The following is a 57,097-nucleotide window of genomic DNA, read 5'->3' as shown; positions in this document are numbered from 1 at the left end:
TGCGTTCCGCTTCGGCGATGATCGCTTCGCGGACCTTGTTTTCAAAGCCGGAATAGGCGTGGATGATATACCAACGAGCCATGGACTGTTCCTGGATGTATTTAAGGTCTGTCGCCGCGATCAGGAGGCGAGCGAGAGCAGAATCTTGACGACGTAGCCGAACAGGCTGTCGATCCCGAGGAAGAACACCGAGAGAAGCACCATCATCAAGGCGACGAAGATCGCGGTGCTGGTCGTTTCCTGGCGAGTCGGCCAGACCACTTTGCGGGCCTCGGCCTTCACCTGATTGAAGAATTCGTTCGGGCTCGTCTTGGCCATCGCTTTGCTTGCCTTCAACGGATTTGCACGGCTTCCGCCTAGGGGCCATCGCCGCCCCGGACAAGTCCGGGAGGGGCAGATGAAAGCTCCATTGTGCGGGAGATGTCCGCCAGATAAGCGGCCCCTGCGCAAAAGGCAAGTGGGGCCCTGCCTTCAATGCCCCTCAGGTCCGGGCGAGCAATCCGTCGAGCATGGCAAGGATACTGCCGGTGATTTGCTCCCGCCGATCATGCGACAGACCGTCCCAGCCGAGGTAGGCGCGCGTCACCGGCTCCTGCCGGGTAAAGGCCGTCAACGAGGCGAGCAGCATGGTCGCACCAAGCGAATCACCCTCCTGCGCCGCCTTTCGCCCCCGCGCGATCGCCACGAGATCGGCGACAAGCACCAGCCCCGGACGCCAGAGCTGTTCGAACAGGAGGTCATAGCCCGGCCCCTGCTCGCTCATTTCGCGCAAGACGAAATCGGTCGACAGACGCTGGTCGGCGTCCGCCGTGATCGCCAGCACCAATGCAGAGAGGATCCGTTCCAGCCACAGTCGCGCCTCGGCGACCGACAGCGTACCGTCGTCCGCCGTCGCGCGCGCCGTGACGACGAGGGGCAGCAGGCGCCGACGATACTGCTCGACGATGTCGCGGGCACAGGCGCGGTGCAGTCCGTCCTTGTTGCCGAAGTGATAGGCGATGACCGGCAGCGTGACTCCGGCTGCCGACGCGATCTGGCGCGTCGTCGCCCCGGCATAGCCATCCCGCGCGAAAGCGACCATCGCGACACGCAAAACGCGCGCCGCCGTCGTTTCGACGAGAGCGTCTCCGTCCGGGCCAGACGGCTCCCATTCGGAAGCCTGCGTCAGCGATTCCGGACGAGATTTCATGGGGTCAACGGAAAATGGCAGGAGTGGGGGGACTCGAACCCACGGCCCTCGGTTTTGGAGACCGATGCTCTACCAACTGAGCTACACTCCTGCATCCACGGCGACGGATCGCGGTGGCGAGGCTGCGCCATAGTGGGTTGACGAGAGGGATGCAACCGGGGAGATCATGAAAATCAACACGTCATGGCCCGAGAAGAACCCCAGATCATTCCGCCCGAACTTTTGCTCAGGGCCTATCGCGCCGGGATCTTTCCCATGGCCGACAGCCGGGACGATCCCGAAATCTATTGGGTCGAGCCGAAAATCCGCGCAATTCTGCCGCTTAACCGGTTCCACTTGTCCCATTCCCTGGCGCGCACCTTGCGCCGGGGACGCTTTCGCGTGACCTGCAACACGGCCTTCGACGCGGTGATCGACCATTGCGCTGCGCCACGTCCCGATGCCGAACAAAGCTGGATCAGCGCCCGCATCCGCGAAAGTTACCGTGAATTGCACCGCCTGGGCGCGGCCCATTCGATCGAGACGTGGATAACTGATGCCGATGGCGAGGAAAGGCTGGTCGGCGGCCTCTACGGCGTCGGCTTTGCACGGGTCTTTTGCGGCGAATCGATGTTCAGCCGGGTCAGCGATGCCTCGAAAGTGGCTCTGGCATGGCTGGTCGCAGCCTTGCGCATGGGCGGGGGAGAATTGCTCGACTGCCAGTTCTCGACGCCGCACCTCGAATCGCTCGGAACCGTGGAATTGCCGCAAGGCGATTACCTCGCCCTGCTGCGCCATTCGATTCGTCCGCCCGAACCCGATGAAACCTGGGCTGATGCGTTTCCGCCCCGCGATGATTCCGGGCGCACTTATTCGGGGGGCGTTTCTTCGGCCGGAGCCTCATCGTCGGTCGCGCTGGCGGGCGCCGGTTCACTCTTGCCGCTGGGCTTTGCCGCCTTGGTCGATGCCGCTGCCGAAGATGCCGCAACCGGCCCGTCCTCTTCGCCCGGGAATTTCATCGCGCAATCCTTGACCCAGACGTCATAGACCGGGTGCTCGACCACGTTGAGCGACGGGGAATTCTTGAACAACCAGCCCGAGAAGACCTTGTGCCAGGCGAGCTTGTCGCGGATCGAAGCGCGTTCCTCGACGAAGACCTGCACAAAAGCGCCGGTTTCCTGCGGATCTTCCCAGGGCGCCGTCCGCTCGCATGTCGCAAGCTTGACGATGACATTGCCGATCCGACGCGATTCGCCGGTCTTCAGCACGATGTCCTGGGTGATGTTGTTGCGCTTGTTGATGAGGCCGAGCGTGGCGACCCGATCCTTGACCGGCGTGCCGTAGTCGCTTTCAACGACGCCGCTGGCCAGAGCCGAAGGGCCCGCGCTCTCGGTCGCTTCGGGAGGGGGGGGCGCCTCGGCCTGCTTGTTGCAAGCCGCGAGAGCCCCGATCAACGCAAGACCGGCCCCCACACGCCACACCCCGAAACGGGGCGCGTGCGCGAACGAAGGGACCGGCTGATGCGGCACGTAAACCGGACGATGCGCTGAAAATCAGGCCTGGTCGGGCGACCAGGATTCATAGTCACCGGTCGCCGCCGCACGCTTGCCGCCACGCTCGAGCGCGCCCTGCGGACGATAGGCGTTCGAAGTGCCGGTGGCGTTCGGCGTGAATTCGGCTTCCCAGATCTTCGGCGGGGGCAGATTGCTTTCCGGCACGCCGTCGAAATTGCCGTGGAGCCAGCCATGCCATTCGGCCGGAACCCGGCTGGCATCGTTGGCGCCGTTGTAAATCACCCAGCGACGCTCGCGACCGGCAAAGGGATGGCCCTTGGGATAGGGCTTCTTCGCGCGGTAATACTTGTTGCCCTGCGCGTCCTGTCCGACCTGCTCGCCGTTTCGGGCGCTGTCGAGCGAGGTACCGAAGGTGGCGCCGTTCCACCAGGTGAAGATTGTGCCGAGGATGCTCATGGCCCTTGCGCTTAGACCTTTCCGGGGGGTGGAGGCAAGCCGCACTTGTGCCTCCTTTTGGGTAACTTGCGCGAGAGGAACTCCCGCGCGTCGACAAGACTCGAAAAATGCAGCCGCCCCGAAATCGGGGGCCTCCAACCGGAGGCAGGCTTACCAGGTGACGGTATCGCCCGGCGCGAGGCCGATCTGCGCCGCGCGCCCGGCATTGAGCTCAAGCACGCCCGCCGCCTGTCCGGCCGAGGGCAGCGGCGTTTCGTCATAGGGAACCGCCTTGGCTGCAATGTTGAGCACCTTGTGATCGGGTCCGATGAACACGATGTCGAGCCCGATCACGGTGTTCTTCATCCAGAACGCGGTGCGGCGCGGCGGGCTGAAGGGAAAGATCATCCCTTCGTCGGCCCCCATGGCATTGCGCCACATGAGGCCCCGCTCCTGTTCCAGCGGGCTGGCGGCCACTTCGACCTGGAACACATGCGCGCCCCGCTTCGTCACGACTTTCAGGGGAACGACGGCAAGACCCGAGACGGGATGCAGCCTGGGCTCGGCCGCGACCTGCCCCGCCGCGCGGGCGGCTCCGGCACTTTCGTTCCCGGCGGCGGCCACCGGCGAACAGGCGACCAGCCCCAAGGCGACGGCACCGGCGATCACAGTCCCGGTCGCGATTGCAAAACCCTTACGAATCATCTGCTTCATCAACCCATTCTTCCGCCGATGCGACATCGGCTGCTTCGATCAGCGCCCGCGCTGCGCCAAGCGAATGCCCCGCGCGCAGGAATGCCGCGACTTGCCGCGCCCGCATTGCAGGATCAAGACCGGCCTCTTGTTCGTCATCCCCGGCTGAACCTGCCCCGAACGTCCCCGGACGCGCGAAAGGCCCCATGCGGCGACGCCGGGCAAAGGCGAGCGCGGCCAGCCGTCGCTCGCGCTCGCTGCCGCTCGCTTCCTCGACCAGGGGGGGCGCAATGCCGTCGCGCGACAGGCTTTCCGCGACGCGCCGTGCGCCATAGCCCCGGCGCAGCAATCCCTGCCCGCGCGCCTGCGCATAGCCCGCGTCGTCGACATAACCGCGCTCGACCATCCGGGCGACGATCGCGTCGATGTCGGCCGGAGAATCGCCTTCCCAGCCGCGCTCTTTCACCTTGCGCGCGAGATAGGCGCCGAGGCGACCGGTGCTGGTGGCAAAGCGCGCGACATAGACAAGTGCCAGTTCATCGAGCCGAACCGCGTCGAGCGGACGGGCCCGGCGGTCTCGTCTGGGCGTTTCATGACGCATTTCGTCCGCTTCGTGCATGTTCACGCCTTATTCGTGCCACAGTCGCGGATAAAGGAGGATTCTGGAGAATTGGACGCGTACCGCCGGAATCGGCCGGATGCCGCCGTGGAAACGAGCGCGGCACCCGATGTTCGGCTTGCGACCTTTTCCATGACGAACACGAAAAATCCGATAACCCGGGGTAACAAATGACCGTATCCGAAGCCGTCCTCGACAAGACGGCGTCCGCGCCCGTTCAAGGTCTCGTGCCGACGCCCAACGATGACGGGCGTCCGCGCCGCTACTCGGACTTCGAAACGTTCTGCGACGCGCTCGACTATGCGGCCGAGGGCGAAAAGGGCATGAATTTCCACGATCCGCGCGGCACGCTCGTGCGGGTCTATCCGTTCCGCGAACTGCGCGCCGACGCGCTGGTCGCGGCCCAGCGCCTGATCGCCATGGGCATCGAACCCGGCGACCGCGTGGCCCTGATCGCCGAAACCGGCACCGATTTCGCAGCCCTTTTCTGCGGCGCGATCTATGCTGGGGCCTGGCCGGTTCCGCTGCCCCTGCCGACCAGCTTCGGCGGCAAGGAAAACTACATCGACCAGATCGCCGTGCAGCTTGCCAGCAGCGACCCCAAGGTCCTGTTCTTCCCCGGCGAAATCGCTGAAATGTGCGGAGCCGCTGCCGAGCGCCAGGGCTGCAAGGGCATGTCCTGGGCCGAATTCGACGCCATCGTTCCCGGTGACACCACCCTGCCCACGCCCGATCCCGACGCGATCTGCTACCTGCAGTATTCGAGCGGCTCGACGCGCTTCCCCCACGGCGTTGCCGTCACCCACCGCGCTCTGCTCGCCAACCTGGCGGGTCAGGGTCACGGAATCGACATCCGCGAAGGCGACCGCTGCATCAGCTGGCTGCCCTGGTATCACGACATGGGGCTGGTCGGTTGCTTCCTGTCGACGATCGGCAACCAGCTGTCGGTCGACTACCTGCGCACCGAAGACTTCGCCCGCCGTCCGCTGGCATGGCTCGACGTCATCAGCCGCAATCCGGGCACGACGATTTCCTATTCGCCCACGTTCGGTTTCGACATCTGCTCGCGCCGCATTTCGAGCCAGACCAATCTGGCCGAACGGTTCGACCTGTCGCGCTGGCGCGTGGCCGGCAACGGCGCGGACATGATTCGCCCCGACGTCATGCAGGCTTTCGTCGACGTGTTCTCGGCCGCCGGGTTCAAGGCCAATGCCTTCCTCCCCAGCTACGGCCTTGCCGAAGCGACTCTGGCGGTCACGCTGATGCCGCCTGCCGAAGGCATCCGTGTCGAACTGGTCGAGGAAGAACGCCTGTCGGGTGCCCCGCGCGACCTGTCGCGTCCGGCCCGCTATCGCGCCATCGTCAATTGCGGCGTGCCCGTGCGCGGCATGGAAATCGAGATCCGCGGTGAAAACGGCTCGGTCCTCGCCCACCATCACATCGGCAAGGTGTGGTGCCGCGGTTCGTCGGTCATGCACTCGTACTTCCGCGATCCCGAATCGACCGACGCGGCTCTGGTCGACGGCTGGCTCGACACCGGCGACATGGGTTATCTCAATGCCGAAGGGTATCTGTTCATCGTCGGCCGCGCGAAGGACATGATCATCATCAACGGCAAGAACCACTGGCCGCAGGACATCGAGTGGGCGGTGGAACAGCTTCCCGGCTTCCACCAGGGCGACATCGCCGCCTTTTCCATCGAAACTGAAAACGGCGAAGAAGCGCCCGCCGTGCTCGTCCATTGCCGCGTTTCCGATCCGGAAGAGCGCGTGCGCCTGCACGAACAGATCCGCGAAAAGGTCCGCTCGATCACCGGCATGAACTGTGTCGTCGAACTGGTCCCGCCGCGCACCCTGCCGCGCACCAGCTCGGGCAAGCTCAGCCGCGCCAAGGCCAAGAAGCTCTATCTCGCAGGCGAGATCGAGCCCTATCGCCTCGCCGCCTGACCCCGGCGAAACGGCATCAGGAAAAAAGGGGGGCGGTCCGGTCGGGCCGCCCTTTTTTTCATGCGAAAAGGGGGTGGAAGGAAAAAGGCCTCCGGCGGCCCAGGGGCAGCGCCCCCGGGAACCCATGATCTGGTTTATCACGCCATCTCAGCGCAGCCACCCGCGCCATCTCATGGGAGCGCGAGGGGCGCTGCCCCTCGCAATTCACCGAATGGTCTTGCCAAGATCCTTGAGGATCTCTCGCGCGGCATTGTGCCCCGGAATACCCGAAACCCCGCCGCCCGGATGGGCCGACGATCCGCACAGATAGAGCGAGGCGATCGGCGTGCGGTAATCGGCAAAACCGGAGACCGGGCGTTGAAAGAACAGCTGGTCGGGCGACAGTTCCCCGTGGAAGATGTGCCCCTGCGGCAGGTTGACGATGCGCTCGATATCGGGCGGGACCAGCATCTGGCAGGCAATGATGTCGTTGCGGAACCCCGGCGCGAACCGTTCGATCACGTCGAGCACAGCCTTTTCGAAATTGGGCTTTTCGGTTTCCCAGTCTCCGCCTTTCAGCGTGTAGGGCGCGTGCCCCCCGAACAGGTTGACGACATGCTTGCCCGGAGGCGCCAGCGTATCGTCGGCAAGCGAGGGCACCACCGGCGTGACGAAAGGCTCGGGCGAATACCAGCCGTACTTGGCCGCGTCGAACGCACGCTCGAGATAGTCGATGTCGGGCGCGATATGCATGTAGGTGGGATAGGAGAATTGTCCCAGCGCCCCTTCGCGACGGACGCGATCGAGCAGGCGATATTGCGGCGGGCGTTCGCAGGCGATGTTCATCTTGAACGAAGCGCCCATGGTCCGATACCCCTTGATCTCGCGCAGGGTGTCGGCGGGCAGGTTCGCTTCGCCGATGAGGTCGAGATAGAGGTGCCGCGCCTGGGCATTGGAGGCCACGGCCTTTGCCCGGAAAATCCGCCCGTCGGTCGTGACCACATCGCCGACTTTGCCCATGGTCGAACGGATTTCGGCAACTTCCGCATCGGTGACGATATCGACGCCCAGTTCGCGAATGGCGCTGGCAAGCGCGCCCGTCACCGATCCCATGCCGCCGCGAATGAAGCCCCAGCCCCCGGCGCCTTCATGCTCGCCCATGACATGATGCATGATGACATAGGCCGATCCGGGCGATTTGGGCCCGTTGAAATTGCCGATCGAGGCATAATAGGCGAGCACGGCCATGACCCGCTCGTCCTCGAACCATTCCTTGAGGAAGTCGTAGGCCGACATCGAAAGCATATCGACGATGCGGTACATCTTCTTGCCGACGCGGCGGTATTTCCACAACAGCTTCGCCCCGTCGCGGAACGTTTTCCAGTCGCGACGCGCAGGGTCGATCGGCGTTTCCCACAAGAGCTTGCGCACGATCTTCGTCGCTTCGAGCAGATAGGCGTCGAAGGCGGGATAGATCGCCGCGTCATGGGCGGAAAAGCGGGCGAACGAGGCCTGCGTGCGGGCCACGTCATCGGAAAAGGTGATGTAGTTGTCATGGTCGTCGACCGGCGAGACCATGTCCGAACAGGGCAGCACTTCCAGCCCGTGCCGCCGCAGTTGAAAATCGTTGATGATGCGCGGATGCAGCAGGCTCATCATGTAGGAAAAGATCGAGGCGCGAAAACCGGGATGGATTTCCTCCGTCACCGCCGCCCCCCCGACGATCGGCCGTCGTTCGAGCACCGCCACTTTGAGCCCCGCACGCGCCAGATAGCCCGCACAGACAAGGCCGTTGTGCCCGCCCCCGATCACCAGCGCGTCATAAACGCGCGCGCCCGCACCCACTGCACTTGCATCCGCCATCTGCACGACCCCGTCGCAGCCTGAGAAAAGGGAAAAAGATCAGAAGGAAGGCGGCGTCACCGCCCAGATCACGACCGTCTCCTGTCGCGTCGGATTGCGGTAACTGTGCGGCCGCATCGACCGGAACCCGAAGCTGTCCCCGGCGGTCAGCACATGGGTATGCCCCTCGACCGTCAGTTCGAGTGTCCCGGCAACGACATAGCCCGCCTCTTCACCCGCGTGCGCATAGGGGTCCGCACCGCTGCCCGGCGCAATCCGACAAAGCAGCAGTTCGAGTTGCCCGTCGAGCGAGGGCGACAGGAGTTCGTCGACGATACCCCCGGCATAACCAATGGTCCGTCGCGCCCCGCGCCGCACGATCAGGTCGCTCTCGGGCAGGGTATCCTCCCGTTCCCCGTCATCCCGAAAAAACCAGCCGACCGTGACGCCCAAGGCCGAGGCGAGGAGATGCAGCGCCTTGACCGAAGGTTCCGACAGGCCGCGCTCGATCTGGCTGACAAGACCAAGCGACAATCCGGTCGTTTCGGCCAGATGCGCGAGCGTCAGCCCGCGATCGCGTCGCAAGGCGCGAATCTGCTGCCCCAGCCGCGCTCCGACCGCTTCGGCTTCCTCGATCGCGGCCAGCCGTTCGGGATGGGCGTCAAGGTCGCTCATGACTGTGGACATTTCATATTCATGAAACGACTCCGCTCGGCAGACCTCAAGCCTTGCGCAGTCATGGCATTGCGGCAAGCGCCTTTTTCATATTTGTGAAAAAGGCACCGGGATCACCACGAGGTCGGATCGGCCGCGATCCGCGCCACTTCGGCGAGCACGGTTTCGCTGGCCGGAGCGATCGCATCGAGCTGTCCGGCCGGTTCGTAATAGGCGGTGACCGCGATCGGCGCGGAAAAGCGGGCGTGATCGGCCGGAGGCGCAAGGACGAGCGCAATGTCGTTGACATGGGCGGGGAACCGCGGATCGGCAAAAGTCCCGGTCTTGTCGCCGCCTTGCCATTGCGCGGGCAGCCCGGCGCGCAACCGCGCAAGACCGGTTCCGCACGCCTTCATCCAGCCCCAGAGTTGCGCGCGCGAAGCGGAAGTCAGCACGGTCCCGGTCGTCAGTGCGGACACCGTGCGCGCCATCGCCATCGGCGTGGTGGTGTCGCGCACATCACCGGCATAGACGCGATTGAGCGAAATCTCATGACGGTCGAGCCGGCTGTCCGTGTCGCCGACCTGTCGCCAGAACGCGGTGAGCGCCTCTGGCCCCCCGAGCCGGTCGAGCAACAGATTGGCGGCAAGATTGTCGCTCGTTTCCAGAGCCGCCTGCGCGAGCGCGAGGACAGGGAGACAGCCCTTCCCCGCCGCATCCCCCGTCCGGGGCGAGGCAGGCAGGACGTCGATGATCGAATAATAGAGCGTTTCCGCGCCATCGAGCCGTCCGGCCTCGATCTCGCGCAGGACAAGCGCGGCAAGCGAAAGCTTGAACGTCGAACACAGGGCAAAGCGTTCGTCCCCGCGCCACCCGAAACCACGCCCGCTCCGGCTGTCGAGCACGAACGCGCCGAGCCGTCCCCCGGCGCGCGTTTCGAGCGCGGACAGCCGGGCGACACCGGCCGGAACGGCTGACGCAGGCCGGGAGGCCGCATAGGCAGGTTCGGCAAGACCGAAAGGGACGCAAACAGCGCCGAGCGCGCCCAGAACTTGACGACGATGCAGGTGAATGCGGTTCATGACCGCCACGCTATCCGCCGCCGCCCCGTTTCGGCAAGCCGCCCCAGCCCAATCGACGAACCGCCGCCCATCATCGACGGCCCCCCTTGCCCTCGTTCCCGGCAAGAGCCATTTTCCGGAACGACATATCCTCCTGCAGAGTGCGATGATGGCCACCAACGGCACCGACGACGCCCCCGCGATTACCCTGACGCCCCCGGACCTGACCCCGCCCGATCCGGTGCCTGTGGTTACCCCGCAACAGGCGGCGGGACTGGTGCCGATCGACGAAGGCACGCGCTCGAAGCTCGACGAGCGGGTCGAGGCCTTCGTCGCTGAACTTGTCGCCCAGGATGCCTCGAGCCCCGAATTCGGCAAGCGCGTCGACCAGTTGACCGCCATGGGTGGCAAGGAAATCGCGGCGGCGGCATCGATGTCGAACCGCTTTCTCGACCGCCCGATCCGCGCGATCGACAAGGACAGCGGCGTCGGCGCCGATCTGGCCGCGTTGCGCCGCACGGTCGAAGATCTCGATCCCGGCAAGCACGGCGTGACCGGCGGCGGGCGCAAGCTGTTGGGCTTCCTGCCTTTCGGCAATGGGGTGAAACGCTATTTCGACGGCTATGTCTCTGCACAAGGGCATATCAAGGCGATCCTCGACCGTCTCGCCTCGGGCAAGGACGAACTGCTCAAGGACAATGCCGCGATCGACGTCGAACGGCAGAAGCTGTGGGAAGCGATGGGCAAGCTGGAGCAGATGATCCACATCGCCCGCACGCTCGACGCCCGGCTCGAGGATGCCGCCGTCCAATGCGATTCTGTCGACCCCGCCAAGGGCAAGGCGATCCGGGAAAGCGCGCTGTTCTACACCCGCCAGCGGACGCAGGACCTGCTGACACAGATGGCGGTGACGGTTCAGGGCTATCTCGCGCTCGATCTGGTCAAGAAGAACAACGTCGAACTGGTGAAGGGCGTCGACCGCGCGAGCACGACGACGGTCGCGGCCCTGCGCACCGCCGTCACCGTCGCACAGGCGATGACCAACCAGAAACTGGTCCTGCAACAGATCACCGCGCTCAACACCACGACTGCAAACATCATCGATTCGACCGGACAGATGCTGCGCGAGAACACCGCGCGCATTCACGAAATGGCCGCATCGAGCACTTTGCCGGTCGAAACCCTGCAAAAGGCGTTCCAGAACATCTATGACACCATGGATTCGATCGACACGTTCAAGGTGAAGGCGCTCGATTCCATGAAGCAGACGATCACCACGCTCTCCGACGAAGTCGAGAAGTCGAAGGGCTATATCGCCCGCTCGCAGGGAAGCAGCACTTCCGGAACATCGGCCACCGAAACGCCCTCGTTCCTGCTTGCGCCGGAAGCCTGAGATGGCGGGTACAGCCGGGGACTCGGATCGTATTCTGGCGTCCGCGCGCGCCTCGCTCGATCATCAGCGGGCAGGCGGGCGGCGGATCGCAGCCCGTTCGATCGGACGCCGTTCTGCCGAGATCAAGCGGCAGCACGTCCTGCGCAAGCTCGTTCGGGCAAGCCTTGCCGTCGGGGTGATCCTCTTTGGCGCGACCGTCGCGGGGCTTGCCGTGGGCGGCATCGGCCTTGGCGGCTTTGTCCTCACCATCCTCGTGCTGGTACTGGCGGTCGGCTTCCTCGCGGTGTTCCCGCGGATGAAAGTGCCCGATCTGGGCGCGCTCAATCGTGGTGACGTGCGTGCGACCGTGGGACGGACCCAGCTCTGGCTCGAAGCCCAACGTCCGGCCCTGCCCCCGCCCTCCGCGCGGCAGATCGACGCCATCGGCACTCAGCTCGACATGCTCGGAGCCCAGCTTGCAGGCGTCGATCCGAACGAACCGGCGGTGGGCGACGTGCGCCGTCTGATCGGCGAACACCTGCCCGGTATCGTTGCAAGCTACACCCGCATTCCCCCCTCGCTTCGGGGCGAGCGACGCGGAGGCCTCACGGCCGACGAACAGCTCGGCGAAGGGCTGACGCGCATTGGCGGCGAGATCGACGAACTGTCGCGCAGGCTGGCCGAAGGCGACATCGACGCGCTCGCCACGCAGGCACGCTATCTTGACTATCGCTACGGCAACGCGCTTGAGGACATGTCCGTTCTCCCCGACCTGAGCAGCAAGGCCTGATGCGCATCGAAATTCCCCACAGTCTCGCCAAGGACGAAATCCGCCGCCGCATCGACGGCAAGATGGACAAGGCCGAAGCCAAGGCAGGCGCGCTGATCGGTGGTCCGCTGACGCTGGCGATGACATGGGTCGACGAGGACAATCTCGCGGTCGAAGCGGCGGCGATGGGCTATACCGTCCCCTGCACGCTCGAAATCGCCGAAGCCATGCTGATTTTCGAAGTCGAGATCCCCTCGGGACTGGGCTTTGCGCGCGGCATGATCGGCAACATGATCCGCGACCGGGGCGAACGCCTGATCGGCTGAACAGGATCAGTTCCAGAAAAACCGCTGTTGCCAGCCGAACGGCGCCTCCACCGGTTGCCCGTTCTGATCGAGCGCGGGACGAAAGCGGAAACGTTCGACGGCAAGGCGGCAGGTGATCGTGTCGGCATCGGGATCGCCGCTCGGTTGGTGAACGTGACAGGCCGTAACGCGTCCGTCAGTGCCCACGGTCAGGACCACGATCACACTCGTTCCCAGCCGTTTGGACCGCCCTTCCTTGGGGTAATCCCGTTCGGCAAGGTCGCCCGCGATCTTCACCGGCCGCGTCGCGACATAGCGCCCGCCGCTGCCATTGCCCTCCCCCCCGCTGCCCGGACCATTGCCCGCGCCCGCGCCGCCGGTTCCGGCCCCCTGGGCACTCGCCCCCGAACGCGTGGCGTCCCCGGTTCCGGCAACGGTCGGGGCCTGTGGTGCGGGAATGGGAAGCCGGGCAGGCGCGGCAATAATCTGATCGGCCAAAGCCTTGCGCCCGGCTGCGCCCGAGGCCCCTTCGGTTTCGTGCCGGGCCACCGGTTGGGTGCGGTCGGGTGGCGGCTTGTCGGCAACGATCATTGCCGACAGGGCCGGTGCCAGCCCGACGCGCTCGGCCAGTGCCTCGACGCCTCCGAATGCGCGGATCAGGCCGAGCCCGAGCAGCCCATGGAGGGCCGCGATGCCCACAAGCAGCCCTGCCCTCGCTCGCCGCGAGAGCATCGGGCTATCCGAAAAACGACCGGAACCGGGAGAACCGCGAGCCATGGACGCACGTCCGTTCCCGTTCAGCCGATACGATAGTAATCGCGGAACCATTCGACGAAGGCCGCAACCCCCTCGGGCACGCCGACTCTGGGCCGATAGCCGAGATCGCGTTCAAGGTCCGACACGTCCGCAAAGGTGTCGGGCGCGTCGCCCGGCTGCAGGGGCAGCAGGTTGCGTTCCGCCTTGCGCCCGAGCGCCTGTTCCAGCGCGTCGATGTAATCGCCAAGGTTGACCGGATGGTTGTTGCCGATGTTGTAGATCCGATAGGGCGCGTCGCTGGTCGCCGGATCGGGGTGATAGGGGTCCCATTTGGGATCGGGCGCGGCAGGCCGGTCGATCGCGCGGATCACCCCTTCGACAATGTCGGAAACATAAGTGAAATCGCGGGTGTGGTGGCCGTGATTGAAGACGTCGATCGGACGTCCGTCGACAATGGCGCGGGCAAAGCGGAAAAGCGCCATGTCCGGGCGTCCCCACGGGCCATAGACGGTAAAGAACCGCAGGCCCGTCGTCGGCAGGCGGAAAAGATGGCTATAGCTGTGCGCCATCGCCTCGTTCGCCTTTTTCGTCGCGGCATAGAACTGCAACGGGTGGTCGGTGCCCGCGTGCTCGCTGTAGGGCATGGTGCGGTTGGCACCATAGACCGAGCTGGTCGAGGCATAGACCAGATGCTCGATCCCGCCGTGGCGACAGGCTTCGAGAATGTTGGTAAACCCGACCAGATTGCTTTCCACATAGGACAGCGGGTTTTCGAGCGAATGACGCACCCCCGCTTGCGCGGCAAGGTGGACCACCCGGCGGATCGGATGATCGGCAAAGAGCCGCTCCACCGCCGCGCGATCGGCCAGATTGGCGCGCAGGAACGCATAGCCGACATTGTGGCGCCGCGCCGCATCCTCGAGCGCATGCAGCCGCGCTTCCTTGATCGTCGGGTCGTAATAGTCGTTGACGACATCGATCCCGATGACGTCGTCCCCGCGCGCCATCAGGGCGAGCGCGGTGTGAAACCCGATAAAGCCGGCATTGCCGGTAACAAGGATTGCCAAGGTACCATCTCCAAGGCTGCGACAGCGGTTCGTCGCTACCGGAACCATCGGCCCTTGCGAAGCAGGAAAACCCGACCTCATTCCCCCACGCTCGATCGTCCTTGACGACACCGGCATCTATTTCGACGCCACGCACCCCTCGGGGCTCGAATGCCTGCTGGGCGAAACCCGCTTCGATGCAGCCTTGCTGGCCCGGGCCGCAGCCCTGCGCCGGTTCATCGTCGACAAGGCACTGACCAAGTACAATGTCGAAAGCCATGTGCCGCCCGGATGGGTCACCGGCGGGCGCCCCGTCGTTCTGGTCCCCGGCCAGGTCGAAAGCGATGCCTCGATCGCGCTGGGCGGTGCGGCCATCAGGACCAATATGGAGCTTTTGGCGACCGCCCGCAAAGCGCGGCCCGATGCCTTTCTGGTCTACAAGCCCCACCCCGACGTGATGAGCGGCAACCGGCGCGGACGAGTGGCGCGCGAGGCCGCGCTCGACCATGCCGACCATGTCGAAACGCAGGCTTCCATCGTCGCCTGCCTTGCCCATGCCGACGAATTGCACACGATCACCTCGCAGGCCGGGTTCGACGCACTCTTGCGCGGGGTCAAAGTGGTGACGCACGGCGCCCCGTTCTATGCGGGCTGGGGCCTGACCGAGGATTACGCCGGGGACCATCCCGCGCTTGCCCGGCGCGGGCGAAGGCTTTCGCTCGACGAACTCGTCGCCGGGGCGCTGCTGCTCTATCCCCGCTATTGGGACCCGCACCTTGCCGCTTTCGTCGAGGCCGAAGCTGCCGTGACGACCATTGCCGCCGAACGCGAACGCCTTGCGAACGGTGGCGCGCCGGAACGCCTGTTGCGCGGGTTCTGGCGACGACAGGGGCGCAAGGCCACCGTCCTTGCCCGCGCATGGCTGATCCCGCACCGGAACCGCCTATCCCCACCGTGACGTCAAATGACGCACGGCTGCAATGATCCTCGCCTAGAGGAGGCCGGGTATCCGGCACGGATCAAGCCATGGCTTCAAATCGGTGCCTTAAGTGTTTGTCATAGATCAGCAAGATTGGGCACACATTTCCCGGTCCGGCGGTCGGGCGAAATGATGTGCGGCATCGCGGGACTGGGCGGTCCCCGATCCGAACAAGGGGCATCTGGTGATCGAAGGGGGCATCAAGGCATTCGCAGGGCGCAAGGTGCTCCTGCTCCAGGGCCCGGTCGGCCCCTTCTTTGCCCGATTCGCGAAAGACTTGCGCGCGGCGGGTGCCGATGTCCGGAAAATCAATTTTCACGGCGGCGACTGGCTCTTCCAACCCAACGGCACGCTCTATCGCGGCACCATGGAAGACTGGCCGGAATGGCTCGCGGCCCGCATCGCGGAATGGGACATCGACATGCTGTTCCTGTTCGGCGACTGCCGCCCGGTCCACCGCGCCGCCCATGACGTCGCCACCCGGCTCGGCGTCGAGGTCGGCGTGTTCGAGGAAGGGTACCTGCGCCCCGATTTCGTCACGCTCGAACGCCACGGGGTCAACGGCAACAGCCTGCTCCCGCGCGATCCAGCCGATTACCTCGCCTCGCCGCCCCGCCAAATCGATGTGCGCGCCATGCCACGCTCGTTCTGGCCGATGGTCTGGTGGGGGTTCCTCTATTTCACCATCGGCGGTTTTACCCACGGGTTGTTCCCGCATTACCGCCATCATCGCCCGCTCACCATTCGCGAAATGTTTCCCTGGCTGCGCTCGCCGTTGCGCAAGGCACGCTATGCCTTGCGCGAACGCGGCATGACGGCCCGGATGACCGGGGAATGGTCGGGGCGGTTCTTCCTTGTCCCGCTGCAGGTCCATAACGACGCGCAAGTGCAGTTCCATGCCGATGTCGGCGGCGTCACCGGCTTCATCGTCAGCACGATCCTGTCTTTCGCCCGCCATGCTCCCGCCGACGCCGTGCTGGTGTTCAAGCATCATCCGATGGATCGTGGCTATTGCGACTATACCGCCCTTATCGGCGATACCGCGCGCGACACCGGCTGTACGGACCGGATCGCCTATATCCATGACCAGCACATGCCCACGATCCTGCCCCATTGCCGGGGCATGGTGGTGATCAACAGCACGACCGGGCTGGCCGCGATCGGCTGTGGCCGCCCGACCAAGACCGTCGGAACGGCCATCTACGACATGCCGGGCATGACTTTTCAGGGGTCGCTCGATCGCTTTTGGACCGAAGCCACCGACCATCGGCCCGATCCGGTTCTCTATGAACGTTTTCGCGCCGAACTGATCGCCGCGACGCAGATCAACGGCAACTTCTATCGTCGCCTTGACCCGGCGACCTCGGCGTCCGGACTGATCTGGACCATCGGGGGAGCCCGCACGACCGATTCGCGGCCCGCTGCGAACCACGATGCGCGCCCACAAATCATCCCGGCAGTCCCCACCGTCCGACCGGCGATCCCGCTCTTTCCGGTCGAAGGCCTGCCGGTTCCGGCAAGCCTATGGGCTCGGTCCGGGCCCGCCGAAGTCCTGCCTTTTCCGCGACGTGGCCCTCCTGCCATCCCCCCTGCCGAGCGCCCCCGCGAACGCGCCAGGACCTGATCGGCACGGCTCCCTGCGACGATCGGCCGACCCCGGCAGACCCGAAAACGGGTTTTCAGATCGTCACGCAATGCTAATGGCACGCTCAAACAGGCTTGCGCGGCTGCGTCCCCGCAGAGTCTGGCATGTCTATTGTTGAGGGAGCTTCGCATGCTTGCAGACACCGCCGTCGCACCGGCCCCGGGCGCCAACCATGCGGGCACCGATACGCGCAAACCCGTGCGCAACGACTGGACGCGCGAGGAAATCGCGGCCCTGTTCGACCTGCCCTTCACCGAACTCGTGTTCCGTGCCGCCGAAGTCCACCGCGCGCACCACCGCGCCGGGGAAGTCCAGCTGTGCACGCTGCTGTCGATCAAGACCGGCGGCTGCCCGGAAGATTGCGGCTATTGCTCGCAGTCGGTCAAAGCCGACAGCGGCGTCGAAGCGACCAAGCTGATGGACGTTCAGGCCGTGCTCCAGGCCGCTGCGCAAGCCCGCGATTCGGGATCGAAGCGGTTCTGCATGGGCGCCGCCTGGCGCAATCCCAAGGAACGCGACATGCCCGCGATCGTCGCCATGGTGAAGGGCGTGCGCGAAATGGGCATGGAAACCTGCATGACGCTGGGGATGCTCAACGATGCGCAGGCCAGCCAGCTCGCCGACGCCGGGCTCGACTATTACAACCACAACATCGATACCTCGCCTGAACGCTATGGCGAAGTGATCACCACGCGCAGCTTCGAGGACCGCATCGACACGCTCGACCGTGTCCGTGCGGCCGGAATCAACGTCTGCTCGGGCGGGATCGTCGGCATGGGTGAAACCCGCGCCGACCGCGTCGGGTTCGTCCACGCGCTCGCCACCATGGACCACCACCCCGAAAGTGTTCCGGTCAATGCGCTGGTCCCGGTCAAGGGCACCGTTCTGGGCGACATGCTCGCCGACACGCCGCTCGCCAAGATCGACGACATCGAATTCGTCCGCACCGTCGCCGTGGCGCGGATCACCATGCCGATGAGCATGGTGCGTCTGTCGGCAGGCCGCGAATCGATGAGCGAAGCGACGCAGGCGCTGTGCTTCCTTGCCGGGGCCAACTCGATCTTTACCGGCGACAAGCTGCTGACTGCGGCCAATGCCGGGGACGACGCCGACTCGGCGATGTTCGCACGCCTCGGGTTGAAGCCGATGGAAGGCGAAGAGCCCCTGCGCGCGCAGAAGGCCGGCGGCTGCGGCGGAGCGTGCGGCTGACACGCTCGATCCCCGGGCCGGAAGCGACGGCAATGACCAACGGAAACGACACGCGCGCGGACGGGCTGTGGCACGTCCACCGCGACGACCTCCCCGGACTGGCGGCACGCGGGCGCCTGCGCTCGCTCGCCCCGCGTCGGGGCTGCGACTTTGCCTCGAACGACTACCTCGCGCTGTCGATCTCGCCGCGCCTCGCTCAGGCAGTGGCCGATGCGGTCGCGCGCGGGGTTCCCGCCGGATCGGGCGGATCGCGGCTCTTGCGCGGCAACGACCCCGAGCATGAAACACTCGAAGCCGAAGCTGCCGCCTGGGCGGGCAGCGAAAGCGCGCTGTTCCTGTCCTCGGGCTATGCCGCCAATGTCGCCTTGCTGGCGACGCTGCCCCAACGCGGGGATCTCGTCATCCATGACGAGCTGATCCACGCCTCGATGCACGAAGGCTTGCGCCTGACCCGCGCGCAAGCGGTCGGCGTGCGGCACAACGATGCGCAGGCCTTTGCCGATGCCGCCGCGCAATGGCGCAAGGCAGGCCATCGCGGCCGCATCTGGTTGGCCTTCGAAACGCTCTATTCGATGGACGGCGATTGCGCGCCGATCGCAGACCTTGTCGCCGTCGCCGAACGCTACGACGCGATCATGATCATCGACGAAGCCCATGCGACCGGCGTCTATGGCCGGGACGGACGCGGGCTGGTCGCCGATCCGGCGTCGGGTCTTGCCGCCCCACTCGACGGACGGCCCGACACCATTGTCCTGCGCACCTGCGGCAAGGCGATGGGGGTCGAAGGCGCGCTGATCTGCGCCCCGGCGATCGTGCGCGACTTCCTCGTCAACCGGGGGCGCCCGTTCATCTTCTCGACGGCGCCCTCGCCGCTCATGGCCGCCGCCGTGCGCGAGGCGATCCGCATCTGCGCCGACGAACCGGAACGCCGCGTCCGCCTCGCCGCTCTTGTCGCCCATGCCGGCGCCGTGCTCGGCCCGCTCGGCGCGACCGTGACCGGAACACAGATCCTGCCGCTCATCCTGGGCGAGGACACCCGCGCCATGCAGATCGCCTCGCGCTTGCAGATCGCCGGGTTCGACGTGCGCGGCATTCGCCCGCCGACCGTTCCGCAAGGAACCGCCCGTCTTCGCATTTCCCTGACACTCAACGCCCGCATGGACGATCTCGACGCTCTCGCCGATTGCCTTGCCGCGACGCTGGTGGAGCCTGCTGCATGAGCACCTTTGTCATTACCGGAACCGATACCGGGATCGGCAAGACCGTCTTTTCCGCCGCGCTCGCCGGAGCGCTTGGCGCCCATTACTGGAAACCGGTGCAATCGGGCCTCGAAGACGGCGCCGACGCGGACACCGTCGCCACGCTGACCGGCCTTGCGCCCGAGGCGATCCTGCCCGAAGCCTATCGCCTGACCCAGCCGCTTTCGCCCCATCGCGCGGCCGAACTCGACGGCGTGGTGATCGATCCGGCCCGACTCGCCCTGCCTCCACAGCGCCCGCTGGTGGTCGAAGGCGCGGGCGGCGCGCTGGTCCCGGTCACGCGCGGCACGACTTATGCCGACATCTTCGCATGGTGGAACCTGCCGGTCATCGTCGTTGCCCGCACCGGATTGGGCACGATCAATCACAGCCTGCTGACGATCGAGGCCCTGCGCGCACGCGGCGTGCCGCTGCACGGCATCGCGTTCGTCGGTGACGCCAACGAGGACAACGAGGCGACCATTTCCGCCATGGGCCGCATCCGCCGCCTCGGCCGCCTGCCGATCGTCCCCGACCTGTCCCCGGCAACGCTGGCCGCCGCTTTCGCGGACAGCTTCGACCTGAAAGACTTCGACATGAACGCGAGCCGGGCATGAGCGCGATCTGGCACCCCTTTACCCAGCACGGCCTGGGCGAACCGATCCCGCTGGTCGAACGGGCCGAGGGCGCTGCGCTCCACACCCGTGACAGGCGCCGCGTGATCGATGCGATCTCGAGCTGGTGGGTGACGACGCATGGTCACAATCACCCCCGCATCATCGAAGCCGTCCGCGAACAGGCCCTGCGGCTCGATCAGGTGATCTTTGCCGGATGGACCCACCAACCGGCCGAGGAACTCGCTGCGGGCCTGCGCGGTCTGATGCCGCCTGCCCTGACGCGCGTGTTCTTTTCCGACAGCGGCTCGACCGCCGTCGAAGTGGCACTGAAAATGGCGCTCGGCTTCCACGCCCATACCGGCACGGGGCGCAGCCGCCTGCTCGTCATGGAGCACAGCTATCACGGCGATACCATCGGCACGATGTCGGTCGGGGAACGCGGCGTGTTCAACGCGCCTTACGATCCGCTGTTGTTCGATGTCGGCACGATCCCGTTCCCGGTCGGAGACGGCGCCAACACGCTCGAAGCTCTGGAAGCGGCCTGTCGTGACAGCCGTCCGGCCGCGCTCATCGTCGAACCGCTCATCCTGGGCGCGGGCGGCATGTTGTTCTATTCGCCCGCCGTGCTGCGCGCCATGGCCGAGATCTGCCGCGCCCACGAGGTGCTGTTCATCGCCGACGAAGTGATGACCGGATGGGGTCGCACCGGCACGCTGCTGGCCTGCGAACAAGCCCAAGTGGTGCCCGACATCCTCTGCCTTGCCAAAGGCCTGACCGGCGGATCGATGCCGCTTGCCGTGACCATGGCCAGTGAACCGGTCTATGCCGCGCACTGGTCGACCGATCGGTCGAAGACCTTTTTCCATTCCTCGAGCTTTACCGCCAACCCGATCGCCTGTGCGGCGGGGGCCGCCAATATCGCGATCTGGCGCGACGAGCCGGTGCGCGAGCGGATTGCCACGCTCGGCGCCCGGCAACAGGCCATGATCGACCGCCTGTCCGATCTGCCCGGGGTTGCCAATCCGCGCCGTTGCGGCACGATCGCCGCATTCGACGTGGTCGCGCCCGATGGCGGCTATCTCTCGTCGCTGGGGCCGCGCCTGCTCGCCTTTTTCCGCGAGGCGGACATGCTGATCCGCCCCCTGGGCAACACGGTCTATGTCCTGCCGCCCTATTGCCTGAGCGAAGAGGACCACGCGCGCGTCGAGGGCGCCATCGTGCGCGCTCTGGAAACCGTGGTCCGCGCCGCCTGAAGAACCGCTTCCCTTAACCCGGAAGCGGTTCGCGGCGGGCCGTCAGGACGCGGACAGGGTCTGCCAGCATCTGTCCTTTCATGACGCCTTCACCCAGCGTGGGTGAAATCGGCGCGTCCCAGATCTTGCGCACTACGTCCATGCCCGAAACGACGTGGCCGAACGCGGCAAACCCGGCCTGGGCCTCGGGATCGGTCGCCTTGGGATCGGCATCGAGTGCAGGCATGTCGGAAATCAGGATCGAGAAATCCGACGTCGCCGTGCCGGGGGCGAAACGCGCCATCGAAATCGTTCCGGCCTTGTGCAGCACGCCCGTCTGGCTGGTCGGTTCGTGCGCGATCGGCGGGAACAGCTTGCGGGTGTCGCGCACCCCGGCCTGAATAAGACCATTGGGCTGATCGCCCCAGGCAAGATGCATGGCTCGATAGAACGTGATGCCGTCGAACCGCTTTGTATCGACATAGTGCAGGAAATTGGCCGTCGTGACCGGCGCATGCTTGCCGTCGAGATCGAGTTCGATCGTCCCGGCGGTCGTCACCAGTGCGACCCGAACGGTATCGGCGAGCGGGATCGGCGCGGGCGCGACATCCCTGTGGGCAATGCCATGGTGCTGTGCACCATTATGCGCGGCCGGTGCCGCCGTGGCCGGAACGGCCAGCACAGCGCCGAGCAGGGGAAGAGAAGCGAAAACCGCACGCGAGGCGAATCGAAGAACAGTCATCCGCCCAGACTGCCCCAGCCTGCGCGATCCGCCAACCCGCACCAATCGGTCAACCCGCCGGACAAGATGCTGCGATCATGGTTAAATTCGGCCTGCGCGGTTCTACACAAGGCCCGCGTTACTCTTCCGCGACGCAACATCAGGTAGGTCGTGCATACCGGCCCATTCCATGCCCGTTCTTGCGGGACCCACTGCATGGCCGGGTCTCGTTGCGGGGAACAATCATGATCCGGTTTCACATATCCGCCAAGTTGATGTCGGCGTTTTTCCTGCTGCTCGCCGTGATGGCCGCCATGGGCACTTTTGCCGTGGTCAAGATCGGGCAAGTCGATGTCCTTTCCGACGAACTGCGTTCACGCTGGCTGCCCGCCTCGCAATCGCTCGGCGAGATCCATGCCTATCTGTCGCAGTACCGCATCAAGCAGGGCGACCTGATCGACGCGCCGAGCGACCGCACCGAGAAACTCGTGCGCAATGCCCAGGCGGTGATCGACGGACTGCTCGACGACTATGCCAAGCATGCCGACACCAAGGAGCAGAAAGCCGCACTCGACCAGCTGCGCCAGGGCTGGAGCGCCTATACCGCCGAGAACACCAAGCTCGTCCAGCTTGCCCGCAGCAACGATCCCAATGCCCGCCCCACTTTCCAAGGGGAGGCTCTCGATCAGTTCTACGGCATGGAAGACAACGTTCTTGCCATGATCGATCAGGACACCAAGGCCGCAACCGAGGTGTCCAACCGCAGCGCCCAGATCTATGCGCAGGCCCGCACCGTCATGATCGCTGCGATTGCCGCAGGCCTCGCCGCCGCACTCGCTCTGCTCACCCTGCTCATGCTCAATATCGCCCGCCCGCTCGCCCGGATGAGCGACGCTGTCGGGCGCCTCGTCGCGGGCGACATGACGGTCAGCCTGCCTGCCCTTGGTCGCAGCGACGAAATCGGCGCGCTTGCGACGGCACTCGACCGGTTCAAGGGACTGGTCGCTGCCGACAGCCGCCGCGCTGCCGAGGAAAAAGCCCATGCAGAGGAAACACAGGTCACGATCGATGCGATCGGCGGCGGTCTTGCAGCGCTGGCGGCGGGCGATCTTGAATATCGCGTCCCCGAAAACGGTCGCGGCGCGCTTGCCAAGCTGCATGTCGACTACAACACGGCCGTCGATACCTTGTCCTCGGTTCTGGGCAAGATCGTGACCGGATGCACCACCATCCAGACCGGTACCATGGAAATCGCCGCCGCCGCCAACGACCTGGCCATGCGCAGCGAGCAACAGGCCTCCTCGATCGCCGAAACGGCCCGCACGCTCAACGAATTCACCGGCACGGTGCGGATCACCGCCGACAATGCCCGTCAGACCAGCAGCCGTCTCGCAGTCGCCCGTGCCACCGCAGACACGGTCGAAGACATCGCACACAAGGCCGTCGAAGCCATGCGCTCGATCGAGACGTCCTCGCGGGAAATGTCCGAAATCGTCAACGTCATCGACGGCATCGCGTTCCAGACCAACCTGCTGGCGCTCAACGCCGGGGTCGAAGCCGCCCGCGCCGGGGATTCGGGCAAGGGCTTTGCTGTCGTCGCCAATGAAGTGCGTGCGCTTGCCCAGCGCAGCGCGGATGCGGCCAAGGACATCAAGGCGCTGATTTCCACCAGTACCGAGCAGGTCGGCGGCGGGGTCAGCCTGGTCGAATCGAGCGGTGACGCCCTCCGCCAGATCGTCGGCGAAGTGAGCGCGGTGTCCGACCTCGTCAACGAAATCGCCGAAGCTGCGGAAAAGCAGGCCTCCGGAATCACCGAGATTTCCGAAATGGTCGGATCGATGGACCGCTTTACCCAGCAGAACGCGGCCATGGTCGAAGAAACCTCGGCCGGGACGCGCAATCTGTCGGAGGAAACCGCACGCCTCGTCGAACAGCTCCACCGCTTCAATGTCGAGGACGACCACGGGGCTGGCTCCAGACGGGCACCCAGAAGCGCCCCGGCCCACGCTCCTGCGCCGACCGCGCCCCTTGCTGTCGCCAGAGTCGAGGAAGCCATCGAACTGGTCGAGGCAGAACCCATCCCCGGCCCGACCGCCAGCCCGAGCCGGTCGTTCCACGGCAACGCCGCGCTCAAGCGCGAAGTGGTGATCGATTCGGACGACTGGTCCGAGTTCTGAACGGGCGCTTCGGCGCCCGTTTTCATGTCTTGCCCCCACCCCAACTGGAAAGGATGACAGAATGCCCAAGCCTCTGACCCTGCCCATCGCCCTGGGCCTTGCCGCCCTGGCGCTGGTTCCGCAGACCGCCTCGGCTCAGGCTGCCGACTGGATCAAGTCGGTCGCCCGCACGATTGCCTCCAAACAGACCTATCCCCGCAGCGCGCAGATGCGCGGCGAGGAAGGCACCGCCAAAGTGAAAGTGTTCATCAGCGCGGCGGGCGCAGTCGAACGCACCGAACTGGTCAGCCCCTCGGGCTCCTCGACGCTCGACCGGGAAGCGCTCTCGCTGCCCTCACGCGCGGGACAGCTGCCTCCTCCGCCCGGCGGCGCCACCACCGTCACGCTGCCGATCACCTGGAAGCTGCTCTGATCGAGAGCGAGTTCACATCGGGGCAGACAACAGCGAGAGGGGGGCGGAGCGATCCGTCCCCCTTTTCACATGGCCCATGGGCTTGCAGATCGGCTTTACAACTCCTCGATCCTCTCCGGGGTCAGCCGCCCGCGCAAGAGATCGGCAAAACCCAGCCAATTGCCCCTGACGCGCCCGAAACGATCGACCCACGGCTCGGGCCACAGGCTGCGGACGTGATTCATGACCAGATTGCGCGACATCAGCTTCCACGCCTTGCCCGGACGCATGGTGCCCTTGCGCAAAAGATAAAGCGGGTTCTGGATCTGCGAATAGCCGAGCCGAACGCCCGAGGTTCGGCCCGACTTTGTCCCCAGATGGACCCCGGCAAAGGCGTCTGTCTCGACCGTGCGCCCGCGACGGCTGACTTGCGAGGCGAAATCGACATCTTCCTGCCAGCCATAGAGCTTGAGCCGCTCGTCAAAGCGCAAGCCGCCGAGCAAGGCCGTGCGATAGGCCATGTTGCACCCGTAAAGCCCGTGAACGTCGCGCAAATAGGTCATGCTCGGCGGCCCATGGCAATCATGCTCCTCGACCAGGCGCTCGGCCCGGCCTGCCGGAATGCCCGGCGTCTTGATCCCGTCGGCAAGGACGTGGCCAGTCGCACCGGCAATGTCGGGATGCTGTGCGAACAGGCTCGACAGCGTTTCGACAGCAAAGCGCGACGGCACGAAATCGTCGTCGAAAAAGGCAACGACATCGCTGTCCCCGGCAAGAACAGCCAACCCTGCATTGCGTTGCGCGGGCAAGCCGCGCGGGGCGATCACCACTTCGCATCCTTCGCGCGCAGAGGGCGCGGGCAAGTCACGATCGGCCGCGACCGACAGGATGATCCGCGACGGCGCCAGTGTCTGGGCCCGCAAGTGGCGAACGATCGTCGCGATGCAATCGGGACGGCCCGTCGATGCAATGATGACCGCGACGCGCAAGGGGGCGGATGGAAGGCCCATCGGTCAGTCTCCTTCGAATTCAACATGCCGGCGAATTCAACATGCCCGGCGGATTCAACATGCCCGGAAGGCGCGAAAAGCGCGCCCTTTCCGCCAAGACAGCCAAGGCAGGCCGCAACGGCAATGTCGAAAGGCGCGGAATTGAACCGATCCGCGCCCTCCATCGCCCCGTCCGCCGGAGCGCAATCGCCAACCGCCGAATGGGAAGAGCCTGCGACAAGGCGGCACGAAGCCCTCCGAGGCCGGTTTTCCTCCCTTCCAGTCCTCTCGATAATGGTCGAACCTGCGATTGCCTGCGCAAGGGGGGCCGACAAAGATCAGGCGAAATCGGCCAATGCCGACCTGTGCCGGAGTTTGGGATTCTTGGTCGCCCCCCTGAAAGTCATCATCAACGGCAGGTTCCTGCTCGGCGGCGGGACCGGGGTTCACCGCGTGGCCGAGGAACTGGTGGTCCACGTTCACGCGCTTCTGGCCGAACGTCCCGACTTGCGCGCGCGGATCGCGTTCGAACTCTGGACCCCGCATTCGGCCGCCGATCGCGCCCGCGCCCTGGGCGTGCCGCACCGCATCGTCGGGCCCCTGCACGGGCGTTCGTGGGAACAGATCACTTTGCCGATCCGGGCAAGGGGCGGCCTGATCCTCAGCCTCTGCAATGTCGGGGTGATCGCGACGTCCAATTCGGTGACGATGCTCCACGACGCGCAGGTCCATCTCACCCCGGCGAGCTACAGCCCTGCCTTTCGCGCCTGGTACCGGTTTCAGCAGGGGCTGATCGGCCATCGCCACCGCCGCATCCTGACCGTGTCGGACTATTCGCGGGAGCAGCTGGTCCGCTTTGCGATTGCGCCTGCCGATCGCATCCGGGTGATCCCCAACGGCATCGATCACATCGGCCGGGCAGAGCCGGCCCCGGCTATCCTCACATCGCTTGGGCTCGTGCCCGGCCGCTTCGTCGTCTCGCTCGCCAATACACAGGCGCACAAGAACATTCCGATGCTCTTGCGCGCGTTTGCCGATCCGCGCCTGCGGGACATGACGCTCGTCCTGTTCGGAGCCGACACGGCCGAAGCCTTTCGCGCGCTCGGGCACGCGATCCCCGACAATGTCCGCTTTGCCGGGCGGGTGTCCGACCGCGAGCTCGCCGGACTGTTCGCCGATGCCCTGTGCATGGCGTTCCCGTCCTGCACCGAGGGTTTCGGCCTTCCCCCGCTCGAGGCGATGCGGTCGGGATGCCCCGCCGTGGTCGCCCCCGCCGGTGCCCTGCCCGAAGTCTGCGGCGAGGCTGCACTCTATGCCGATCCCCACGATCCGGCAGGCTGGGTCGAGGCCGTGCTGCGCCTGCATGACGATCCCGATTTGCGCGCACACCTGATCGCGGCGGGCGAGCAGCAGGCCGCGCGCTTTACCTGGCGCGCGGCGGCGGAACGTCTGGTCGAGGAATTACTGGCGCTCTGAGGCGGAAATCCAGCCTACCCGGTTTTTCGGGCGGGTCGGGGTGCTTCGTGGACTTCGCCCTCGAAACCCATCCCTTGCGCGACCGCCGCACGAATGCCCGCGTCAAAGACTTCGGGCGCAAAGCGGCGGGCATTGGCCATCGCATCGGAAGGAACGAAATCGCCGAGCCACCGCTCGCACCGCTCGACCGCATCGACCAGCGCCTCGATCGACTGTTCGGGAAAGAACAGGCCGGTCTCTCCATCGACGATCGTCTCGCGCGCGCCGCCCCCGGCATAGGCGATGACCGGCCGCCCGGAGGCATTGGCCTCGACCGGGATCATGCCGAAATCCTCTTCGGCCGGAAACAACAGCGCGCGACACTGGGCATAGGCCTGCCGCAATTCGTCGAAGCCGAGCCGGGGGACGATGGTGATATTGGGCGTCGCACGGCGCGCGACTTCCTCGGCCATTTCACCGGTTCCGACCATCAGCAAGGGAAGCCCGAGGCGCGCAAAGGCATCGACGACCAGATCGGCCCGCTTGTAGGGCGTCATCTGCCCCACCCAGAGGTATTGTTTGCCGACCGTGGCCGACGGCGCGAACAGATCGACGTCGATCGGCGGATGGACCACCCCGGCCTCGCGCCCCCATGCCTTGCGCACGCGGCGGGCGATGAAGGCACTGTTGGCAAGCACGCGATCCGGGCGATTGGCCGAGGCGGTGTCCCACTGGCGCAAACGGTGGAACAGCACCGGCATGACCTGACGCGTCAACCAGCCATAGCGCGGCAGGTAATCATGGTAATGATCCCACAGATAGCGCATCGGCGAATGGCAATAGCACAAGTGGAACGCATCGGGCGGAGCGATCACCCCCTTGGCCGGGCCCGCCTCGCTGCTGATGACAAGGTCGTATCCGCGCAAGTCGAGCTGTTCGAGCGCCAGCGGCATGAGCGGCAGGTAATGCTGGTAACGGCGTTGCGCGCCGGGCAGGCGGCTGATGAACGAGGTCTTGATCGTGTGGCTGCGGATCGTGTCCGACAGGGCCTCGGGCCGCACGACATGGGTAAAGATGTCCGCACCCGGATAAAGCCGCAAGAGACGCTCGAGCACACGTTCCCCTCCGCGCATGCCGACCAGCCAGTAATGGATGATCGCGACACGCGGTGCCGTCTTGCCAAAGGCCATTGCCCCTATCTCCGCCATGACACGCGGCACGGTCCGCCACGCGGAGCGAACAGTGATCGCCCCGCGTGGCGAGGAAAATCGCAAGCGGCTCCAGTTCCGACCGGGGTTTTCCCTTTTGCAACTGCGAAGAGCGCTTGCCCGCACACCAGTCCCGCAATACTCCTTGTCACGAATACCTTGTGAGGCCCGTTTGACGGAGCATTCGTCGCACTCGTCGTGGGCGCGGCATCAGGGTATTTGCGGATTGCACCGTTTCCGCCGCATTTCCCGTCTCGGCGACGAGGCTGAGGTAACGGGGTGGAGGCAACGGGGCTGGCAATCCCTGCCCCGGCCCGCCATATGCGCGGCGAATCGGCGGGGGGAGGAAGACGCCGAGGGACCGGACGAACAAGCGAGGCCTGGATGAAGACCACCGTAAAAGAGCTGATGCAGGAATCGGGCGTGGCCTTTGGCACGAGCGGGGCCCGGGGACTGGTTTCGGCAATGACCGACCGCGTCTGCTATGGCTATACCGCCGGTTTCCTGGGCTACATGACCGAACAGGGCGAATTCGCACCCGGCGGCGAAGTGGCCCTTGCCGGGGACTTGCGCCCGTCGACCCCGCGCATCTTGGCCGCATGCGCGCGCGCCGTGCGCGACATGGGCGGGATCCCGGTTTTCTGCGGCTATGTCCCAACCCCTGCGCTGGCGCTCTTTGCCTTTGCGCGCGGCATTCCCTCGCTGATGGTCACGGGCAGCCACATTCCCGCCGACCGCAACGGGATCAAGTTCTATCGCTCGGCCGGTGAAGTGCTCAAGGAAGACGAAGCCGGGATGAGCCGCCAGGTCGTCGATCTCGGCGAGGATCGTTTCGGGGCCGACGGCATGCTGGCGATCCCCGAAACGCTGCCCGCCGTCACCGATGTCGAGGACGCCTACGTCCGCCGCTACATCGACCATTTCGGGGCCGGGGCCCTCAGTGGCAAGCGTGTGGGCGTCTATCAGCATTCTGCGGTCGGGCGCGATGTCCTTGCCCGCATTCTCACCGAACTGGGCGCCGAGATCGAGCTGCTCGGCCGCTCGGAAACCTTCGTCCCGGTCGATACCGAAGCAATTCGTCCCGAAGACGTCGTGCTGGCGCGCGAATGGGCCGCCCAATACGGCTTCGACGCGATCGTCTCGACCGACGGGGACTCCGACCGCCCGCTGATCGCGGATGAAACCGGCAAGTGGTTGCGCGGCGACGTGCTCGGCATCCTGTGTTCGGCCCGCGTCGGCGCGACCAGCGTCGTCACCCCGGTCAGCAGCAACACTGCGGTCGAAAAGTCGGGCCTGTTCGGCGCGGTCGTGCGCACCCGGATCGGATCGCCTTATGTCATCAGTGCGATGCAGGGCGAACTGGCGGCCGGATCGGCCGTCGTCGTCGGCTACGAAGCCAATGGCGGCTTCCTGCTCGGCAGTGCGATCCCCGGCAAGACCGAAGGCAGCGCCACCCGTGCCCTGCCGACCCGCGATGCCGTGCTGCCGATGCTGGCCGTACTGACCGCCCCGGCGCCCAGCGTTTCGGCCCAGCTTGCCGACCTGCCGCAGCGGTTCACTTTCTCCGACCGCGTCACCCCCTTCCCGCCCGAAGCAAGCGCACGCCTGTTCGGCGAGCTTTCCGCCGGGGACGAAGCCGCGCAGCTCGCCCTGCAAAGCAAGCTGTTCGCCGAATTTGCCGGTGAAGCGGTGGCCATCGACCGCACTGACGGCCTGCGCGCGACGTTTGCCAAAGGCGGCGTCATTCATTTGCGCGGATCGGGCAATGCCCCCGAACTGCGCTGCTACACCGAAAGTGAGAGCGAGGCCGAAGCCGTCGCTCTCAATGCCAGCGCGGTCAAAGCCATCAGGGCTTTGCTGGGGCTGGACTGACCGTTCCCGCGCCGTCCCAGCCGCCGCCGAGCGCGCGGTAGAGCTGGACGGTCGCGGAGCCCTGCGCGATCTGGGCCTGTTCGACCGCATCGGCGGCGGACAGCGCGTCGAGCCGGGCTTCAAGAACATCGCCCAACGTCTTGCGACCGGCGCGGAACAAGGCGTCGGTCGCGACAAGACGGCGATTGGATTCAACCCCGGCCCGTTCGCGCTGGGCCCGGCTCTGGTCGGCACCGTGACGCAGGCTGGTTGCCGCTTCCACATCCTCGAGCGCGGCCAGCACGGTGCGATCCTGCATCGCCAGCGCCGCGTCGAGATCCGCGTCGCCCCCGACGATCCGCGCATGAAGGCGCCCTGCCGTGAACAGCGGGACTGATGCCTGCAAGCCGATCAGCCCGGCCTGTCCCCCATAGCCCGGAATGCCCGCAAGCGTGACATGCCCGTCCGCCCCGCCGATCAGGACATTGAACCGGGGCAGCAGATCGCGCTTCAGGCTCTTGAGCCGGGCCGCGCGCGCCGCAACTGCCGCCGCCGTTGCCCGAACGTCGGGACGGCGAGCAAGCACGGTCGAGGGCAATTCCCCGGTCGGCACCGCAGGCAGCGTCAAACCGCTTTCGGCCGGAACCGCGACCGGCTTTTCCGGCGGATCTCCGGCCAGAACGGCAAGACGGCGCTGACGAATGGCGATGAGTTCGACCAGCGGCCCGCGCTGGGCGGCAATCCCTGCCCGCGCGGCTTCGACTTTGGCAACCGTCGCTGCATCGGACTGCCCGGCGGCCATGCGCGCCCTTGCATACATGATCAACGTATCGGCCGCACTCAGGCTGCGGTCGAGCAGGATCAGGCGCCGGGCAAGGCCTGCTGCCTGTTGCCAGTTTTCGACCACGTCGGCCACGACCATCAACCGCACGCCTGCGGCCATGTCCTGCGTCCCCAGAGCCGCCGCGCGCGCCGCATCCCGGTCAGCATGGCGCCCGCCGAACACGTCGGGTTCCCATGCCGCGCCCAGAGCCACGACATGACCGCCTCCGGCCGTGCCGCTCGCCCCTTCGGGACTTGCGGCCAGAAGCTGCCCCAGCGAACCGTCGATGGTGCCGTTCGCGACCGTGCCCCAGACCGCGCCATTGGCGGCAATGGTCGGATAGAGCGCGGATTCGGCCACCGCCGCCATGGCACGTGCGGCGCGCACCCGCGCCATGGCGATACGAATATCCTGATTGGCGGCAAGCGTACGTTCGACTTGCGCATCGAGCGCAGGATCACCCCACAAGGTCCACCAGTGATCGAACGGCACCGCCTGTTCCGGCGCAGCCCCGTCGATCCCGGCAAAGGCCGCCGGCGGCGTCACCGGGGCGCGGTGCGGCTCTGTCGCAGGCGCATGGACACAAGCTGCCAGCGGGAGTGCCAGCACCATCAGGACCGAAGCGGGGCGGGAGTGACGTGCCATGGATATTCCCTTTCGCTCCAAACTCATCCCTGTCGCGCCAGCATCGCGCGGAAGCGTTGCACCGCCAGCGTAACGAAGAGGCTGCCCCATCCGGCGATGGCCAGCATCTGTGGCCAGATCACGTCAATCCCCGCGCCGCGATAGAGGATCGCCTTGGACAAGGTAACGAACTGCGTGGTCGGCAGCACCCCGGCAAGGCTTTGCAGGACCGGCGGCATGCTTTCAATCGGGGTCGCCGCCCCCGACAGGAGATAGGCGATGGCATAGACCGGCACGGCAAAGAGCCCGAATTGCGGCATCGAGGGCGCGAGCGTTGCCATGAACATGCCGAGCGCCGTCACCGAGAACAGATAGACCGCCATCGCCGTCGAAAAGAGCAGCAGCGATCCTGCGAGCGGCACCCCCAGCCAGCCATGCACCACCAGCAAGAGCGAACCGAGCGCGGCGACATGGATGACAAGGCCATTGGCGATGATCTTGGCAAAGGCGATCTCGCTCGCCCGCACCGGCATCACCAGCAAGTGTTCGATCGTGCCGTGTTCGCGTTCGCGGATCACTGCCGCCCCGACCAGAATGATCGCCAGCACCGTCACGTTGGTGACGATCTGCATGACGGCGGTGTACCACGATGAAGTGGCATTGGGATTGAACCGGATATGGCTCGACACCCGCACCGGCACCGCGCCGAGCAACCCGCGCGCGTGCAGGAATTCAAGCGTTTCCCCGGCGAAGATCTGCTGCATATAGGACGCACCGAGCCCTGCCTGCGTCATCGCCGTCGCATCGACCAGCAATTGCACGTCGGGACTGCGCCCGGCCAGAACGTCGGCCTGGAACCGGGGCGGGAATTCAATGACGAAGATCGTCCGTCCGGCATCCATTTCCCGCTCGACCCGATCGCGCGGAAGGTCGATCGGCGGCTTGAAATAGGGCGGACGGATCGCATCGCGCAGGCGCAGCGACAAGTCGGAACGGTCGTTGTCGATCACCCCGACCGTCGCGTTCGACACTTCGGCCTTCACCCCTTCGGCCACGAGACCGATGGCGACCGTGAACGCGAACAGGATCAGGAACACCAGCACGGTGTCCTTCATCAGGCTGCGCAATTCCTTGGCGGCAAGGAAACGGACATTGGCGAGCCACAGTCTCATGCCGCCTGCTTCCCCAGGCTGAACCGTGCGGCGAAAATGAACGTCAGCGCAAAGACCCCCAGCGCGGCATAGGCCGTCGCGAAACTGTCAACGCCCAGCCCCTTGGTAAAGGTGCCGAGGCTGATGATCTGGAACCATGAGGACGGGAACCCCATCCCCACCCAGTACGAAGCCCCTTCGAGTGTCGAGACCGGATAGAGCAATCCGGAAAAGTTGACCGAGGGGATGAGGCAAATGAGCGCCGTCGCAAAGATCGCCGCCACTTGCGAGCGCACGAACGCCGAAATCATCAGCCCGAGCCCGGTCGCGGCCAGCGTGAACAGGAGCCCGCCGATCCCCAGAGCCAGCGCCGAACCCTTGAGCGGGACGCCCAGCACGCCGATGGTGACAAGGACCAGAGTGGCAAAGGACACCATCCCCACCGCGACATAGGGGGCCTGCTTCCCGATCAGGAAAGCCCCCGTTCCGGCAGGCGAGGCGTGGAGATTGGTGATCGAGCCGATTTCCTTTTCCCGCACCACCCCCAGCGCCGTCAGCATGGCCGGAATGAGGATCATCGCGAGCATGAGCACGCCCGGTGCCATGGCATAGATGCTGCGAAATTCCTGATTGTAGGAAAAGCGCGGCGCCAGCCCGAGCGGCAGCCCCGCCTGTCCGACGCCCGCGCCGCTCGCCACCGGGGCGAGCGCAGGGTCGGCCGCGATCGTTTCGGGATGAGCGGCCAGGACTTCCGCCTGATAGCCGGTCAGGATGGCATCGGCATAAGCCCGCGCATTGGACGCGGGAAACGGGCTGCTGCCCTCGATCTGTACGCCAAGATCGGGATGACGGCCCGCAGCAAGATCGCGCCCGAAACCGGGTGGAATGTCGAGCACCATCTGCGCCCGACCCGCAATCATCGAGCGTTCGGCCATGCGGTCATCGGCGCCGTCGCTCTTGTCCGGCGACAACAGGCGGAAATAGCGCGAGCCTTCGAAATGACGCACCAGTTCGCGGCTCGACGCGCTGCGGTCGTGATCGACGACCAAGAGGCGGACATCGTTGACGTCGAAGGAAATGCTGTAGGCCGCGATCGCCAGCAACAGCAACGGCCCCGCGAGCGCGAAGCCCAGCCGCAAGGGATCGCGCAAGAGTTCGAGCCCTTCGCGGCGGGCAAAGGCCCATGTGAACGCGAGCCAGCCGAAAAGCCCGCTGTGCGCGATCCGGAACGGGCTTTGCGAGGTAAGAGTCTCTTCGCCCGACGAGACGACAGGTTGCGCCTCGTGCCCGGCTTCGGCCTCGAGAACCGTGATGAAGGCGTCCTCGAGCGTCGCCGCGCCCTGTTCGCGGACGAGATCGGCAGGCGTCCCCATTGCCAGCACCCGGCCGCGATGCATCAACGAAATGCGGTCGCACCGTTCCGCTTCGTTCATGAAATGGGTGGAAACGAAGATCGTCACGCCGTTCTCGCGCGAAAGCCGCACGAGATGGCGCCAGAACATGTCGCGCGCCGCCGGATCGACGCCCGAGGTCGGCTCATCGAGAATGAGGATTTCGGGGCTGTGAAGGCAGGCCGCCGCCAACTGGAGCCGCTGGCGCATACCGAGAGGCAAGGCAGTCGGGGCAGTGTCGGCGACATCGGCCAGAGCGAATTCGGTCAGCGAACGTTCGACAATCTCGGCCACACGTTCTTCAGGCACCCGATAGAGCCGCGCGTGCAGCACCAGGTTCTGCCGCACGGTCAGCTCTTCATAGAGTGAAAAGGCCTGCGACATGTACCCCACGCGCATCCGCGTCGCCATGTCGCCCGGCGTGATCGTCTTGCCGAACAGCGTGGCACTGCCCCCGGTCACGTCGATCAGCCCGGTCAGCATTTTCATCGTCGTCGTCTTGCCGCAGCCGTTCGAGCCGAGAAAGCCGAAGATCTCGCCCCGCCCGATGCGGAAGCTGACATGATCGACCGCAACGAAATCCCCGAAGCTGCGGACCAGTTCCTTCGCTTCGATCGCGGGCGCCTCGTTCTCGCGCGCGACATAGGGCGGAACTTCCAGCCGCTCTGCATCCGGGCGCCGTTCGGGCGGCAACAGGCGGATATAGGCTTCCTCCAGCGTATGCGCACCGGTCGAGGCGATCACGTCCGCCGTCGCCCCGGCGGCAATGATCCGCCCGTCATCCATCGCGACGAGGTGCTCGAAGCGTTCCGCCTCGTCCATATAGGCCGTCGCGACGAGCACGGTCAGCCCCGACCGTTCGGCGCGAATGGCATCGACCAGATCCCAGAACTGACGCCGGGACAAGGGGTCGACCCCGGTCGTCGGCTCGTCGAGGATCAGGATGTCGGGATCGTGGACAAGAGCACAGCACAGCCCGAGCTTCTGCTTCATCCCCCCTGACAGCTTGCCCGCCGGACGGTCGGGAAAAGGCGCCAGCCCCGTCGCATCGAGCAGGCGCTGCATGTGCGCGGCCCGCGCGGCGGCATCGAGACCGAACAGGCGCCCGAAGAAGTCGATGTTCTCCGCGACGCTGAGCGTGGGATAGAGATTGCGGCCCAGACCCTGGGGCATATAGGCGACGCGTTGCAGGAACCGGGCCCGTTCGCGCGAACCTGCGCGCGTCGCGACCAGATCGTGATCGAGCACGGTGATCGCGCCGACCTGAACCTTGCGCACCCCCGCGATGAGGCCGAGCAAAGTCGACTTGCCGACGCCGTCCGGCCCGACCAGCGCAACCGCGCCGCCGCGCGGCAAATCGAACGCGATGCCGTCGAGTGCAGCGACCGCGCCGTAGTGGTGGGACACCCCCGCGATCCGGATCGCCGGGGAAGAGCCCTCGGGAATGGGCCCGGCCAAAGTCAGTTTCCGTTCGTCTTGCCGCCGAAGTCCGGCCAGGCCACGTGCGTGTCGGTGCGGACATAGCCGTCGGCGGTCATCCCGGCCTTGAGCTTTCCACCCAGCGCACGGATCCCCTCGGGCGTGACGGTCAGCTTGACACGATAGGTCAGCTTTTCCCGTTCACTGGCGGTTTCGACGAACTTCGGCGTGAATTGCGCATCGGGCGCGATAAAGGTGATCCGCGCCGGAACCGCACGCCCCATGCCTTCGGGAAGGACGCGGGCCTCATCCCCCACCGCCAGCCGCGCGACTGTGGCGGCCGGCAGGAACAGGGTCAGCGAAACATCGTCGGGATTGAGCAGCGAGACGATCCGCCCACCCGATGGCAGCACCGCGCCGTTCTCGACCACGCGATATTCGACCGTATAGCGCGTACCCGGCTTGCCCGGCGCCACAATGCGCAAATCGGCAAGGACGGTCTTGAGGCGGTCGATCGCGGCATCGGCCTCCGCAATGGCCCCGTGCGCCTCGGCCACGCCGCCATGGGCCGCCGCCACGCCCGCCGTTGCCCCCGCATAGGCAAGGCGCCGCTGATCGAGTTCGACCGGCGAGATCATGTGCTGTGCGGCAAGTTTTTCGGTCTGGTGCAGGTCGATGGCGGCCAGGCCCGCCTGACTTTCGCGTGCGCCGGTTTCCCCGCTCGCGCGGTCCTGCGCCGCCATGGCCCGCTCGCGCGAGGCTTGCGCCCCCTTGAGCTGGGCCAGCGTGTCGGCGGGATCTTCCTCGGCGATCACATCCCCGGCATGGACTTCATCGCCTTCATCGACACGAAGCGCGACCAGCCGCCCCGGATATTTGACCGCGACATCGGTTCGCTTGAGCTCGATACGCCCATTGCTGCCGATGATCCCCGCAGGCAGCGTCTCGTGCGACTGCGTCCGCCACCACGCGGCCCCGCCTCCGACCAGAGCCAGGGCAGCAACGGGAACGAGAACAGTCTGCAAACGGGACGCCATCGCGGGGAGCCTCTTGTCGAAGGGGGGCAGGAAACGACGCGGGATCGTCAGCGTTCGAGAACGTAGTGCCCGGGGGCTGCATCGCGCGGCGGATACCCGGCCTCGACATTGCCCAGCGAAGGCGGCGCGACGGGTTCGCCCGAATGCTCGGCCAGCCATTCGCCCCAGGCCGTCCACCACGATCCCTGGCGCGCCTCGGCCACAGCCATCCACTCGTCCGGCGACAGGGCGGCGCCATCCTCGGGACGGGTCGCAATGTGGTAATGCCGGTGGGGATGGCCCGGTTCGGACACGATCCCGGCATTGTGGCCGCCGCTCGTCAGCACGAAACGGATTTCCGCCGACGTCAGCATGTGCAGCTTATGCACCGAACGCCAGGGTGCGACGTGATCGGTTTCGGTCCCGACCATGAAGATCGGCTGACGCAACGCCGACAAGGAGACGGGGCGCCCATCGACGCGATAGCGCCCTTCGGCAAGGTCGTTGCCGAGGAACAGCTTCCACAGATACTCGCTGTGCATGGCATAAGGCATGCGGGTGCCGTCCGCATTCCACGCCATCAGGTCGTTCATCGCCTCGCGCTCACCCATCAGATAGGTGGTGAGAATGCGCGACCAGATAAGGTCGTTGGACCGCAGCATCTGGAACGCGCCGCCCATCTGTCCGCTCGCGAGATAGCCGCGCGTCCACATCATCGCCTCGATCACGTCGATCTGGGCTTCGTCGATGAAGAGGCCCAGTTCGCCCGGCTCGGAAAACTCGGTCTGGGCCGCCATGAAGGTCAGGCTGGCCAGCCGCTTGTCGCCATCGCGGGCCAGAGCCGCCGCCGCGATCGCCAGCAATGTCCCGCCCAGGCAATATCCGGCAGCATGAATGCGCTGTGCCCCGGTGATGGCAGTGATCGCATCGAGTGCCGCAAGCGGACCGAGGCGACCGTAATCGTCCATGTCCTTGTTGCGGTCGTTGCTCGTGGGATTGTGCCAGGACACCATGAACACGGTGAAGCCCTGCGCCGTCAGCCAGCGCACCAGCGAATTGTGCTCGGACAAGTCAAGAATGTAGTACTTCATGATCCAGGCCGGCACGATCAGGACCGGCTCGGGCCGCACCTTGTCCGTGGTCGGCTCGTACTGGATCAGTTCCATCAGTTCGTTGCGCAGGACGACGCGTCCCGGTGCGGCGGCGATCTGCTCGCCCACCTTGAACCCATCGACCCCGGCAGGCGGATCGCCGCCCAGCGTGCGACGAAGATCGTCGAGGAAATGGCGAGCACCGTCGATCAGGCAATGACCGCCGGTATCCATGATCCGCTTTTGCAGGACCGGGTTGGTCGCGATGAAATTGGTCGGCGCGACCATGTCGAGCAACTGACGAACCGTGAAGGACGTCACCGCCTCGTGATGGGCGCTGACGCCGCCGATGCAGGTCGTTGCCGCATGCCACCACTGCTGTTGCAGCAGGAACGCCTGCGAGATCGTGTCAAAGGGCGCTTTCTGCCAGGCGGGATCGGTAAAGCGGTGATCCTGAGGCAAGGGCTCGACGGCAGGCGGCGGCGTTTCCCCCGCCAACCCTGCGCGGGCAACATATTCGGCCAGACGCAATCCCTTGCGCAGCCCCTTGCCCGCCAGTTGCATCTGCCGCCCCGGCGAGGTCGCCAGATGCAGCCCCCAGTCGGCAAGGGACTGGGCGATCGTGATCGGCGAAAGTCCGCCACTGAATTGCGCCAGTGCAGCGCGAGCGGCATGGTCCATCGTCTGGGCCACACCGTCGAAAAGATCTGCTTCCGGCTGACTCTTTGCCTGCGTCATCTTGGCACCTCTGGGATCATGGGCACACCCGAATCTCGATGCCGGTTATGCCGCAGCGCATCATTGCGTCCTATCAAAAATACTCATTCTATTGGACATTCCGATGACGCATAGGGAAAGCGAAACCTGTCACTATCCGGGCAGTTGAGCAAGAGGCGAACAACGAATTCGTCAATCGCCCGCCGCCTGCTTCTGCCCGCTTCCCCACTTTCGCCCTGCAACATCGCCCGCACTTTCCCCAGCGCGCGAAAGCATTTATGCCCAACATCAGCCTCGGCCTCAGCAGGAGCACCGGATTTCATGCGCTTCGTGTCCTTCCTCCGTCCTTGCGGCACACCCTCGTGGGGGCGCCTCGATGGCGAAACGATCCTCGATCTGGGAGCGGTTCCGGGTGCGCCGGTCGATCTCAAGGCTGCGCTGGCAGCAGGTCTTCCCCATGCGCCGACCGACGGTCCGGCCCTGGCCCGCATAGATGTCACACTGCTGCCGGTGATCCCCAATCCCGACAAGATCCTGTGCATCGGGCTCAATTACGCCACCCACGTCGCCGAGACCGGGCGGGAACAGAAAGAGCATCCGGCGATCTTCCATCGCTGGGCCGACACGCTCGCCGCCGATGGCGCACCTTTCATCCATCCGGCCGAAACCAAGCGGTTCGATTACGAAGGCGAACTGGCAGTCGTGATCGGCAAAGCCGGGCGCCGCATCGCGCCCGAGGCCGCCTTCGACCACATCGCGGGCTTTGCCCCGTTCAACGACGGGTCGATCCGCGACTGGCAACGCCACAACAGCCAGTTCACGCCGGGCAAGAACTGGCCCGCGACCGGCGGCTTCGGCCCGGCCCTCGTCACGCCCGACGAGATTCCCGATCTGGGCAGCCAGCGGGTTCAGACCCGCGTCAACGGCACCCTGGTACAGGACCAGCCGGTCAGCGACATGATCTGGGATATTCCGACGCTGATCGCCTATTGCTCGACGTTCACCCAGCTCAATCCGGGCGACGTCATCTCCACCGGAACCCCCGGCGGCGTCGGCGACAAGCGCAATCCCCCGCTCTATCTCCAGCCCGGTGACACGGTCGAAATCGCGATCGGCACGATCGGCACGCTGACCAATCCGGTCATTGCCGAAGCCTGATGACCTTCTCCCCCCTCGTCCCGTTCATTAGGAACGAGGGGGAATATCCTTACCAGCCGCCGCCAAGCGCGAGGAACAGACCAACCTGATCGAGGGCAACGGCCTCGCGGATGTCGCTGTCGGCGATTTCGGCCGCGATTTCGGTCTGCTGTCCGCCGATCGCGGAAAGCAGCGGCGTGCGCCCGCCTTCACGCAATTCGCGCGCTTCCTTGGCTTCCTCGCGCGCAGCGACAAGCGCATCGGCAATCGACACCGCGCGGTTGTGATCTTCGGCATACATCGCCAGCGCCGTCTCGGTCTCACGCAGGGCATCGAGCACCACGCCGTCGAAATGGGCAAGGGCTGCGTCGGCCTCGGCATTGGCTGCCCGGACCCGTGCACGCTCGCTCTTGGTCGGGATCGTCCAGTGCAGCAGGCCGCCCACGCCCCACATGTTGGCAGGCGCGGTTCCCAGATCCTTGATGAACCCGAATGCCCCGCCGGACACGCCGATGCTGATGTCGGGATAAAGGCTCGCCGTCGCGACACCGACACGCGCGGTCGCGCTCGCCAGTTCGCGCTCGGCCACCCGCACGTCCGGACGTCGCGCAATCAGTGCCGCGCCGTCGCCGATCGGTAGCGGCCGCTCGATCTTGGGGATCTCATGGCAGCGTTCCGCTTCGCGCGGATAATCCGCCGGGGCACGACCGAGCAGGAAAGCGAGGCGATAAAGTTCGGCCCGTGCACGGGCCCGACGGATCGGAACCGCCGACTTCGCCAGCGCCAGCCGGTGCTCGGCCTCGGTCACACCACCGACCGACGAACGACCGGCGTCATTGATGCGCTTGGCGACTTCGAGCGCATGCTCGTTGATCTCGACTTGCCGCTCGGCCAGTTCCTGCGCTTCTCTTGCTGCACACTGCCCGATGTAGGCCTTCGCGACTTCGGCCGCGACCGTGACCTTGACCGCGCCGATCACGGCTGCGCTCGCCTGTTCATCAGCGCGCGCGGCTTCGATCGAACGCTTGATCCGCCCGAACAGGTCGAGCTGGTAATTCACCGCGCCTTTGACTTCGCCGATACTGGCGACCGGGACCGAATTGGGCCTCAGGAAGGATTCGCCCGACAGGCGCGCACGCTCGGCCATGACGTCGACCGAATATTCGAGCTCGCCCTGGCCTTCGGTCACGCGGGTAAACGCCTGCGCACGGGCAAGGTTGGCCCCGGCAATGCGCAGTTCGGTATTGGCCGCGAGCGCATCTTCCTCGAGCTTGTCGAGAACCGGATCGTCGTACATGTGCCACCAGCGCGGCGGCAGCGTGTCCGCCGTCACCCCCGGCGTCGTCGGCGCCTCGTGGAACGGCGCCTTGGCGACCGCCTGGCTGGCCGCAGCCTTTTCCGGCACATGATAGTTGGGCCCCATCACACAACCGGCAAGGGCAAAGGCGCTGACCAGAACGCCACTTCCGGCCAATCGCTTGCCCGCAAGGCGACGGGGCATGCTCACTTGCCGTTCCCCTTGCCGCCCTTGTCGGATTTGCCGTCATCCTTCATGTCGAGCGTGACCGTTGCCGTCCGGCCGGGGATCAGCGCCACGTCAGCAGGCGGATTGTCAATCGAGATACGCACCGGGACGCGCTGGGCCAGACGCACCCAGCTGAAGTTCGGGTTGATCGCGGGGAGCAGCGAAGGGCTGACCGTGCGGTCATGGTCCTCGATCGCGCCCGCAATCGACACGACATGGCCGTGCAGCTTGCGCTCTTCGCCCATGAGGTGGATCGTCGCTTCCTGTCCTACGCGAACGTTGGGCAGCTTGGTTTCCTCGAAATACCCTTCGACGCGCAGCGACGAGATATCGACCAGCGCCATGACTGCCTTGCCCGGCGTCACATAGTCGCCCACGCGCAGCATGAAGTCGGACAGGCGGCCGTCCATCGGCGCCAGAACCCGCGTGCGTTCGAGATTGAGGCGAGCGAGATCGCGTGCCGCGAGCGCGGCTTCGACCTGGGTCTTGGCAACGGCGACCGCCGCCTTGGCGTCGGCCAGTGCCGACGTCGCCGTCTCGACCTTGGTATCCCCCTGCTCGGTGGTTTCGGTCGCGACCAGATCACCGAGGTGATGGTTGCGCTTCGCTTCGCGATGGGCCTGATCAAGATCGGCCTGCGTCTTGGTCACCGCGACTTCGGCCCGGGCTTCGGCGGCCTGCGCCTGATCGAGCGCGGCTTCGGACTGGGCCAAGGCGATCTGGTAGCGCGGACGGTCGATTTCGAACAGGACCTGCCCGCGATGGACGATCGAGTCGTTGCCGACGAAGACCCCGGTGACCAGCCCCGGCACGTCGGGAGCGACCTGCACCACTTCGGCGCGGATACGGCCGTCACGAGTCCAGGGGTCGGCATCGTAGTGGATCCAGATTTTCCAGCCCGCAAAAACCGCGGCGACGGCAAGCGCGCTGGTCAGCGCGACACGAACCGACTGGGCGACGACAGGATCCTTGAGCGGCAGACGCCGGGCGTTCATGGCAGCAATCCTTGGGGAATCGGCAGGGGGTGGAAGGTGATAAAGGCCCACACCAGCACGAAAAGCGAGGTGTCGAACAGGATCGGATGCCAGACCCAGCGGTAAAACCGCAGGGCCACGAGCATCCGGTGAATGATGATGTTGATCGCGAGCGCAACGCAAGCGGTGAACGGCGCCGATGCGATCAGGACGCCATAGGCCGTGTATTCGGGGATCATGCCTCGGGCTCCGGAACGAAATCGGGGGCGTCGGGGAACAGATTGCGGCGCAAGGCAACCAGCGCCGCCCGACCGTTCGCCGGATCGTTGCCGATCAACTCGCCGCCATGTCCGGCGCGCGGCGGCGGTGTGTCAAGCGTCAAACGCAACGTGCGGTCGATCAGGGCCAGCAGAACCGGCGGCGGCGGCATGCCGGGCTTGCTGCGCGCAAAATGGCGGGCCGCCGTGCGCAGCAAACGACCGCAGGCATTGCGCAAGGCGCCTTCGGAGCCTGCGCGCAACTGCTGTACCGAGGCGATATTGGCGGCGATGCGCACTTCGTTGAGGCCGACGACCGCGCGTGCGTCCCCTTCGCCCAGACGCTGGGTGATAAGGGCAAGCTGGTCGCTCGCACGGCCAAGTACCAGCGCCGGATCGGGCGGCGTCCGCGCGGCCGCAAAGCGGGCAAGGTCGGCCTGCTGACGACGGGCAAGACGATCGATCGCCGCCGACGACGCGGTCTTGCGCAGGGTCGCGGTCACCGTCGCGGCAATCGCAACGGCCAGAACCTGCCCCAGGTTGCTGTTGATGAAGCGCGCAAGGTCGGCCGAATATTCCTGTTGCAGCGCGATCGCCGTGAAAAAGCCCATGGAAAACGCAACTGCCAGTGGCCCCCGTCGTGGATGGAGCAGGAACATGCCCATCCCCAGCATCGGCGGCAAGAGCACGGCACAAAGGGCGGGGAAACCGTCGATGCGCGGCAGAACGCCGAACAGGTAAATCCCGGCGAGCGGAATGCTGGCGATGATCGCCCCGCCAAAGGCCAGGATCATCGGCACCGGATTGTCCATCGCGGCAAACAGACAACAGAAGACCGCCGTCATCGCAGCCCCGCTCGCCCCGTCAGGCCAGCCGGTGATGATCCAGAACGCGCAGATCAGCATCAGACCGAGCGCGGCCGAGAACCCGGACAGCATGGCAATGCCCGGATCGTTGGTCAGGCGCAGATGAACGCGTTCGGTTTCGAGCCGATGCGGCAAGGCCTTCGTCGGATCCTCCAACCGGTCGAGCAATTGCCGCGATTCGCCCAGAATCGTCGAAACCTGCTCGAGCCGAACCAGAAAGCTTTCACGCAGAAGGTCGCGCCAGGTGTGCCCTTCGGGCAAGGGCGCCAGAAAATCGGGCTGCTCTTCCAGACGGCTGCCGTTCTCGAGCCAGGTATGGGCGTCGGCAACCACCGGTTCGAGCGGCGGATCGTTCCCCAGCACCCCGCGCCGGTCGGCAAGGCCGGACAACAGCGGCAAGAGCAGCAACATGCGATAGAGCAGCGCCTGAACCGTGCGATTGGCTTCGCGCCAGTGCGATGTGTCGTAAGGCACATGCGTTGAAAGCAGGACGCAATCGAGCGCGTCGACGGCCAGACGCCGGCGGTCCCGTTCGAACTTGTCCTTGGAACTGTCGTCGCTCATGTCGAGGACGTCGAGCAGCCAGGATTCGGCGTCACGCAGCCACGCATCAAGACGCGGCCCGAGCCGGGACCCCAGTGACTGCGGCAAGAGCAGGCTGTGCACGACCGTCGCGCACGTGATGCCCAGAACGATTTCGGTCACACGGGCCTGTGCGACATCGAACACCGCTTCGGGCCGGTTGACGCTCGGGAAGCCGATGATCGCGGCGGTGTAGCCCGCCAGCATCAGTGTATAGGAACGCGGCGAGCGATCGAGCAGCGAAAAGGCAAGACAGCCCCCGACCCAGGCCGCAAGACCAAAGCTGAGCAGCGAAGGCCATTCGACCAGAGCGGGCACCATCGCCACGGCAGCCGCCGCCCCGATCACCGTGCCGATGGCGCGATAGACCGTCTTCGACCGGGTCGCGGCCGAAACCGGGCTCGACACGATATAGACCGTGGTGATCGCCCAGAACGGCATTTCCAGCCCGACCGACAGGCTGAAGCCGAGCGCGATCAGTGCGGCGAGCGCATTCTTGAACGAGAAGAGGAACGCCGGCCACCACGCCGGGGTACGGAACGTCATGCCGACAGCCCGATTCCGCGGCAGCCGACGTCACTGCTCCCCAAGTCACCGCACCCGATTTCCGCGTTTGCGGCAGATGCCGACGACGAGCCGGTTCGGCACGCCCGCACAGACACCACACCCTTGAAACCAAGCGAAATCATGCTCTCTCCCTGAACCGGTCAGCCGAGACGGGTCGCCGCGAGACTGGATTGCGACGGATCGTCGGCAATTACCAGCCTGCGTGCAACGGAGAAACGGCGGAAACCCGTTTCTCCCGACCATTGCTCGTTCCCCGGCATCAGGGATCCTGCCATTGCCGCACCATCGAACGACTCGGGCGCGGGATTAATGAAGACGACATCGGCTGCAACCCGATCTGCAAAAAGGGTGCGGGCAGCCGGGTCAGCCCCGAAATAGATGGCCTGTGCCGGCAAAGGCCCGACAGCGATGCGACCGATCGCATCCATATCGTCGGCGACCGTGACGACGGGCAGCACCGGCCCGAACACTTCCTCGGCCATGATCGCCATGCTTTCATCGGCATCGAGCAGCAATTCGGGCGCCATGCGATGAGGACCGCCGCGCCCCGCTGCCGTGCGCTTGCCGCTTGCCTTTTCGGGCACGGTGGCAGTCGGATCGAGCGGCACACGCCGTGCGCCGCGTTTCTGCGCATCGGCCAGCAAGGACTGAAGGCGGTCGTAATGGGTCCGATTGACGATCGCAGGAAACGCGGGCGCGTTCGCGAAAATGTCCGCCGCATGGATCCGGGCCGCTTCGACGAAGGGCTCGGCCACTTCGCGCGCGACCATGACATGATCGACCGTGTGGCAGCACTGCCCGGCGTGACGCAGCTTCGCCGTCATGACGAAGCGCGCGGCCCGGTCGAGATCGGCATCGGCAGCAACGATCGCGGGAGACTTGCCTCCGACTGCATAAGTGATCGGGGTCAGCCGCGCGGCGGCATTGGCCGCGACCGAGCGCGCTGCCCGCGCGCTGCCGGTAAAGACCAGATGCGCGAAGGGAAGTTCGGCAAAACAGGCGCCGACGCTGTCATCCCCCTGCACCACGCCAAGTTCCGCAGGCGAAAAGTAGCGCCCGACCAGATCGGCAAGCAGGTCGCTGCTGCGCTGGGCATAAGGGGAAAGCTTGATCAGGGCGACATTCCCCGCCGCAAAAGCCCCAGCGAGCGGGGCAAGTGCCAGGCTGACCGGATATGTCCACGGGGCAATGATGCCCACGACACCCTGGGGCCAATAATCCGAGCCGGGACGGCGGGCCATCCAGGATTCAACCTCGCGTGCGGCCCGGCTGAGATTCGCATGGGCGGACACCAGATCCGGCGCATGCGTCGCGGCAACGGTTTCGAGCCCGCGGTCAGCAGCGGCTGCGGCTGCAAGCGGGCGATGATGTTCGTCGAGAAGTTGCGCCACGCGCTCGAGCCGGTCACGCCGCAAGGCGGCATCGGGAACCCCTGCCGCCAACTGCGCCCGGCGCATCGTCGCAACGATCATACGCAAGTCGGCGGCAACCAAGTCATTCTCCGAAGCGAAAGAACCAACCCCGTCGCAAAGTCCGTCGGCCCTGGCGCCGTATCGAACCTTGTTGAAGGCTGGCCCATGCAAACTGACAAGCGGGCTCAGTGTCTGCCGCAAGGCGCGGCGGGAATTCGTGTGGGCGCCCTGATGTGGCGCCGATGGCGGCGAGGCATCGCTGGGGAGAGGGGGGCAGGTGCGATGCCTCGCCGCGGCGCGGACCAACCCTTGGGGGGGGCTTGGGGTCGGGTCGGTCCGGGCTTAACTGTTACGGTCGGTTGACGATGCGGGGTCGGAAAAACCGATCACATCGGCGTCGGATTAGGATGGTGCGACCGTTTCTCCTGTTTCCTGCGCCTGCAGCCCCACTGCCTAGTCCGGGACTGCATCAACCTTGCCTGAAGAAGCTTGACTTGACTGTCGCATTGCCGGTGACCAGGGTTTCACCGGCAATGCGATGTCGTGAATTCGTCTTGTTGAAGCCCTTCTAGCAGGACTCGCCCGCCTCGTCTCAAAAGCGGACTAGGCCTCACCCATAAAATTATTTATGGCTTGAACCATGCTCACACGGCTCCGCACCTTCATGGAAGTCTATCGGCAGCGCTCGATCAGCAGCGCCGCGCGCGCACTCGAACTGACCCAGCCGGCCGTGTCGCAACACATTGCCAGCCTCGAAAGCGCGATCGGACGCCAGTTGTTCGAACGCCACGTCCACGGCGTCACCCCGACCGCCGCCGCCGACGAGCTTGCCGCCGACATCGGCGACCGCCTCGACCAGGCCGAAGCGGCATTGGCCGCAGCCCGCGCGCGGTCGGCCGAACTGGCGGGTGCCATCCGCATCATCGGCAATCCCGACTTCCTGTCCGAAGTGGTCGCCCCGCAACTCGTCCCCCTGCTCGAAGCGGGCATGCGCGTGCGCCTTCAGACCGCCGGACGCGACGAAGTGTTGCACAATCTGATCGAGGGGCATTGCGATCTCGGGATTTCCGCCTTCCCGGTGCAGGATCGACGCCTGCGCAGCGAACTGATCCGCACCGAACCCCTGATCGCGGTTGCAGGCCCTGCCGTTGCCGCACGCATTCTGGCCGCCGAGGATCTGGCCGACGGCCTCGCGGCCGAACCGGTCCTTGCCTACACGCTCGAACAACCGCTGATGGAAGGATGGCTGGAACGCAACAACCTGCTGCGCGATCCCGTCAGCCCGGCTCTGATCGCGCCCGACCTCAGAGGCCTGCGCGCCCTCCTGACTGTCGGCTTCGGCTGGTCGGTGCTGCCGGTCTATCTGTGTCACAGCGAAATCGCGCGCGGCGAACTGGTCGAGATCCCGGCGCCGATCGCGGTCAGCCAGAACGCCTACTTCCTTGTCTGGACGCCCAGCGCCCTGCGCCACCCGCGCATCGCCCACGCCCGCCAGACGCTGATCTGGAGCCTGGCGCAAACGTCTTCTCCGCGTTCAGCCACGACCGACGCCATCGACGCCGACGCACAGGAACACTGAACACAAAAAACCCGCAGCCGTCGGGACTGCGGGGTGCCCCCGAAGGGGTGTTTTCCATTTCCATCAGAAGAATGGTGCGGTCGAGAAGACTCGAACTTCCACGGCCTTTCGGCCACAACGACCTCAACGTTGCGCGTCTACCAATTCCGCCACGACCGCATCATCGTTCCGGAGCAAGGCGTTAAACCGTCGCTCCGTCGGGGTAGGAGCGCGCCCCTAGCAAAGGACTTTGGGGTGCGCAACCATGTTTGCAAAAGAACTTCATTTTTTTCGTCCCACGCCTTTGCGCACATGGAACGAAGGCCCTGCCCTTATTCAGGCTTCCAGCCGATTTCCGCGAACTTGGCCGTCTTGGGCACGTCAGTGACGGCCTCGTTGATGGTTTCGCTCTCGCCGGGCTTGAGCACGTCCTTGGGCGGAATCACGTTCCAGGTATAGACGACCCGATTCTGTCCATCGCGCAGCACGATCAGGATCGGGGGAACTTCCCGCACGTCCTTGCCCACATTGGTGATCGTCCCGCTGGCTCCGAAATATTCGGTCCCATTGGGCAGCGTGCGACGATCCTGCCGCTCGGCAGGGAACGAGAGTTCAAGATCGGGGCGCGTCGGGCCGAACGTCTGCTTGGCCACCGGCAGCCAGTCGGGCAGGCCGAAATAGCTGACCGCGCCGATCAGCGCGGCAACCACCAGTGCAAAGACCACACCGGCAATCGTCCAGAGCTTGAGCGGATTGCGACGCGGACGGAACGGAGGTTCATGCGCAAAGGGCGAAGGCCCTTCTTCGGCAAGACCAGCCGCCGTCGAAGCGGGAGCGACCGGAGGAACCGGAGGCGCCACGTCGCCCGGGGGCGAAGGGACCCGCCCGCTTTCGGACGGCGCAAAGCCGCCATCGGCAGGAGCCGAACCGGGAGATGGCGTAACCGGAGCACTCGCAGCCGCCATTTCCGGAACCGGCATGACAGGAGCATCGGGCCGGGGCGCCAATTCCGGCCCCGCCTGAAACCAGCTGTGCCGGCACTTGGCGCAGCGCACGGTGCGCCCGTCCACGCCGATGGCGCTGTCGGGAACGACATAGCGCGTCGAGCAAGCGGGGCAGGCGATGATCATATGCAAGCGTTAAACACGCGACCGGCATCCGAAACAATAGGATCAGGCGGGGAGAATTGCGTCCACGGCCTTTTTTCCACATGCATTGACGCGTATGCTCTTCGCAGGCCAACGCGGTCGCCCCGTCCGACGGAAAAAACGCAAGACAAGCACCACTGATGAGCGAGCCTGAAGCCGAAATCGTGCATTTCGACAACGTCGGGCTGCGCTATGGGTCGGACAAGGAAGTGCTGAGCGACATTTCCTTCACCCTCTACTCCGGACGGTTCTATTTCCTGACCGGGGCATCGGGTGCGGGCAAGACCAGCCTGCTCAAGCTTCTTTATCTGGCGCAGCGCCCCTCGCGCGGGCTGATCCGCATGTTCGGCACCGACGCGATCACCCTGCCGCGCGAACGCCTGCCCGGATTTCGCCGCCGCCTGGGCGTCGTGTTCCAGGACTTCCGCCTCGTCCCGCATCTTTCCGCGTTCGACAACGTCGCCCTGCCCTTGCGCGTTGCCGGGGTCAGCGAGCGCGAGATCGCCAAGCCCGTCGGCGAAATGCTCGACTGGGTTGGTCTCGGCGATCGTCGCCACGCGCGTCCGGCCACGCTTTCGGGCGGGGAGCAGCAGCGCGTCGCCATCGCCCGGGCGGTCATCGCCCGCCCCGACATGCTCATCGCCGACGAACCGACCGGCAACGTCGACCCGGACATGGCGCTCAAACTGTTGCTGCTGTTCGAAAGCCTCAACCGGCTGGGCACGACCGTGGTGGTCGCGACGCACGACCTCCACCTCATCGGCAATGTCCCCGATTCGCTGATCATGCGCCTCGACAAGGGGCGCCTTGCCGACCCGACCGGCGCCTTGCGCTATCCGCCGCGTCGCCAGAACCGGGCCAGCGACACATTCCGACCGGGCTCTTCCGCGTCATGAACGCGTCAGCGCTTTTCGGCAGCCGACGCAATGTCGACGGCAGCGACGCGCGCATCCTGCCCGAGCCGCGCCTGACCGGGCCGATGCCCTGGGTCATTGCCATCGTCATCGCACTGATGGTGATCGCGGCGGCAAGCGGCCTTGCCTTGCGCAATGCCGCCGTTGCGGCCGACGCCGACCTTTCAGGCGGCGTCACCGTCCAGATCGTGAGCGCGGCCCCCGCCGAACGCAATCGGCAGGCCGACGCAGCGGTCGCGGCGCTGGGCAAAGTTCCCGGCGTCACCCAGGTCCGCCGCGTGGCGCAGGATGAACTCAATTCCCTGCTCGAACCCTGGCTCGGCACGCGTCCGGGCGACGAGGTCGAGGACATGCCGATCCCGGCACTGATCGACCTTCACCTTTCAGGCAGCGCAACGCCGCAGGAACTCGACCGGCTGCACCGGGCAATCGCGGCGGCAGCTCCAGCAGCCCGCGTCGATGCGCAACAGGCCTGGCTCGCGCCGGTATTCCGGGCAATCGTCGCGCTGCAATGGCTTTCGGGCGGCCTCATCACCTTGCTCGCAGTGGCGACGGTCGCGACCGTCGTGCTCTCGGTGCGCAATGCGCTGGGCAACCACCGCACCACCATCGAGATCGTGCACATGCTGGGCGGGACCGATGCCCAGATTGCGGGCGTGTTCCAGCGTGCGGCCGCGACAGACGCTGCGGCCGGTGGTATCATCGGCGGCGCCGTCGGGTTGACCGCGATCTTTATCCTCGCCCATGAATTTGCCGGACTGGGTTCGGGCATGGTAACCGGGGCCACCTTGCGCTGGCTCGACTGGGGGGTGATCGCCGCGATCCCGCTCGGCGGCGTTGCACTGGCGCTGCTGACCGCACGCCTTACCGTCCTTGCCGCCTTGCGGCGCATACTCTGAGCTGGGGGACAGCAATGGCCTTGCGCAAACCGCCCGGACTGTTCCGTCGCATTCTTTCACTCATGGTGCTGGCATGGCTGCTCGGCTTCCTGTGGTTCGCACTGTTCCTGCCGCGTCCGGCCGACCATACCCGCACCGATGCCGTCATCGCACTGACCGGGGGCAGCGGCCGGATTCAGCGCGGGATCGAGGTCCTGCGCGCGGACGAGGCCAAGCGCATGCTGGTTTCGGGCGTCGACAGCGAAGTGAAACCCGCCGAGTTCGAAGCCGAATACGGCGTACCTGCAAGCCTGTTCGCCTGCTGCATGACGCTGGGCTACGAATCCTTCGACACCCGCTCGAACGCGCTCGAAGCAGCGCGCTGGATCGCGCGCTATGACCTGCGCTCGGTGCGGCTCGTCACCACCGACTGGCATATGCGCCGGGCCGCATTCGATCTTGCGGTTGCCGCGCCCAAGGGGCTGGTGATCGTCGAGGACGCAGTGCCGTCCCACCCCAGCATGCGCATTCTCTTTGTCGAATATAACAAGTTCCTGGCCCGGATGCTGGCCTGGCTGATCGATTGGCCCGATGGACCCCACCACAATGCCCGCCACTGACACTTCGAATATCGTGCGTCCCGCCGATATTGCGCGCAGCCTCGTGTTCTATCCGGTGTTCTACCTCGGCTCGATACTGCTCGTCCTTGCCGGGACCATGACGCTGGTCCTGCCCAATTCCGTCACCGTCGCGATGGCCTATGCCTGGTTTCGCTGGCACCGCTGGTGCTGCCGCCACCTGCTCGGCATCCGCGTCGTGGTCGAAGGCGAGCTGCCCGATCATCCGGTGCTCTATGCCGTCCGGCACGAGTCTTTCTTCGAGGCGATCGATCTTCCCAACGTGCTGCCCAACCCGATGATCTTCGCCAAGAAGGAGCTGCTCGAGATCCCCCTCTGGGGCAAGCTCGGGTACCGCTATGGCCTGATCGGGGTCGATCGCAGCGCCGGGGCCCGTGCCCTGCGCGGCATGATTTCCGAAGCCCGGACGCGCGGCGCGGGTCGACCGCTCGCGATCTTCCCCGAAGGAACCCGCGTCCCCTATCGCTCGAGCCCGCCACTACAGGCCGGGTTTGCGGGGCTCTACAAGGTCTTCGGCCTGCCGGTCGTGCCGGTCGCGGTCGACAGCGGGCGCCTCTATCACCGCCTGTGGAAGAAGTCCGGGGTCGTCCGTTACCGGGTCTGCGCGGAACTTCCCTCCGGCCTGCCGCGACAGGACATCGAGACGGCCGTTCACACCGCGATCAACACGCTCAACCGCTGACCGTTTCCTTGCCCGCACGACTGTGATCCGCGCGGCCGAAGTCGGGCCGCGCGTCATCCTGCCCCATCTCGATGATCGAGCGACGGATCGCCCGCGTGCGGGTGAAATGGTCGAACAACTGCTCGCCATCCCCGGCCCGGATCGCGGCTTCGAGTTCGGCCAAATCGCGATTGAAGCGCCCGAGCATATCGAGCACCGCATCGCGATTGTTGAGGAAGACGTCGCGCCACATCGTCGGATCGGATGCGGCAATGCGGGTAAAGTCGCGGAAACCGCCCGCCGAATACTTGATCACCTCGCTCTGCGTCACGCGTTCGAGATCGGACGCGGTCCCCACGATCGTATAGGCAATCAGGTGCGGCAAGTGGCTGGTCACGGCGAGCACGAGGTCGTGATGCTCGGCATCCATCGTCTCGACCCGCGCGCCGAAGGCTTCCCAGAACGCGACCAGACGCGCCAGATCGGCCGCATCGACATCGGCCGGAGGCGTCACGATGCACCAGCGGTTGCGGAACAGCGTGGCAAACCCGGCATCAGGGCCACTCTGCTCGGTCCCGGCGACGGGATGGGCGGGAATGATGCGATGGCCGGGCAAGGCAGCGCCGAGCGCAGCGGCCACGCTCGCCTTGCTCGATCCGACATCGCTCACGATCGCGGCAAGCGACAGGTCAGCGGCCAGTTCGCGGGCCGCAGTCCCCATCGCGCCGACCGGCACGCACAGGACAACAAGGTCCGCGCCCCGCACCGCTTCGCCTGCCGCATTCGCGATCGTGTCGGCAAGACCGATGGCGCGCGCGCGATCGCGCACGGCCGGATCGGCATCGTAGCCGGTGATCACAATGCCGGGCAGGCACGCCCGTGCCGCCCGCGCGACCGAACTCCCGAGCAGGCCTAGGCCGATTACCGCGACATGACGAAACGGCAGCGACGCGCTTTCGCTGTCGCTCACGCCGCAGCCCCGGCCAGAGTGGTCAGGGCAGCGGCAATGGCGTTCATCTGCTCGGCCGTGCCGATGGTGATGCGCAGTGCCTGGGGCAGCCCCTGTCCCGGAAGCCAGCGGGTGATGTAGCCGTATTCCATGAGGCCAAGGTACGCAGCCTCCGCCGTCAGGGCACCGCGAAACTCGATCAGCACAAAATTGGCCTGCGAAGGCAGCGGACGCAGCCCGTGATTGCCCAACGCCTCGATCGCGGCAACGAACCGGGTCCGCTCCGCGCGATTGTGCTCGCGCGAATGGCGCACGAAGTCCTGATCGGCAAGGGCTGCAAGCGCGGTTGCCTGCGCCGACAGCGACAGGTTGAACGGACCGCGAATGCGGTTGAGCATGTCGATCACGTCCGCGTCGCCGGTTGCCCAGCCCACGCGTTCCCCGGCAAGACCATAGATCTTGGAAAAGGTGCGCGTGACCAGAACGTTGTGCGCGCGGGCGGCAAGCGCAAAGGCACCGTCGTCGTCTTCGGCAGCGACATATTCGGCATAGGCCTGATCGATGACGAGCAGGATGTCCGGGCGCAGCCCGGCATGGAGCCGGGCGACTTCCTCGCGCCCGATATAGCTGCCGGTCGGATTGTTGGGATTGGCGAGGAAAACGACGCGAGTGGCAGGCGTTACCGCCGCGAGCAGGGCATCGACATCGGTGCCGTAGTCGCGGTCGGGCGCAACCACCGGCGTGGCACCACAGCGGCGCGCGGCGATGTCATAGACGGCAAAGCCATAGCGGACATAAAGCACTTCATCGCCCGGCCCGGCATAGGCCTGAACCGCAAGGTGCAGCAGTTCGTCCGAACCGGTGCCCATCACGATCCGTTCGGCGGGAAGATCGTGCAGCTTGCCCAGCGCCACGCGCAGGGCGGTGCTGTCGGGATCGGGATAGCGCGCCTGATCCCCGGCATGGTGTCGCGCCTCTTGCGCCAGCGGGCTGGTGCCGAGCGGGTTCTCGTTGGCCGACAGCTTGATCAGCGGTCGTCCATCGGCGCCGGTCGACTTGCCCGGGACATAGGCCTTGATCCCCAGGATCCAGTCCTTGGGACGCGGCCGGTCGGATGCGGCAGAGGGCGAAGCGGGTTTGGACGCAGTCATGATCGCTGCGCCTTAAAGTCTCTTTCAAAACTCGCCAAGCGGCGAGTTCCCGGGTTGGGCCCCGCTTGCCCCCTCTCAGGACAGAAAAATGGCCGGAAGTGGGCTAGCACTTCCGGCCTCAGTCCGTTCGCAGGAGGAACATCGTCTGGCGGGGAAAGTCCCGAGAGGGAGAGGTCCCGGGTTTCCCACCCCGCCAATCTTGTCTGAACTCAGTAGTTGTAGGCGCGTTCGCCGTGTTCGGTGATGTCGAGGCCTTCACGTTCGGCTTCTTCGGTCGGACGCAGACCGATGGTCTTGTCGATGACGAAGAAGAGAACCGCCGAGACGATACCCGACCACAGCAGCGTGATCAGCACAGCTTCGAGCTGCACGATGATCTGGGCCGTGGTGTCGTAAGTGGCCGCAGCAACCGCCGGGAACTGGGTGTAGTCGATCACGCCCTGGCCGCCGAGCGCCGGGTTGGCGACAATGGCGGTGGCGATCGCACCGGTGATCCCGCCGACGCAGTGGACGCCGAAGACGTCGAGCGTGTCGTCGTACTTGAGCTTGTTCTTCACCGTGGTGACGAAGAAGAAGCAGATCGGCGAAACGATGAGGCCGAGGACCATCGAGGTGGCCGGAGCGCCATAGCCCGAAGCAGGCGTGATCGCGACGAGACCGGCGACGGCACCCGAAGCGGCACCCAGCATCGAGGGCTTGCCGTGAACGACCTGTTCGATGATGGCCCAGCTGACGGCGGCGGCGCAAGTGGCGAGCATGGTGTTGACGAAAGCGACCGCGGTGACGCCGTTCGCTTCAAGGTTGGAACCGGCGTTGAAGCCGAACCAGCCCACCCACAGCAGGGAGGCGCCGATCATGGTCATGGTCAGCGAGTGCGGCGGAGTGGCTTCCTTGCCGAAACCGACGCGCTTGCCCATCATGAGGCAGCCGATGAGACCGGCGATACCCGCGTTGATGTGAACGACGGTGCCGCCCGCGAAGTCGAGCGCGCCCTTGCCGTACAGCAGACCGGTTTCGGTCGGGGTATCCTTGAGGAAGTCCGGACCGGCCCAGTACCAGACCATGTGCGCCATCGGGTAATAGGCAAAGGTCGACCACAGCACGACGAAGATCATCAGCGGGGTGAACTTCACGCGTTCCGCGAACGACCCCACGATCAGCGCCGGGGTGATCATCGCGAAGGTCATCTGGAAGACGAAGTACGCGAGTTCGGGGATGTAGACGTTGTTCGAGAACGTCGCGGCGTACGTCGAACCCGAAACGCCGATCATCAGCGCCTTGGAGAAGCCGCCGACGTAAGGGGTGAGGCCGGGGGTGATCCCGGTAGTGAAGGCGAGCGAATAGCCGTAGGTGGCCCAGAGCAGACCGCCGATCGACACGATCATGAAGACCTGCATCAGCACGCTCAGCATGTTCTTGGTCCGCACGAGGCCGCCATAGAACAGTGCGAGGCCCGGAACGCTCATCATGAGGACGAGCAGGGCAGACACGAGCATCCAGGTGGTGTCGCCCTTGTTGACCATGGTGGCCTGCTGGGCGACGGTCGGCGCCTTGATCATCGCCGCCTGCGCGAAAGCGGTCGATGCGGTAGCGAGCGTCAGCCCCAGTCCCGCAACGCCACTGATCATCTTACGGATCATATGGTTTCCCTTCATGTCGGAGGACACAGCCCCGAGATCACAACGGCCAGAGATCACAGCGCGGTATCCCCGGTCTCGCCGGTGCGGATGCGCGTGGCCGAGGCAAGATCGAGCACGAAGATCTTGCCGTCACCGATCGCTTCGGTGCTGGCGGCTTGCTGGATCGTCTCGATGATCTGCGGAGCGAGGTCGTCGCTGGCCGCAATCTCGATTTTCACCTTGGGCAGCATGTTGGTCGAATATTCGGCGCCGCGGTAGATTTCGGTCTGGCCCTTCTGGCGACCGAAACCTTTCACTTCCGACACCGTCATCCCGGCAACGCCCAGACCCGAAAGCGCTTCGCGCACTTCGTCGAGCTTGAACGGCTTGATGATGGCGATGATGAATTTCATTCATGCCCCCCTTTTCAAGGCCTACTCCTTACCGGGCGACCGCCGGCCTCGACCATCTCAGCAAGGAACATGCCAGATCAGTAATATACGGAAATCCGAGTGTGACAGGAATAAAACGCTTATCCTGAGGCCGGGAAGCGCTCGAATCTTGTGCACCTGCACATTGATGCCTAATTTTTAGGCACAGAATATCCCCCAAAGAGGGTATTGCCCAAAGAAGGTGGGAAGAGCGCCCGAGCCGCGCGGGGTTCCGCGAACGCCGGAACCCCGATCCGATACTTCAGGGACCGATGCTCAAAGGAATTCGCGCAGGAGCCCGATGAAGCGGTCGTACTGGTCGTGATGCGGCCAATGCCCGGCATTCTCGAATTCGACCACGCGCGCGTCGCGGAAATGGCGGATGCGGCCGTCGCGTTCGGGATTGCCCGCGAACGAATCCGCGCCGTTGAGCAGCAGCGTGGGGCATGTGATCGCTTCCCACAGCTCGTGCTTGCGCTCGGTCGAGATGTCGTACGGGTGGTCGATGTGGACATAAGGATCGAACTTCCAGGTGAAAGTCCCATCCTCGTTCCGGTTGATCCCGTGAATGGTCAGGTGCCGCGCCTGCTCGTCGGTCAGATAGGGGTTTTCCGCCTTCATGCGGGCAAAGGCATCGGCAAGCGTGGGATAGCGACGCGGCAGGCGTCCTGCCGCCTTGCGCTTTTCGGCGATATAGTCGCGGATACGCCGCGCAAAGGGCACGTCCTTCATCCGCATTTCCCATTCGGGCGTCGGGAAAATGCCTTCGATCGCGACCAGCTTGCGCACGTCTTCGGGAAAGAGCCCGGCATAGCGCAACGACACGATCGCACCCCACGAATGCGAGACGATCGTCACCGGCGCGAGATTGAGCTGATGCACCAGCTGGGCAAGGTCATAGACCATGTCCATCGTGCGATAGTTGCCGTCCGAGACCCATTCGCTGTCGCCGTGGCCGCGATTGTCGACCGCAATGACGTGCCAGTCTTCGCGCAGGGCCTCGGCCGTCCAGTCCCAGCTGCGACAATGGTCGCGCGACCCGTGGACGAGCAGCAACGGCGGCTTGTCCGCATTGCCCCAATCGACATAATGGAGGCGAAGGCGTTGGGAAATAAACGTATTGGATGTGGGCCCAAGCAGATTCAACGCATCCTCCTGCCGTTATGGTTTGCCGCCGGCATAGCAGTGAGCCTGTTCTAATTCCTTGTCCTCACGCTGAAATCCGCCATTCGGCGAATGGCGAAGCCGGCCACGCCTTCCCTTACCGTTCTTTCGTCGCAGAAAAGACGAGATCGGGATTGCGTTCCTGCTGATATCCCACGTCCCACGCTGAACGGGCCATGAAAACCGGGTCTCCGTCGCGGTCGCGCGCCAGATTGCTCCGGTTGAAATCCTCGAACCCCTTGATCGCCGCATCGCTGCCCTTGAGCCAGCGCGCCGTGTCGAACGGCGAAGCTTCGAGCATGGCCTCGACCTTGTATTCGGCTTCCAGTCGCGAAACCAGCACGTCGAGCTGAAGCTGCCCCACGACGCCGACGATCCACTGGCTGCCGATTTCGGGATAGAAGACCTGGATCACCCCTTCTTCGGACAAGTCATCAAGCGCCTTGCGCAGCTGCTTGGTCTTGGTCGGGTCCTTGAGCACCACGCGGCGCAGGATTTCCGGGGCGAAATTGGGCAGCCCGGTGAAACGCACGTCGTTGCGTTCGGACAGGGTATCGCCAACC

The 57,097-nt window shown here is 65.4% G+C and carries 52 protein-coding genes, 2 tRNA genes and 1 pseudogene (2 of these 55 cut by a window edge); 21 read left to right on the top strand and 34 right to left on the bottom strand.

The features are described from left to right. The 4 genes from nusG to Y88_RS12590 form a co-directional block, all read right to left on the bottom strand. Positions 1-82, bottom strand: the start of a protein-coding gene (nusG, locus tag Y88_RS12605; RefSeq protein WP_008069875.1) for a transcription termination/antitermination protein NusG. The gene continues 455 nt to the left of window position 1, outside the view; 82 of the gene's 537 nt are visible here — the first part of the coding sequence; it begins with the start codon at positions 80-82; the stop codon falls past the left edge of the window. A 38-nt stretch (positions 83-120) separates the two neighbouring features. Then, a complete protein-coding gene (secE, locus tag Y88_RS12600) occupies positions 121-318 on the bottom strand; it encodes a preprotein translocase subunit SecE (RefSeq protein WP_008069874.1) in 198 nt (65 codons plus the stop codon). Between the two features lie 163 nt (positions 319-481). Further along, complete coding sequence (locus Y88_RS12595) at positions 482-1,189, bottom strand: TetR family transcriptional regulator (protein WP_008069873.1); 708 nt, start codon at positions 1,187-1,189, stop codon at positions 482-484. Positions 1,190-1,204: 15 nt separating this feature from the next. Next, positions 1,205-1,280: transfer RNA gene (locus Y88_RS12590), tRNA-Trp, on the bottom strand. Positions 1,281-1,372: 92 nt separating this feature from the next. Here Y88_RS12590 and aat point away from each other — a divergent pair. Beyond that, complete coding sequence (gene aat / locus Y88_RS18990) at positions 1,373-2,215, top strand: leucyl/phenylalanyl-tRNA--protein transferase (protein WP_008069872.1); 843 nt, start codon at positions 1,373-1,375, stop codon at positions 2,213-2,215. A 35-nt stretch (positions 2,216-2,250) separates the two neighbouring features. On the opposite strand, the pseudogene Y88_RS19635 reads toward aat, so the two are convergent. The 4 genes and pseudogenes from Y88_RS19635 to Y88_RS12570 form a co-directional block, all read right to left on the bottom strand. Continuing rightward, positions 2,251-2,436: pseudogene (locus tag Y88_RS19635) on the bottom strand (DUF2155 domain-containing protein); the annotation flags it as partial. A gap of 285 nt (positions 2,437-2,721) precedes the next feature. Beyond that, positions 2,722-3,138: an NADH:ubiquinone oxidoreductase subunit NDUFA12 gene (locus tag Y88_RS12580; protein WP_008069871.1), complete on the bottom strand. Its 417-nt coding sequence runs from the start codon at positions 3,136-3,138 to the stop codon at positions 2,722-2,724. 150 nt (positions 3,139-3,288) lie between these two features. Further along, positions 3,289-3,831: a DUF192 domain-containing protein gene (locus Y88_RS12575; protein ID WP_018075506.1), complete on the bottom strand. Its 543-nt coding sequence runs from the start codon at positions 3,829-3,831 to the stop codon at positions 3,289-3,291. Beyond that, positions 3,812-4,429: a RecX family transcriptional regulator gene (locus Y88_RS12570; protein ID WP_018075507.1), complete on the bottom strand. Its 618-nt coding sequence runs from the start codon at positions 4,427-4,429 to the stop codon at positions 3,812-3,814. The genes Y88_RS12575 and Y88_RS12570 overlap by 20 nt, the downstream gene beginning before the upstream one ends. A gap of 170 nt (positions 4,430-4,599) precedes the next feature. Here Y88_RS12570 and Y88_RS12565 point away from each other — a divergent pair, with 170 nt between their 5' ends. Next, entirely contained in the window at positions 4,600-6,375 is a 1,776-nt protein-coding gene (locus Y88_RS12565; protein WP_008069866.1) for a fatty acyl-AMP ligase, read from the top strand. A gap of 204 nt (positions 6,376-6,579) precedes the next feature. On the opposite strand, the gene Y88_RS12560 is transcribed toward Y88_RS12565, so the two are convergent. From Y88_RS12560 to bla, 3 genes are all read right to left on the bottom strand, one after another. Continuing rightward, the gene (locus tag Y88_RS12560; protein WP_008069863.1) at positions 6,580-8,217 is read right to left on the bottom strand and encodes a phytoene desaturase family protein; all 1,638 of its coding nucleotides are present in this window, start codon (positions 8,215-8,217) and stop codon (positions 6,580-6,582) included. Positions 8,218-8,256: 39 nt separating this feature from the next. Then, entirely contained in the window at positions 8,257-8,871 is a 615-nt protein-coding gene (locus Y88_RS12555) for a cupin domain-containing protein (protein WP_008069862.1), read from the bottom strand. A 113-nt stretch (positions 8,872-8,984) separates the two neighbouring features. Continuing rightward, positions 8,985-9,932, bottom strand: coding sequence for a class A beta-lactamase (bla, locus tag Y88_RS12550; RefSeq protein WP_018075508.1), 948 nt, complete (start codon positions 9,930-9,932; stop codon positions 8,985-8,987). 145 nt (positions 9,933-10,077) lie between these two features. On the opposite strand from bla, the gene Y88_RS12545 reads away from it, so the two are divergent. Genes Y88_RS12545 through Y88_RS12535 form a run of 3 tightly spaced genes read left to right on the top strand, consistent with a single transcriptional unit; the run spans position 10,078 to position 12,378 of the window. Beyond that, complete coding sequence (locus tag Y88_RS12545; RefSeq protein ID WP_008069857.1) at positions 10,078-11,304, top strand: toxic anion resistance protein; 1,227 nt, start codon at positions 10,078-10,080, stop codon at positions 11,302-11,304. Position 11,305: 1 nt separating this feature from the next. Then, complete coding sequence (locus Y88_RS12540) at positions 11,306-12,073, top strand: hypothetical protein (RefSeq protein WP_008069855.1); 768 nt, start codon at positions 11,306-11,308, stop codon at positions 12,071-12,073. Then, on the top strand, positions 12,073-12,378 hold the full coding sequence (locus tag Y88_RS12535; protein ID WP_008069853.1) for a polyhydroxyalkanoic acid system family protein: 306 nt from the start codon (positions 12,073-12,075) through the stop codon (positions 12,376-12,378). Before Y88_RS12540 ends, Y88_RS12535 begins: the two co-directional genes overlap by 1 nt. 6 nt (positions 12,379-12,384) lie before the next feature. Here Y88_RS12535 and Y88_RS12530 read toward each other — a convergent pair whose 3' ends face one another. Both Y88_RS12530 and Y88_RS12525 read right to left on the bottom strand, forming a co-directional pair. Beyond that, complete coding sequence (locus tag Y88_RS12530) at positions 12,385-13,089, bottom strand: TonB family protein (RefSeq protein ID WP_232281057.1); 705 nt, start codon at positions 13,087-13,089, stop codon at positions 12,385-12,387. Positions 13,090-13,154: 65 nt separating this feature from the next. Continuing rightward, the gene (locus Y88_RS12525) at positions 13,155-14,180 is read right to left on the bottom strand and encodes an NAD-dependent epimerase (protein ID WP_008069849.1); all 1,026 of its coding nucleotides are present in this window, start codon (positions 14,178-14,180) and stop codon (positions 13,155-13,157) included. On the opposite strand from Y88_RS12525, the gene Y88_RS12520 reads away from it, so the two are divergent. The 6 genes from Y88_RS12520 (at position 14,158) to Y88_RS12495 (ending at position 21,100) form a co-directional block, all read left to right on the top strand. After that, on the top strand, positions 14,158-15,117 hold the full coding sequence (locus Y88_RS12520; protein ID WP_008069847.1) for a capsular polysaccharide export protein, LipB/KpsS family: 960 nt from the start codon (positions 14,158-14,160) through the stop codon (positions 15,115-15,117). The genes Y88_RS12525 and Y88_RS12520 overlap by 23 nt on opposite strands. A gap of 205 nt (positions 15,118-15,322) precedes the next feature. Continuing rightward, positions 15,323-16,762, top strand: coding sequence for a capsule biosynthesis protein (locus Y88_RS12515; protein ID WP_008069838.1), 1,440 nt, complete (start codon positions 15,323-15,325; stop codon positions 16,760-16,762). 150 nt (positions 16,763-16,912) lie between these two features. Continuing rightward, on the top strand, positions 16,913-17,992 hold the full coding sequence (gene bioB / locus Y88_RS12510; RefSeq protein WP_008069836.1) for a biotin synthase BioB: 1,080 nt from the start codon (positions 16,913-16,915) through the stop codon (positions 17,990-17,992). A gap of 32 nt (positions 17,993-18,024) precedes the next feature. Further along, the gene (locus tag Y88_RS12505; protein ID WP_008069835.1) at positions 18,025-19,212 is read left to right on the top strand and encodes an 8-amino-7-oxononanoate synthase; all 1,188 of its coding nucleotides are present in this window, start codon (positions 18,025-18,027) and stop codon (positions 19,210-19,212) included. Then, a complete protein-coding gene (bioD, locus tag Y88_RS12500; protein ID WP_008069834.1) occupies positions 19,209-19,847 on the top strand; it encodes a dethiobiotin synthase in 639 nt (212 codons plus the stop codon). Before Y88_RS12505 ends, bioD begins: the two co-directional genes overlap by 4 nt. After that, entirely contained in the window at positions 19,844-21,100 is a 1,257-nt protein-coding gene (locus tag Y88_RS12495) for an adenosylmethionine--8-amino-7-oxononanoate transaminase (protein WP_008069833.1), read from the top strand. The genes bioD and Y88_RS12495 overlap by 4 nt, the downstream gene beginning before the upstream one ends. Before the next feature lie 13 nt (positions 21,101-21,113). Here Y88_RS12495 and Y88_RS12490 read toward each other — a convergent pair whose 3' ends face one another. Continuing rightward, positions 21,114-21,821 (bottom strand): peptidylprolyl isomerase, encoded by a 708-nt coding sequence (locus tag Y88_RS12490; RefSeq protein ID WP_008069832.1) that lies wholly within the window; start codon positions 21,819-21,821, stop codon positions 21,114-21,116. 224 nt (positions 21,822-22,045) lie between these two features. Here Y88_RS12490 and Y88_RS12485 point away from each other — a divergent pair, with 224 nt between their 5' ends. Further along, a complete protein-coding gene (locus Y88_RS12485; protein ID WP_018075511.1) occupies positions 22,046-23,977 on the top strand; it encodes a methyl-accepting chemotaxis protein in 1,932 nt (643 codons plus the stop codon). Between the two features lie 61 nt (positions 23,978-24,038). Then, positions 24,039-24,389 (top strand): energy transducer TonB, encoded by a 351-nt coding sequence (locus Y88_RS12480; RefSeq protein WP_008069827.1) that lies wholly within the window; start codon positions 24,039-24,041, stop codon positions 24,387-24,389. 95 nt (positions 24,390-24,484) lie between these two features. Here the strand turns inward: Y88_RS12480 and Y88_RS12475 are convergent, their stop codons facing one another. After that, positions 24,485-25,378, bottom strand: coding sequence for a glycosyltransferase family 2 protein (locus Y88_RS12475; RefSeq protein WP_008069825.1), 894 nt, complete (start codon positions 25,376-25,378; stop codon positions 24,485-24,487). A 363-nt stretch (positions 25,379-25,741) separates the two neighbouring features. On the opposite strand from Y88_RS12475, the gene Y88_RS12470 reads away from it, so the two are divergent. After that, on the top strand, positions 25,742-26,833 hold the full coding sequence (locus tag Y88_RS12470) for a glycosyltransferase family 4 protein (protein ID WP_232281056.1): 1,092 nt from the start codon (positions 25,742-25,744) through the stop codon (positions 26,831-26,833). Positions 26,834-26,847: 14 nt separating this feature from the next. Here the strand turns inward: Y88_RS12470 and Y88_RS12465 are convergent, their stop codons facing one another. Further along, complete coding sequence (locus tag Y88_RS12465) at positions 26,848-28,002, bottom strand: glycosyltransferase (protein WP_008069821.1); 1,155 nt, start codon at positions 28,000-28,002, stop codon at positions 26,848-26,850. 402 nt (positions 28,003-28,404) lie between these two features. Between Y88_RS12465 and Y88_RS12460 the strand changes: the two genes are divergently transcribed. Further along, complete coding sequence (locus Y88_RS12460) at positions 28,405-29,892, top strand: phosphomannomutase (protein ID WP_008069819.1); 1,488 nt, start codon at positions 28,405-28,407, stop codon at positions 29,890-29,892. Here the strand turns inward: Y88_RS12460 and Y88_RS12455 are convergent. The 5 genes from Y88_RS12455 to Y88_RS12435 are packed head-to-tail and all read right to left on the bottom strand — an operon-like array spanning position 29,867 to position 38,124. Further along, complete coding sequence (locus Y88_RS12455) at positions 29,867-31,339, bottom strand: TolC family protein (protein ID WP_232281055.1); 1,473 nt, start codon at positions 31,337-31,339, stop codon at positions 29,867-29,869. The two genes, Y88_RS12460 and Y88_RS12455, sit on opposite strands and share 26 nt — an antisense overlap. A gap of 23 nt (positions 31,340-31,362) precedes the next feature. Further along, positions 31,363-32,490 carry an ABC transporter permease gene (locus Y88_RS12450; RefSeq protein ID WP_008069816.1) on the bottom strand — a complete coding sequence of 376 codons (1,128 nt, stop codon included), beginning with the start codon at positions 32,488-32,490 and terminating at the stop codon, positions 31,363-31,365. Next, a complete protein-coding gene (rbbA, locus tag Y88_RS12445; RefSeq protein ID WP_008069813.1) occupies positions 32,487-35,318 on the bottom strand; it encodes a ribosome-associated ATPase/putative transporter RbbA in 2,832 nt (943 codons plus the stop codon). The genes Y88_RS12450 and rbbA overlap by 4 nt, the downstream gene beginning before the upstream one ends. Positions 35,319-35,320: 2 nt before the next feature. After that, entirely contained in the window at positions 35,321-36,316 is a 996-nt protein-coding gene (locus Y88_RS12440; RefSeq protein ID WP_008069806.1) for an HlyD family secretion protein, read from the bottom strand. Positions 36,317-36,363: 47 nt separating this feature from the next. Then, positions 36,364-38,124, bottom strand: coding sequence for a PHA/PHB synthase family protein (locus Y88_RS12435; RefSeq protein WP_018075514.1), 1,761 nt, complete (start codon positions 38,122-38,124; stop codon positions 36,364-36,366). A gap of 300 nt (positions 38,125-38,424) precedes the next feature. On the opposite strand from Y88_RS12435, the gene Y88_RS12430 reads away from it, so the two are divergent. Beyond that, a complete protein-coding gene (locus Y88_RS12430) occupies positions 38,425-39,261 on the top strand; it encodes a fumarylacetoacetate hydrolase family protein (RefSeq protein WP_008069796.1) in 837 nt (278 codons plus the stop codon). Positions 39,262-39,310: 49 nt separating this feature from the next. Here Y88_RS12430 and Y88_RS12425 read toward each other — a convergent pair whose 3' ends face one another. From Y88_RS12425 to Y88_RS12405, 5 genes are all read right to left on the bottom strand, one after another. Next, positions 39,311-40,741, bottom strand: coding sequence for an efflux transporter outer membrane subunit (locus Y88_RS12425; protein WP_008069794.1), 1,431 nt, complete (start codon positions 40,739-40,741; stop codon positions 39,311-39,313). Positions 40,742-40,743: 2 nt separating this feature from the next. Then, positions 40,744-41,760 carry an HlyD family efflux transporter periplasmic adaptor subunit gene (locus tag Y88_RS12420; protein ID WP_008069793.1) on the bottom strand — a complete coding sequence of 339 codons (1,017 nt, stop codon included), beginning with the start codon at positions 41,758-41,760 and terminating at the stop codon, positions 40,744-40,746. After that, positions 41,757-41,978, bottom strand: a complete 222-nt coding sequence (locus Y88_RS12415) for a DUF1656 domain-containing protein (RefSeq protein WP_008069791.1) — start codon at positions 41,976-41,978, stop codon at positions 41,757-41,759. Before Y88_RS12415 ends, Y88_RS12420 begins: the two co-directional genes overlap by 4 nt. Continuing rightward, entirely contained in the window at positions 41,975-43,990 is a 2,016-nt protein-coding gene (locus tag Y88_RS12410; RefSeq protein ID WP_008069789.1) for an FUSC family protein, read from the bottom strand. The genes Y88_RS12415 and Y88_RS12410 overlap by 4 nt, the downstream gene beginning before the upstream one ends. Positions 43,991-44,151: 161 nt before the next feature. Further along, a complete protein-coding gene (locus Y88_RS12405) occupies positions 44,152-45,489 on the bottom strand; it encodes an aldehyde dehydrogenase family protein (RefSeq protein WP_269724242.1) in 1,338 nt (445 codons plus the stop codon). A 574-nt stretch (positions 45,490-46,063) separates the two neighbouring features. Here Y88_RS12405 and Y88_RS12400 point away from each other — a divergent pair. Beyond that, a complete protein-coding gene (locus Y88_RS12400) occupies positions 46,064-47,002 on the top strand; it encodes a LysR family transcriptional regulator (RefSeq protein ID WP_018075515.1) in 939 nt (312 codons plus the stop codon). Positions 47,003-47,074: 72 nt separating this feature from the next. Here the strand turns inward: Y88_RS12400 and Y88_RS12395 are convergent. Further along, positions 47,075-47,161, bottom strand: a tRNA-Leu gene (locus Y88_RS12395). A gap of 152 nt (positions 47,162-47,313) precedes the next feature. Beyond that, positions 47,314-48,111, bottom strand: a complete 798-nt coding sequence (locus Y88_RS12390; protein ID WP_008069782.1) for a zinc-ribbon domain-containing protein — start codon at positions 48,109-48,111, stop codon at positions 47,314-47,316. A gap of 158 nt (positions 48,112-48,269) precedes the next feature. Here Y88_RS12390 and ftsE point away from each other — a divergent pair, with 158 nt between their 5' ends. The 4 genes from ftsE to Y88_RS12370 are packed head-to-tail and all read left to right on the top strand — an operon-like array spanning position 48,270 to position 51,241. Next, positions 48,270-49,025 (top strand): cell division ATP-binding protein FtsE, encoded by a 756-nt coding sequence (gene ftsE, locus Y88_RS12385; RefSeq protein WP_008069780.1) that lies wholly within the window; start codon positions 48,270-48,272, stop codon positions 49,023-49,025. Continuing rightward, complete coding sequence (locus tag Y88_RS12380; RefSeq protein WP_008069777.1) at positions 49,022-49,942, top strand: cell division protein FtsX; 921 nt, start codon at positions 49,022-49,024, stop codon at positions 49,940-49,942. The genes ftsE and Y88_RS12380 overlap by 4 nt, the downstream gene beginning before the upstream one ends. A 14-nt stretch (positions 49,943-49,956) precedes the next feature. Next, positions 49,957-50,541 carry a YdcF family protein gene (locus Y88_RS12375; protein ID WP_008069775.1) on the top strand — a complete coding sequence of 195 codons (585 nt, stop codon included), beginning with the start codon at positions 49,957-49,959 and terminating at the stop codon, positions 50,539-50,541. Then, positions 50,528-51,241 (top strand): lysophospholipid acyltransferase family protein, encoded by a 714-nt coding sequence (locus Y88_RS12370; protein WP_018075516.1) that lies wholly within the window; start codon positions 50,528-50,530, stop codon positions 51,239-51,241. Before Y88_RS12375 ends, Y88_RS12370 begins: the two co-directional genes overlap by 14 nt. Here the strand turns inward: Y88_RS12370 and Y88_RS12365 are convergent. The 6 genes from Y88_RS12365 to Y88_RS12340 form a co-directional block, all read right to left on the bottom strand. Beyond that, complete coding sequence (locus tag Y88_RS12365; protein ID WP_008069769.1) at positions 51,231-52,190, bottom strand: prephenate/arogenate dehydrogenase family protein; 960 nt, start codon at positions 52,188-52,190, stop codon at positions 51,231-51,233. The genes Y88_RS12370 and Y88_RS12365 overlap by 11 nt on opposite strands. Beyond that, a complete protein-coding gene (hisC, locus tag Y88_RS12360) occupies positions 52,187-53,320 on the bottom strand; it encodes a histidinol-phosphate transaminase (protein ID WP_008069767.1) in 1,134 nt (377 codons plus the stop codon). The genes Y88_RS12365 and hisC overlap by 4 nt, the downstream gene beginning before the upstream one ends. A 209-nt stretch (positions 53,321-53,529) precedes the next feature. Then, complete coding sequence (locus Y88_RS12355; protein WP_008069763.1) at positions 53,530-54,960, bottom strand: ammonium transporter; 1,431 nt, start codon at positions 54,958-54,960, stop codon at positions 53,530-53,532. Between the two features lie 53 nt (positions 54,961-55,013). Next, a complete protein-coding gene (locus Y88_RS12350; protein ID WP_008069761.1) occupies positions 55,014-55,352 on the bottom strand; it encodes a P-II family nitrogen regulator in 339 nt (112 codons plus the stop codon). Positions 55,353-55,646: 294 nt separating this feature from the next. Then, positions 55,647-56,516 (bottom strand): alpha/beta fold hydrolase, encoded by an 870-nt coding sequence (locus Y88_RS12345; RefSeq protein ID WP_018075518.1) that lies wholly within the window; start codon positions 56,514-56,516, stop codon positions 55,647-55,649. A gap of 115 nt (positions 56,517-56,631) precedes the next feature. Continuing rightward, on the bottom strand, positions 56,632-57,097 hold the end of the coding sequence (locus tag Y88_RS12340) for a peptide chain release factor 3 (RefSeq protein WP_008069760.1). Its footprint extends 1,061 nt past the window's final position; the window shows 466 of its 1,527 coding nt (coding positions 1,062-1,527); its start codon lies off the right edge, out of view; the stop codon is at positions 56,632-56,634.

Origin of the sequence: Novosphingobium nitrogenifigens DSM 19370 (assembly GCF_000192575.1) — a bacterium.
In the GTDB taxonomy this organism is placed as follows: domain Bacteria; phylum Pseudomonadota; class Alphaproteobacteria; order Sphingomonadales; family Sphingomonadaceae; genus Novosphingobium; species Novosphingobium nitrogenifigens.
The sequence above is the reverse complement of the archived record's forward strand: the minus strand, read 5'-3'. Positions and strand labels throughout refer to the sequence as shown.

What these genes read in the sequence shown, in the direction of transcription:
- hisC (WP_008069767.1), bottom strand. Translation starts at nt 53,320, where the DNA reads ATGACTGCGTCCAAACCCGCTTCGCCCTCTGCCGCATCCGACCGGCCG.
- Y88_RS12450 (WP_008069816.1), bottom strand. Translation starts at nt 32,490, where the DNA reads ATGAGACTGTGGCTCGCCAATGTCCGTTTCCTTGCCGCCAAGGAATTG.
- bla (WP_018075508.1), bottom strand. Translation starts at nt 9,932, where the DNA reads ATGAACCGCATTCACCTGCATCGTCGTCAAGTTCTGGGCGCGCTCGGC.
- bioB (WP_008069836.1), top strand. Translation starts at nt 16,913, where the DNA reads ATGCTTGCAGACACCGCCGTCGCACCGGCCCCGGGCGCCAACCATGCG.
- Y88_RS12425 (WP_008069794.1), bottom strand. Translation starts at nt 40,741, where the DNA reads ATGCCCCGTCGCCTTGCGGGCAAGCGATTGGCCGGAAGTGGCGTTCTG.
- Y88_RS12495 (WP_008069833.1), top strand. Translation starts at nt 19,844, where the DNA reads ATGAGCGCGATCTGGCACCCCTTTACCCAGCACGGCCTGGGCGAACCG.
- Y88_RS12420 (WP_008069793.1), bottom strand. Translation starts at nt 41,760, where the DNA reads ATGAACGCCCGGCGTCTGCCGCTCAAGGATCCTGTCGTCGCCCAGTCG.
- Y88_RS12370 (WP_018075516.1), top strand. Translation starts at nt 50,528, where the DNA reads ATGCCCGCCACTGACACTTCGAATATCGTGCGTCCCGCCGATATTGCG.
- Y88_RS12530 (WP_232281057.1), bottom strand. Translation starts at nt 13,089, where the DNA reads ATGCTCTCGCGGCGAGCGAGGGCAGGGCTGCTTGTGGGCATCGCGGCC.
- Y88_RS12415 (WP_008069791.1), bottom strand. Translation starts at nt 41,978, where the DNA reads ATGATCCCCGAATACACGGCCTATGGCGTCCTGATCGCATCGGCGCCG.
- Y88_RS12555 (WP_008069862.1), bottom strand. Translation starts at nt 8,871, where the DNA reads ATGAGCGACCTTGACGCCCATCCCGAACGGCTGGCCGCGATCGAGGAA.
- bioD (WP_008069834.1), top strand. Translation starts at nt 19,209, where the DNA reads ATGAGCACCTTTGTCATTACCGGAACCGATACCGGGATCGGCAAGACC.
- Y88_RS12535 (WP_008069853.1), top strand. Translation starts at nt 12,073, where the DNA reads ATGCGCATCGAAATTCCCCACAGTCTCGCCAAGGACGAAATCCGCCGC.
- Y88_RS12440 (WP_008069806.1), bottom strand. Translation starts at nt 36,316, where the DNA reads ATGGCGTCCCGTTTGCAGACTGTTCTCGTTCCCGTTGCTGCCCTGGCT.
- Y88_RS12410 (WP_008069789.1), bottom strand. Translation starts at nt 43,990, where the DNA reads ATGACGTTCCGTACCCCGGCGTGGTGGCCGGCGTTCCTCTTCTCGTTC.
- Y88_RS12355 (WP_008069763.1), bottom strand. Translation starts at nt 54,960, where the DNA reads ATGATCCGTAAGATGATCAGTGGCGTTGCGGGACTGGGGCTGACGCTC.
- Y88_RS12545 (WP_008069857.1), top strand. Translation starts at nt 10,078, where the DNA reads ATGATGGCCACCAACGGCACCGACGACGCCCCCGCGATTACCCTGACG.
- Y88_RS12380 (WP_008069777.1), top strand. Translation starts at nt 49,022, where the DNA reads ATGAACGCGTCAGCGCTTTTCGGCAGCCGACGCAATGTCGACGGCAGC.
- Y88_RS12560 (WP_008069863.1), bottom strand. Translation starts at nt 8,217, where the DNA reads ATGGCGGATGCAAGTGCAGTGGGTGCGGGCGCGCGCGTTTATGACGCG.
- Y88_RS12570 (WP_018075507.1), bottom strand. Translation starts at nt 4,429, where the DNA reads ATGCACGAAGCGGACGAAATGCGTCATGAAACGCCCAGACGAGACCGC.
- Y88_RS12390 (WP_008069782.1), bottom strand. Translation starts at nt 48,111, where the DNA reads ATGATCATCGCCTGCCCCGCTTGCTCGACGCGCTATGTCGTTCCCGAC.
- Y88_RS12490 (WP_008069832.1), bottom strand. Translation starts at nt 21,821, where the DNA reads ATGACTGTTCTTCGATTCGCCTCGCGTGCGGTTTTCGCTTCTCTTCCC.
- Y88_RS12435 (WP_018075514.1), bottom strand. Translation starts at nt 38,124, where the DNA reads ATGACGCAGGCAAAGAGTCAGCCGGAAGCAGATCTTTTCGACGGTGTG.
- Y88_RS12430 (WP_008069796.1), top strand. Translation starts at nt 38,425, where the DNA reads ATGCGCTTCGTGTCCTTCCTCCGTCCTTGCGGCACACCCTCGTGGGGG.
- Y88_RS12375 (WP_008069775.1), top strand. Translation starts at nt 49,957, where the DNA reads ATGGCCTTGCGCAAACCGCCCGGACTGTTCCGTCGCATTCTTTCACTC.
- Y88_RS12465 (WP_008069821.1), bottom strand. Translation starts at nt 28,002, where the DNA reads ATGGCCTTTGGCAAGACGGCACCGCGTGTCGCGATCATCCATTACTGG.
- Y88_RS12475 (WP_008069825.1), bottom strand. Translation starts at nt 25,378, where the DNA reads ATGGGCCTTCCATCCGCCCCCTTGCGCGTCGCGGTCATCATTGCATCG.
- Y88_RS12485 (WP_018075511.1), top strand. Translation starts at nt 22,046, where the DNA reads ATGATCCGGTTTCACATATCCGCCAAGTTGATGTCGGCGTTTTTCCTG.
- secE (WP_008069874.1), bottom strand. Translation starts at nt 318, where the DNA reads ATGGCCAAGACGAGCCCGAACGAATTCTTCAATCAGGTGAAGGCCGAG.
- Y88_RS12480 (WP_008069827.1), top strand. Translation starts at nt 24,039, where the DNA reads ATGCCCAAGCCTCTGACCCTGCCCATCGCCCTGGGCCTTGCCGCCCTG.
- Y88_RS12565 (WP_008069866.1), top strand. Translation starts at nt 4,600, where the DNA reads ATGACCGTATCCGAAGCCGTCCTCGACAAGACGGCGTCCGCGCCCGTT.
- ftsE (WP_008069780.1), top strand. Translation starts at nt 48,270, where the DNA reads ATGAGCGAGCCTGAAGCCGAAATCGTGCATTTCGACAACGTCGGGCTG.
- Y88_RS12350 (WP_008069761.1), bottom strand. Translation starts at nt 55,352, where the DNA reads ATGAAATTCATCATCGCCATCATCAAGCCGTTCAAGCTCGACGAAGTG.
- Y88_RS12460 (WP_008069819.1), top strand. Translation starts at nt 28,405, where the DNA reads ATGAAGACCACCGTAAAAGAGCTGATGCAGGAATCGGGCGTGGCCTTT.
- aat (WP_008069872.1), top strand. Translation starts at nt 1,373, where the DNA reads ATGGCCCGAGAAGAACCCCAGATCATTCCGCCCGAACTTTTGCTCAGG.
- Y88_RS12540 (WP_008069855.1), top strand. Translation starts at nt 11,306, where the DNA reads ATGGCGGGTACAGCCGGGGACTCGGATCGTATTCTGGCGTCCGCGCGC.
- Y88_RS12400 (WP_018075515.1), top strand. Translation starts at nt 46,064, where the DNA reads ATGCTCACACGGCTCCGCACCTTCATGGAAGTCTATCGGCAGCGCTCG.
- Y88_RS12455 (WP_232281055.1), bottom strand. Translation starts at nt 31,339, where the DNA reads ATGGCACGTCACTCCCGCCCCGCTTCGGTCCTGATGGTGCTGGCACTC.
- Y88_RS12595 (WP_008069873.1), bottom strand. Translation starts at nt 1,189, where the DNA reads ATGAAATCTCGTCCGGAATCGCTGACGCAGGCTTCCGAATGGGAGCCG.
- Y88_RS12580 (WP_008069871.1), bottom strand. Translation starts at nt 3,138, where the DNA reads ATGAGCATCCTCGGCACAATCTTCACCTGGTGGAACGGCGCCACCTTC.
- Y88_RS12505 (WP_008069835.1), top strand. Translation starts at nt 18,025, where the DNA reads ATGACCAACGGAAACGACACGCGCGCGGACGGGCTGTGGCACGTCCAC.
- Y88_RS12575 (WP_018075506.1), bottom strand. Translation starts at nt 3,831, where the DNA reads ATGAAGCAGATGATTCGTAAGGGTTTTGCAATCGCGACCGGGACTGTG.